The 42,642-nt window shown below is 41.8% G+C and carries 49 protein-coding genes and 1 other annotated feature; of the genes, 9 read left to right on the forward strand and 40 right to left on the reverse strand.

The window, feature by feature from the left end:
* Positions 1-154: 154 nt before the first annotated feature.
* A complete protein-coding gene (locus HMPREF2917_RS06270; RefSeq protein WP_070589632.1) occupies positions 155-538 on the reverse strand; it encodes a rhodanese-like domain-containing protein in 384 nt (127 codons plus the stop codon).
* Positions 538-756, reverse strand: a complete 219-nt coding sequence (locus HMPREF2917_RS06275) for a YqgQ family protein (RefSeq protein ID WP_003017930.1) — start codon at positions 754-756, stop codon at positions 538-540. The genes HMPREF2917_RS06270 and HMPREF2917_RS06275 overlap by 1 nt, the downstream gene beginning before the upstream one ends.
* Before the next feature lie 87 nt (positions 757-843).
* Here HMPREF2917_RS06275 and HMPREF2917_RS06280 point away from each other — a divergent pair, with 87 nt between their 5' ends.
* On the forward strand, positions 844-1,503 hold the full coding sequence (locus tag HMPREF2917_RS06280; protein ID WP_070589634.1) for a prepilin peptidase: 660 nt from the start codon (positions 844-846) through the stop codon (positions 1,501-1,503).
* Between the two features lie 6 nt (positions 1,504-1,509).
* On the opposite strand, the gene trpB is transcribed toward HMPREF2917_RS06280, so the two are convergent.
* The 14 genes from trpB to asnA form a co-directional block, all read right to left on the reverse strand.
* A complete protein-coding gene (gene trpB, locus HMPREF2917_RS06285) occupies positions 1,510-2,697 on the reverse strand; it encodes a tryptophan synthase subunit beta (RefSeq protein WP_070589636.1) in 1,188 nt (395 codons plus the stop codon).
* Between the two features lie 120 nt (positions 2,698-2,817).
* Positions 2,818-3,052 (reverse strand) — a binding site (T-box leader).
* A gap of 67 nt (positions 3,053-3,119) precedes the next feature.
* Entirely contained in the window at positions 3,120-3,647 is a 528-nt protein-coding gene (locus HMPREF2917_RS06290; RefSeq protein ID WP_070589638.1) for a VanZ family protein, read from the reverse strand.
* On the reverse strand, positions 3,634-4,722 hold the full coding sequence (gene rlmN, locus HMPREF2917_RS06295) for a dual-specificity RNA methyltransferase RlmN (protein ID WP_049498547.1): 1,089 nt from the start codon (positions 4,720-4,722) through the stop codon (positions 3,634-3,636). The genes HMPREF2917_RS06290 and rlmN overlap by 14 nt, the downstream gene beginning before the upstream one ends.
* A gap of 6 nt (positions 4,723-4,728) precedes the next feature.
* Positions 4,729-5,304 carry a YutD family protein gene (locus HMPREF2917_RS06300; protein ID WP_070589640.1) on the reverse strand — a complete coding sequence of 192 codons (576 nt, stop codon included), beginning with the start codon at positions 5,302-5,304 and terminating at the stop codon, positions 4,729-4,731.
* 145 nt (positions 5,305-5,449) lie between these two features.
* Positions 5,450-7,162 carry a cache domain-containing sensor histidine kinase gene (locus HMPREF2917_RS06305; RefSeq protein ID WP_070589642.1) on the reverse strand — a complete coding sequence of 571 codons (1,713 nt, stop codon included), beginning with the start codon at positions 7,160-7,162 and terminating at the stop codon, positions 5,450-5,452.
* Positions 7,159-7,893, reverse strand: a complete 735-nt coding sequence (locus tag HMPREF2917_RS06310) for a response regulator transcription factor (RefSeq protein WP_048715808.1) — start codon at positions 7,891-7,893, stop codon at positions 7,159-7,161. The genes HMPREF2917_RS06305 and HMPREF2917_RS06310 overlap by 4 nt, the downstream gene beginning before the upstream one ends.
* 58 nt (positions 7,894-7,951) lie before the next feature.
* Positions 7,952-9,073 (reverse strand): peptide-methionine (R)-S-oxide reductase MsrB, encoded by a 1,122-nt coding sequence (gene msrB, locus HMPREF2917_RS06315; protein ID WP_070589644.1) that lies wholly within the window; start codon positions 9,071-9,073, stop codon positions 7,952-7,954.
* Positions 9,074-9,085: 12 nt separating this feature from the next.
* Entirely contained in the window at positions 9,086-9,646 is a 561-nt protein-coding gene (locus tag HMPREF2917_RS06320; protein WP_070589738.1) for a redoxin family protein, read from the reverse strand.
* Between the two features lie 56 nt (positions 9,647-9,702).
* The gene (locus HMPREF2917_RS06325) at positions 9,703-10,041 is read right to left on the reverse strand and encodes a hypothetical protein (RefSeq protein ID WP_070589645.1); all 339 of its coding nucleotides are present in this window, start codon (positions 10,039-10,041) and stop codon (positions 9,703-9,705) included.
* A gap of 26 nt (positions 10,042-10,067) precedes the next feature.
* A complete protein-coding gene (gene ccdA2, locus HMPREF2917_RS06330; RefSeq protein WP_070589647.1) occupies positions 10,068-10,778 on the reverse strand; it encodes a thiol-disulfide oxidoreductase-associated membrane protein CcdA2 in 711 nt (236 codons plus the stop codon).
* A gap of 162 nt (positions 10,779-10,940) precedes the next feature.
* Complete coding sequence (locus HMPREF2917_RS06335; RefSeq protein WP_045763983.1) at positions 10,941-12,023, reverse strand: SepM family pheromone-processing serine protease; 1,083 nt, start codon at positions 12,021-12,023, stop codon at positions 10,941-10,943.
* Positions 12,007-12,495, reverse strand: a complete 489-nt coding sequence (gene coaD, locus HMPREF2917_RS06340) for a pantetheine-phosphate adenylyltransferase (RefSeq protein WP_031575884.1) — start codon at positions 12,493-12,495, stop codon at positions 12,007-12,009. Before coaD ends, HMPREF2917_RS06335 begins: the two co-directional genes overlap by 17 nt.
* Positions 12,485-13,024: a 16S rRNA (guanine(966)-N(2))-methyltransferase RsmD gene (rsmD, locus tag HMPREF2917_RS06345; RefSeq protein WP_070589649.1), complete on the reverse strand. Its 540-nt coding sequence runs from the start codon at positions 13,022-13,024 to the stop codon at positions 12,485-12,487. The genes coaD and rsmD overlap by 11 nt, the downstream gene beginning before the upstream one ends.
* A gap of 248 nt (positions 13,025-13,272) precedes the next feature.
* Positions 13,273-14,265, reverse strand: coding sequence for an aspartate--ammonia ligase (gene asnA, locus HMPREF2917_RS06350; RefSeq protein WP_003005888.1), 993 nt, complete (start codon positions 14,263-14,265; stop codon positions 13,273-13,275).
* Positions 14,266-14,424: 159 nt separating this feature from the next.
* Here asnA and HMPREF2917_RS06355 point away from each other — a divergent pair, with 159 nt between their 5' ends.
* The 4 genes from HMPREF2917_RS06355 to HMPREF2917_RS06370 are packed head-to-tail and all read left to right on the forward strand — an operon-like array spanning position 14,425 to position 17,192.
* Positions 14,425-15,102 carry a helix-turn-helix domain-containing protein gene (locus tag HMPREF2917_RS06355; RefSeq protein ID WP_070589652.1) on the forward strand — a complete coding sequence of 226 codons (678 nt, stop codon included), beginning with the start codon at positions 14,425-14,427 and terminating at the stop codon, positions 15,100-15,102.
* Between the two features lie 2 nt (positions 15,103-15,104).
* Positions 15,105-16,517: a Y-family DNA polymerase gene (locus tag HMPREF2917_RS06360; RefSeq protein WP_070589653.1), complete on the forward strand. Its 1,413-nt coding sequence runs from the start codon at positions 15,105-15,107 to the stop codon at positions 16,515-16,517.
* Entirely contained in the window at positions 16,514-16,885 is a 372-nt protein-coding gene (locus HMPREF2917_RS06365; protein ID WP_070589655.1) for a hypothetical protein, read from the forward strand. Before HMPREF2917_RS06360 ends, HMPREF2917_RS06365 begins: the two co-directional genes overlap by 4 nt.
* Positions 16,866-17,192, forward strand: coding sequence for a DUF5960 family protein (locus HMPREF2917_RS06370; RefSeq protein ID WP_049503582.1), 327 nt, complete (start codon positions 16,866-16,868; stop codon positions 17,190-17,192). The genes HMPREF2917_RS06365 and HMPREF2917_RS06370 overlap by 20 nt, the downstream gene beginning before the upstream one ends.
* A gap of 52 nt (positions 17,193-17,244) precedes the next feature.
* On the opposite strand, the gene HMPREF2917_RS06375 is transcribed toward HMPREF2917_RS06370, so the two are convergent.
* The 10 genes from HMPREF2917_RS06375 to HMPREF2917_RS06420 all read right to left on the reverse strand — a co-directional run bounded on the left by HMPREF2917_RS06375 (position 17,245) and on the right by HMPREF2917_RS06420 (position 24,494).
* Positions 17,245-17,961 (reverse strand): YebC/PmpR family DNA-binding transcriptional regulator, encoded by a 717-nt coding sequence (locus HMPREF2917_RS06375; protein ID WP_003005873.1) that lies wholly within the window; start codon positions 17,959-17,961, stop codon positions 17,245-17,247.
* 120 nt (positions 17,962-18,081) lie between these two features.
* Positions 18,082-19,179, reverse strand: coding sequence for a nucleotidyltransferase (locus HMPREF2917_RS06380; protein WP_070589657.1), 1,098 nt, complete (start codon positions 19,177-19,179; stop codon positions 18,082-18,084).
* Between the two features lie 6 nt (positions 19,180-19,185).
* Positions 19,186-19,926: a class I SAM-dependent DNA methyltransferase gene (locus HMPREF2917_RS06385; protein WP_277754530.1), complete on the reverse strand. Its 741-nt coding sequence runs from the start codon at positions 19,924-19,926 to the stop codon at positions 19,186-19,188.
* Between the two features lie 284 nt (positions 19,927-20,210).
* Positions 20,211-20,564 (reverse strand): ribosome silencing factor, encoded by a 354-nt coding sequence (gene rsfS, locus HMPREF2917_RS06390; RefSeq protein WP_049474402.1) that lies wholly within the window; start codon positions 20,562-20,564, stop codon positions 20,211-20,213.
* Between the two features lie 14 nt (positions 20,565-20,578).
* Complete coding sequence (locus HMPREF2917_RS06395; protein WP_070589659.1) at positions 20,579-21,079, reverse strand: cysteine hydrolase family protein; 501 nt, start codon at positions 21,077-21,079, stop codon at positions 20,579-20,581.
* Complete coding sequence (gene yqeK / locus HMPREF2917_RS06400; protein ID WP_070589661.1) at positions 21,080-21,676, reverse strand: bis(5'-nucleosyl)-tetraphosphatase (symmetrical) YqeK; 597 nt, start codon at positions 21,674-21,676, stop codon at positions 21,080-21,082.
* Positions 21,673-22,305: a nicotinate-nucleotide adenylyltransferase gene (locus tag HMPREF2917_RS06405; RefSeq protein ID WP_049518444.1), complete on the reverse strand. Its 633-nt coding sequence runs from the start codon at positions 22,303-22,305 to the stop codon at positions 21,673-21,675. The genes yqeK and HMPREF2917_RS06405 overlap by 4 nt, the downstream gene beginning before the upstream one ends.
* A gap of 21 nt (positions 22,306-22,326) precedes the next feature.
* Positions 22,327-22,638: a ribosome assembly RNA-binding protein YhbY gene (yhbY, locus tag HMPREF2917_RS06410; RefSeq protein ID WP_070589662.1), complete on the reverse strand. Its 312-nt coding sequence runs from the start codon at positions 22,636-22,638 to the stop codon at positions 22,327-22,329.
* A gap of 219 nt (positions 22,639-22,857) precedes the next feature.
* Positions 22,858-23,964, reverse strand: coding sequence for a ribosome biogenesis GTPase YqeH (yqeH, locus tag HMPREF2917_RS06415; RefSeq protein ID WP_070589664.1), 1,107 nt, complete (start codon positions 23,962-23,964; stop codon positions 22,858-22,860).
* A 2-nt stretch (positions 23,965-23,966) separates the two neighbouring features.
* Positions 23,967-24,494 carry a YqeG family HAD IIIA-type phosphatase gene (locus HMPREF2917_RS06420; RefSeq protein ID WP_141751536.1) on the reverse strand — a complete coding sequence of 176 codons (528 nt, stop codon included), beginning with the start codon at positions 24,492-24,494 and terminating at the stop codon, positions 23,967-23,969.
* Between the two features lie 182 nt (positions 24,495-24,676).
* On the opposite strand from HMPREF2917_RS06420, the gene HMPREF2917_RS06425 reads away from it, so the two are divergent.
* The gene (locus HMPREF2917_RS06425; RefSeq protein WP_070589668.1) at positions 24,677-25,291 is read left to right on the forward strand and encodes a TVP38/TMEM64 family protein; all 615 of its coding nucleotides are present in this window, start codon (positions 24,677-24,679) and stop codon (positions 25,289-25,291) included.
* A gap of 67 nt (positions 25,292-25,358) precedes the next feature.
* On the opposite strand, the gene HMPREF2917_RS06430 is transcribed toward HMPREF2917_RS06425, so the two are convergent.
* Both HMPREF2917_RS06430 and HMPREF2917_RS06435 read right to left on the reverse strand, forming a co-directional pair.
* Positions 25,359-26,933 carry a hypothetical protein gene (locus HMPREF2917_RS06430; RefSeq protein WP_070589670.1) on the reverse strand — a complete coding sequence of 525 codons (1,575 nt, stop codon included), beginning with the start codon at positions 26,931-26,933 and terminating at the stop codon, positions 25,359-25,361.
* A gap of 77 nt (positions 26,934-27,010) precedes the next feature.
* On the reverse strand, positions 27,011-28,231 hold the full coding sequence (locus tag HMPREF2917_RS06435; RefSeq protein WP_070589672.1) for a DNA cytosine methyltransferase: 1,221 nt from the start codon (positions 28,229-28,231) through the stop codon (positions 27,011-27,013).
* 126 nt (positions 28,232-28,357) lie between these two features.
* Between HMPREF2917_RS06435 and HMPREF2917_RS06440 the strand changes: the two genes are divergently transcribed.
* Complete coding sequence (locus HMPREF2917_RS06440) at positions 28,358-28,762, forward strand: hypothetical protein (RefSeq protein ID WP_070589673.1); 405 nt, start codon at positions 28,358-28,360, stop codon at positions 28,760-28,762.
* Positions 28,763-28,913: 151 nt separating this feature from the next.
* Here the strand turns inward: HMPREF2917_RS06440 and HMPREF2917_RS06445 are convergent, their stop codons facing one another.
* The 12 genes from HMPREF2917_RS06445 to rlmD form a co-directional block, all read right to left on the reverse strand.
* On the reverse strand, positions 28,914-31,190 hold the full coding sequence (locus tag HMPREF2917_RS06445; protein ID WP_070589675.1) for a helicase-related protein: 2,277 nt from the start codon (positions 31,188-31,190) through the stop codon (positions 28,914-28,916).
* Positions 31,160-32,086: a HamA C-terminal domain-containing protein gene (locus tag HMPREF2917_RS06450; protein ID WP_070589677.1), complete on the reverse strand. Its 927-nt coding sequence runs from the start codon at positions 32,084-32,086 to the stop codon at positions 31,160-31,162. The genes HMPREF2917_RS06445 and HMPREF2917_RS06450 overlap by 31 nt, the downstream gene beginning before the upstream one ends.
* Before the next feature lie 74 nt (positions 32,087-32,160).
* A complete protein-coding gene (locus HMPREF2917_RS06455; RefSeq protein WP_070589680.1) occupies positions 32,161-34,812 on the reverse strand; it encodes a valine--tRNA ligase in 2,652 nt (883 codons plus the stop codon).
* A complete protein-coding gene (locus HMPREF2917_RS06460) occupies positions 34,805-35,383 on the reverse strand; it encodes an AAA family ATPase (protein ID WP_041826242.1) in 579 nt (192 codons plus the stop codon). Before HMPREF2917_RS06460 ends, HMPREF2917_RS06455 begins: the two co-directional genes overlap by 8 nt.
* A complete protein-coding gene (locus HMPREF2917_RS06465; RefSeq protein WP_070589683.1) occupies positions 35,383-35,943 on the reverse strand; it encodes a GNAT family N-acetyltransferase in 561 nt (186 codons plus the stop codon). The genes HMPREF2917_RS06460 and HMPREF2917_RS06465 overlap by 1 nt, the downstream gene beginning before the upstream one ends.
* Positions 35,930-36,508, reverse strand: a complete 579-nt coding sequence (locus HMPREF2917_RS06470; RefSeq protein ID WP_070589740.1) for a flavin reductase family protein — start codon at positions 36,506-36,508, stop codon at positions 35,930-35,932. Before HMPREF2917_RS06470 ends, HMPREF2917_RS06465 begins: the two co-directional genes overlap by 14 nt.
* A gap of 373 nt (positions 36,509-36,881) precedes the next feature.
* Entirely contained in the window at positions 36,882-37,229 is a 348-nt protein-coding gene (locus HMPREF2917_RS06475; protein ID WP_021152722.1) for a helix-hairpin-helix domain-containing protein, read from the reverse strand.
* Positions 37,230-37,409: 180 nt separating this feature from the next.
* Positions 37,410-37,664, reverse strand: a complete 255-nt coding sequence (locus HMPREF2917_RS06480; protein ID WP_021152721.1) for a DUF1912 family protein — start codon at positions 37,662-37,664, stop codon at positions 37,410-37,412.
* 2 nt (positions 37,665-37,666) lie between these two features.
* Positions 37,667-39,013: a DUF438 domain-containing protein gene (locus tag HMPREF2917_RS06485; RefSeq protein WP_070589685.1), complete on the reverse strand. Its 1,347-nt coding sequence runs from the start codon at positions 39,011-39,013 to the stop codon at positions 37,667-37,669.
* A complete protein-coding gene (locus tag HMPREF2917_RS06490; protein ID WP_003005810.1) occupies positions 39,013-39,246 on the reverse strand; it encodes a DUF1858 domain-containing protein in 234 nt (77 codons plus the stop codon). Before HMPREF2917_RS06490 ends, HMPREF2917_RS06485 begins: the two co-directional genes overlap by 1 nt.
* A 13-nt stretch (positions 39,247-39,259) precedes the next feature.
* Positions 39,260-39,703: a cytidine deaminase family protein gene (locus HMPREF2917_RS06495; RefSeq protein ID WP_070589687.1), complete on the reverse strand. Its 444-nt coding sequence runs from the start codon at positions 39,701-39,703 to the stop codon at positions 39,260-39,262.
* 10 nt (positions 39,704-39,713) lie between these two features.
* Entirely contained in the window at positions 39,714-41,066 is a 1,353-nt protein-coding gene (gene rlmD / locus HMPREF2917_RS06500; RefSeq protein ID WP_070589689.1) for a 23S rRNA (uracil(1939)-C(5))-methyltransferase RlmD, read from the reverse strand.
* Between the two features lie 37 nt (positions 41,067-41,103).
* Between rlmD and recX the strand changes: the two genes are divergently transcribed.
* Positions 41,104-41,886, forward strand: a complete 783-nt coding sequence (recX, locus tag HMPREF2917_RS06505) for a recombination regulator RecX (RefSeq protein WP_070589692.1) — start codon at positions 41,104-41,106, stop codon at positions 41,884-41,886.
* 95 nt (positions 41,887-41,981) lie between these two features.
* Positions 41,982-42,515 carry a nucleoside tri-diphosphate phosphatase gene (locus HMPREF2917_RS06510; protein ID WP_003005798.1) on the forward strand — a complete coding sequence of 178 codons (534 nt, stop codon included), beginning with the start codon at positions 41,982-41,984 and terminating at the stop codon, positions 42,513-42,515.
* Positions 42,516-42,642 lie beyond the last annotated feature (127 nt).

The following is a 42,642-nucleotide window of genomic DNA, read 5'->3' on the forward strand; positions in this document are numbered from 1 at the left end:
GTCCTAGCCTCTTAATTGTTTTTGGATTGTCGTGCATTGAGTGGGCCCTACTACGCTGATTTCATCAGTTTTTACAACCCTACTCAACTGTGCGGAGGTGGAACGACGAAATCGAATTCTAACGAATGACCGATTTCTGTCCCACTCTCTTTTATTAAGCGTCTTTTTTCACTTTCCCATTCCAAGAATCAAGACCATAAGACAAGACATAAATGTCTGTATAGCCCTGTTTCTTGAGATAGAGAGCCGCATTGGTGACACGCGAACTACGGCTATTCTCATAGAGCAAAATCGGTTTGTCTTTGCGCAAGGCCGCAAGGCTCAACTTCAACTGAGTAGAAGGAATGTTGCGCGCTCCTAAAATATGCTTTGCATGAAACTCAACTGGCTCTCGCAAGTCAATCAACTGCCCTTTACGAATCAACTCTTCAAAAGCAGCATTGTCCACAAATTTAGCAGCTTTACGGATGCGGAAATAATTAAACACCATCCATCCAACTATTCCTAAAACAACCAACCAAAAAATGATATTTCCCATCACTCTACCTCACTCTTTTTCAAAAATTCTAATTCTTGCTTGTGCTCTCTTCTTAAAACGGTATCGGCTTCTAAATAATCGAGCCGCTCCATCAAGCCTGCATCATAAAGACGTTGAAGCTCAATTTTCATCAATTCGATGTCATAGAGGCGCTTCCCCACATAAATGATGATTCCAAAACGTTTTAAAAATTGTTGAACATCATACAGGTTTTTCATGTTCATTATTGTATCAAATTTAGAAAGGCTTTACAAGATTTTCAAGTAAATGATGACATTTTTCGATTTGTTTACGAATAAATAAGTATGATCAACTTTTATTTTTTTACCATCGGTACTTGTTTCGCCTCTTTTTTGGGACTAGTGGTCGATCGCTTCCCAAACCAATCCATTCTCACTCCTCGCAGTCATTGCGATCACTGCCAGCACGTCCTTGGAGTTTGGGATCTCATCCCCATTATCTCGCAACTACTGCATCGTTTTCGCTGTCGCTATTGTCATCAGACCTACCCATTTTGGTACTGCCTTTTTGAGATCTGGAGTGGCCTGATCTTCTTAGCCTGTGCCAATGGTTTTCTTTCTCTGCCTCAACTTCTGACGTTACTCGGATCTGCTGTTTTAGCCATCTATGACCTACGCTTTATGGAATACCCCTTGGCCATCTGGTGTTGTCTCCATGCCTTAGTCCTCTTTTTATCCGCTAGTAATCTCCTCATGCTGGTCTTTTTACTCCTTGCGATCGGTGCCCACTTTTTCTTTATTGGAATGGGGGCGGGAGATTTTCTCTTACTCGCCACCTTCTCACTCAGCTTTTCTTCTACCAAGATCCTCATTCTCATCCAGATCGCATCCATCTTAGGCATTCTCTTCTTTGCCCTCAAAAAAGAAAGAGACCGGATTCCCTTTGTTCCCTGTCTCTTTCTCAGTTATCACGCTTTACTGCTTTATACGATGTTTTTTAGATAATTCTTCTTATTTTGCAGCTTTTGCTTCCAAATAATCGGCAATAGCAGCCACGTCCTTATCCCCACGTCCGGAAACGTTGATGATGATAATCTTGTCTTTATTCAATTGTGGAGCACGTTTGACCGCTTCTGCAATCGCGTGTGAGCTTTCAATGGCTGGAAGGATCCCTTCTGTCTTGCTGAGAAGAAGAAGAGCTTCTACTGCTTCATCATCTGTCGCCGCTACATATTCAACACGACCAGAATCTTTAAAGAAAGCATGCTCTGGACCAACCCCTGGGTAGTCCAAACCAGCAGAAATCGAGTAAACTGGCGCTACTTTTCCATCTTCGCCAAAGACAGCATAAGTCTTCATGCCATCGACAACTCCTACAGTCCCTTTGGTCATGGTAGCGGCGTGCTGATCGGTATCCAAGCCATGACCAGCAGCTTCTACCCCAACCAAACCGACTTCCTCTTCTGCGACATATTCAGAAAAGGCACCGATGGCATTGGAGCCACCACCAACACAGGCAATCACATAGTCTGGCAAACGACCTTCTTTTTCCAAGATTTGACGTTTAGACTCTTCGCTGATCACTTTTTGGAATTCATGCACAATGGTTGGGTAAGGGTGAGGTCCAACAGCAGAACCCAAAACGTAAAAGGCATCGAGGTCTGCCATCCATGCTCCAAACGCAGCATCAACGGCGTCTTTCAAGGTCTTGGTTCCTGTTTCAACCGCATGAACGGTTGCCCCCATCATTTCCATGCGGAAGACATTGAGACGTTGACGCTCCACGTCTTCTGCCCCCATGTAGACATCACAGGCCATACCAAATTTAGCTGCCGCAGCTGCTGTAGCTACACCGTGTTGACCAGCTCCTGTTTCAGCAATCACGCGTGTTTTGCCCATGCGCTTAGCCAAGAGAATTTGCCCCAAAACGTTATTCAATTTATGCGAACCTAGGTGGTTCAAGTCTTCGCGCTTCAAATAAATTTTCGCCCCACCTAAATGATCTGTCAAACTTTCCGCAAAGTAGAGCGGTGTTTCCCGTCCAGAATAATCTTTCAGATAATGTTTGTATTCTGCGATAAATTCTGGGTCATTTTTATACTGTTCAAAGGTTTCCTCTAATTGATTGAGCAAGTTTTGAATGGGTTCTGGTACGAAAGATCCACCAAATTGTCCGAAATAGCCTTTTGTTTCTGTCATGATTGTGTCCTCTTTTCTATATCTTCAATCCTGTTTATGATCTTTTTCTCTCGCTGGCCCTTTGAGCTGCAGTCTCACTGGGTTCCTTTGAGATAAAAAAACCTCACACAGAAAAATCTGTGTGAGGACGATTCGATACCGCGGTGCCACCTCAATTGTAGGAAGCTATTTTTCTCCTACATCTCTGACCTGTCTAACAACAGGGTGCACGATAAGGTGTGCTCACCGAATTTTTATTGTTTCAAATTCATCATCATAAACGCATCAGCCCATTTCAAGATTCACCACTGCTTGTTCGCAATCACCACAAGCTCCCTGGAAGTGAGAAAAATCTCTACTTTTCTGATGTCTTGAAGCTATTATAGCTCCCGCTTCTGACTTTGTCAACAAAAATTTCAAAAAGTGACTGAAATGTTCGGATTTTACATTTCCCCATTTTTGGCTAGCAATCGCGCTTGGAGATACTGAAAGCCTAGATAGGCCAGGTAAGCCCCTAAGGTATTGGTCCACAAATCATCTAGCTCAAAGACACGATTGGCATCAAACAAAAGATCTAAGAGCACTTGGCTAGATTCAATCCATAGACTTAGACCAAAGCCAAAGAGTAAGACCCGTTTGTGACTCCGCAACCAGGGCCATAGCCAGAGAAGTTGAAAGACCAGCGGGCTTAACAAAAAGACATTGGCTACGTTTTGGAGAATCACCTTGATGAGTTGGATGACACTGGTGATCTGGCCAAAATTCATCAACGAATTAAGTGGAACCAGTAGGACGACGATGCGACCAAAATGTTGAATTCCCGGTGTTTCCATACCTGGCTCTGGCTGTTGAGGCAAAAAGCACATCAGGCACAAGAGGATAAAATAGAAGAAGCTGCCACTCTGTAACAGCCTTCTTCCTCTCTTTGTTAGTTCTGTTTGATCCATCAGCCCTTGTTTAAGGTTGCGCATGTTCAACAATCGCTTTCTCCCGATCCCGTTTCATGGTATTTGAACGCAATTGGCCACAGGCTGCATCAATATCTGTACCGTGCTCTTGACGCACTACACAGTTAACACCTTGTTTTTTCAAGGTATCATAGAAGGCCATGACCCGTTCTTTTGGACTCCGGCTATATTGGTCATGCTCACTGACAGGATTGTAAGGAATCAAGTTGACATAAGACAATTTCTTGATATTCTTGAGCAATTCTGCCAACTCTAAGGCTTGCTCGACTCCATCATTGACTTCATTGAGCATGATGTACTCAAAGGTCACCCGACGGTTCGTAGTCTCAATATAGTATTCAATCGCCACAAACAATTTTTCAATTGGAAAGGCTCGGTTGATCTTCATGATGCTAGAGCGCAAGTCATTATTTGGAGCATGAAGAGACACTGCCAAATTGACCTGCACACCTTCATTTGCAAAGTCACGAATTTTATGAGCCAAACCAGAAGTTGACACGGTAATATGGCGAGCACCAATCGCTAATCCCTTGTCATCGTTGACCGTCCGGATAAATTTCAAGACATTGTTATAGTTGTCAAATGGTTCTCCGATCCCCATGACAACGATATGGCTGACCCGTTCATCTTGGCCACGTTCGTCAAAGTATTTTTGGACCAACATGATTTGAGACACGATTTCCCCATTGTTCAAATCGCGTTGTTTTTTGATCAAACCAGATGCACAGAAGGTACAGCCGATATTGCATCCGACCTGAGTGGTGACACAGACTGACAAGCCATAGTGCTGACGCATCAAGACGGTTTCAATCAACATGCCGTCTGGCAATTCAAAAAGATACTTGACCGTTCCATCTGCTGACTCTTGCACGATCCGTTGCTTAAGTGGGTTGACGACAAATTGATCATTTAACTTTGCAATCAAATCCTTAGAAAGGTTGGTCATTTCTTCGAAAGACTGGACGCGTTTGCGATAGAGCCATTCCCAGATTTGTGCTGCACGGAATTTCTTTTCGCCGTTTTCTTCCGCCCAATCAATCATATCTTGGCGTGTTAAACTATAAATGGATGGTTTCATTCTTTCTTACTCCTCTTTTTGTCGAATCACAAAATGACGTTTGTTGTTCGTCTTCGTTGTTTTTTTGGTCTCAGCAGACGGTCTTGTTTTTTTCGAGTTATTGGCTGACTGTCCCTTGTCGCGTTCTCGTTTTTGGAAACGATCTTTTTGTTTGCGATTGCGCGAACGCTTCTTCGGCTCTCTTTCTTCTGATTGAGCTTTTTTGACCGGTGATTTCTTATCAAAGGAAGCACGATGAGGTTCCTTATTTTCAAGGACAAAATAAGCGCAACCATAGCTACAATATTCTAACAAATAATCGTCTAAGCGACTTAGTTTATCCATCGTTGCAACATCGCGCTCTTCCTTATAGAAGCCACGCAAGCGCAACTGCTCATTGCTCCAATCACCAACAATGTAATCAAACTTGGTTAAAATCTCAGAAAATCGTTGACCAAATACGGTCGCATCAAATGCTTCTTTTTCATTTTTTAACAACTCAAAGGAGAGGTTTTCTGAAAGGATCTGGTCTCCTACCTGACGAAAGACAGGTCCAGGAAATTTATTGTAATTATATAATTCAGGGTCAATCTCTTTTCGCATAGTGTTCCTTCATCAAAATCTATTTACTGTAACACTTTATTCTATCATAAATTTGATGACTTGCGTCAGATTTGACTAGAAAAGAGTTGAAATTCCTTTGAGAGCTTCCAAAAGGAAAAAGAGACAAAGAAGGCAATCTTTGTCTCTATACATGTTCATCAGATGATGAAAGGGGCAAAAAAAGAGTGATTTTTGTATAGCTATTGGCCTTAGAATCAATCTCCATATGATAGGCTTCGCCAAATTGAAGATGCAATCGTTGGTCCACATTTTTCAAGCCAACACCTCCTAAACGAAGAAGGGTTTGGTCTGTTGACTCTGATCGGTCAAATCCTCGTCCATTGTCAAAAATCGATACGCAGGCATAGTCTCCACTGACTTCAGTCGTCACTCGAATGAGACCTGGCCGATCGATCTCTTTAATGCCATGGTAAATCGCATTTTCCACTAAGGGTTGAAGCACTAATTTGGGGAGCTGATAGTCGCTTAACCGTTCATCTTCTAGAATTTCATAGTTGAGCTTTTCACCATAACGTTGCTTTTGAATGAAAAGATACTGGCGGACATGGTCAATTTCATCTCTCAGTAGGATTTGTTCCTGGCCTTGGTTGAGAGCTAGTCGAAAATATTGAGCCAGAGACTTAGTGATGTTGACCACGCGCCGACTATCATTAAACTCCGCCATCCAGACAATCGTATCCAAGGTATTGTAGAGGAAATGCGGATTAATCTGAGCCGAAAGTGCCCGCAACTCGTAACGCCGTGCGTTCTGCTCCTCTTCCTTGACCTGTTGCATGAGGTTATCGATTTGGTCCAACATGGCATTAAAAGCTTGAGCGAGGTCCACCAATTCTGGAGATCCTTTGGTTGCAGCTCTCACGTGAGCATCTCCTGCTCCAATCCTCAAAATGATAGTCTGAAGGTCTCGTAAGGGTTTGATCCACAAACGCAGAACAAAGCCGATCCCTATTAAACACATGATCAAAGCTAGTAATCCTAGGCCAATAAAAGAGTACAGGAGCTGCGACTGAAGCATCTGAAGTCCTTCAAGTGAAGCCACTCCAATCAAGGTCCAATCACTATCTGGAATCGGAACCTGATAGATAAAATTCTGCCCTCCTTTTGTATAGCCATCTTTCACAGCAATATAGGGCTGCATAGCCTGCATTTCTTGACTGGAGGAATAGACCGCCTTTTTAGGATGGTAGACAAACTCATGCTTTTGATTAATGATAAAACTAAAGCCTTGTTTCCCTAGTTGAAGGTGATCCAAGTAAGCCTGAAGGCTATCGTAGCCAATATCCAAGCGTACTACTCCGAGATTTTGACCAGTCTGATCGACCACTTCTTGGGTAATAGAAACCACCCATTTCTCTTTTTCCGAGGTCAAGGATTCCTTTCGAGCTGGCGTCAAAACTGGCATAGCTCTTTCCTTAATCGCCTCTTGATACCAGCTTTCATTCATCATATCTGAGGAAGTCTGCATGCTGATTTTGGTATCTGTCGCTACCAGACGTCCGTCCTTAGTCACCAGGACTGCTGAGACCAGGTCCGGATCCGTTTCAATCATCGTTCGCATCAAGTGCTGAACCGTTTCTTGATCCGCACTCCTATCTTGGGCAAATTGGCGAACAGCCTGTTCCTTACTAAGCACTGTTGTGGTCTGCTTTAATTTTTTTAGATAAGACGTGATAAACTGACTACTTTGGTCGATACTATTTCTTGTCGTCCGCTCCGTTAGCTGGCGGATCGCCCCTGAACTCGTTTGATAGTAAAGGCTACCGATGAGACCAAAAAGTAAGAGAATGAAGAGAAAAAAGTAGAGGACCAGCTGGATCAGCAAGGGATATCGTTTCATTCATGCTCTCCTTTTTTGTACTGCCTTGGCGTCACCCCAACAACCTGCTTAAAACGTTGAGAAAAATAGTTCATATCTTCAAAACCAACCTGATCGGCGATCTCATAAATCTTTAAATCTGTCGTGAGAAGCAAGAGGCGAGCCTTCTTCATTCGCTCTTGGATGAGATATTCTTGAAAGGGAAGTCCCAATTTTTTCTTGATCAATACACTTAGATAAGAGGGACTGAAACCAAGTTGATAGGCCAAATCCTTCAGGGTTAACTGGGAATCTGCTAAACGAGCATGAATGGCTTCTTCTAAGTCTGTTGAATAACCATGACTGACCAAATCTTCGACTTGCGCCTTTTTTCGCTCTTGATCGAGTTTTCCTTTCACCTTTGCTAACATCTCTTCAATATCATCTTTTGAAAAAGGCTTCAGCAAATAATCATCTGCACCTAACTTGATGGCTTTCCTCGCAAACTCAAAGTCATCATAACCTGTCAAAAAAATGATATGACAAGACGGAGACTGCTCTTTGACGAGATGGGCCAGATCCAAGCCATTCATTTGTGGCATATTGATATCGGTTAGAAGGATATCGGCTGGTTGATCTTGAAACTTCTCCCAGGCCTCACGGCCATTTTCTGCCTGGTTGATGACGGTCATTCCAAACTGTTCATAATCCACTAAGGAAGTCAGTCCCTGCCGGATAAGCTCTTCATCTTCCACAATCATGATCGCATACATGTCTTTCACCTACTTGTCTTTGCTATGCTTATTATAGCAAATTGTGGTTCCAAATGTCTCAGACATAGTCCAATAAATAACCGTAGCCCTTTTCTTTCATTTCTGCTTTAGGGATGAATTTGATTGACAAGCTATTGATGCAATAGCGAAGGCCGCCTTTTTCCTTGGGACCATCGGTAAAAACATGGCCCAGATGGGAATTTCCCACACGGCTCCGAACCTCTGTCCGAGTCATATTGAAACTCTTATCCTCCTTATAGATTGCCACATCAGGACTAATAGGCCGACTGAAACTTGGCCAACCACAACCAGAATCAAATTTATCCTTGGAGGAAAAGAGCGGCTCACCAGTCACGACATCTACATAAATACCGGTATCAAACTGATCCCAGTAACGATTGGAGAAGGCACGTTCAGTATCATTTTTTTGTGTCACCGCATACTCTTCGGGAGATAACTTCTTTTTGATTTCCTCATCGCTTGGCTTGGAGTAGCGGCTAGCATCAATAACAGGATAAGAAGCCTGATTGACATCGATATGGCAGTACCCATTCGGATGTTTCTTTAGATAATCCTGGTGGTAGTCCTCAGCCTTGATGAAATTGCTCAGTTCCTCTTTTTCCACTGCTAACGGTTTGTCGTATTTTTTTGCTACCTCTTCAAAGACTTGGTTAATGGTTGGAAGGTCTTCTTGAGAGACATAATAGACACCTGTTCGGTATTGAGTCCCTTGATCATTTCCTTGACGATTCTTCGACGTTGGGTCGATAATCCGGAAATAATGCAGGAGCAATTCTTTCAGAGATACCTGCTTGACATTGTAAGTGATATGAACTGTTTCAGCATGGCCTGTTTGAGGGACTAATTCATACTTGGTGGTATCCCCTTTTCCATTGGCATAACCTGATTCGGCATCAATGACACCCGGAACACGGGAAAAATACTCTTCCACACCCCAGAAGCAACCACCAGCTAGATAGATTTCTCGTTGGTCTTCTGGATTGACTTTTTCTTCCTGCTTTTTGTTTGCTACTGGTGTCTGACTCATGGACGCTTTTTTGATCTGCTCAGTCGTCGCATCTGATGTATCCAAGGCCATGGATCCTTTGACAAGGAAAAAGATTCCAAAACAAAATAGCCCCACTAGAAGAATGGAAATGAGTTTCCATTTTGTTTCCATTTTATGTCCTCCTTACTTCATTTCTTTTAGAGTCTGGATGATGTCTTCCTTGCTCATATAACCGATATGGGTCTTAGCGAGAGTTCCATCGCTTGCAATAAAGAGTGCCGATGGATAAGAACGAATCCCATACTCTTTTAGAAGTTCTCCTTTACTATCTAGCAAGACTGGGAAATCCTTGTAATCCAAAGACTGGTACCAATTTTTGAAATCTGCTTCTGATTTTTCACCATTAAAAGTTGGAGCTACAACGGATAAGACCACATAATCCTTACCCGCCTCTTCTTTTGCCAACTCATTGGTATCCTCTAATGTCGATAGGCAAATAGAGCACCAGGAAGCCCAAAATTTGAGGTAAACTTTCTTTCCCTTGTAATCGGATAAGCGGTAGGTCTTACCGTCTACTCCTTGCAGGTTAAACTCCTTCACTTTCTTGCCAGATGGTTGCCTAGCCCCAGCTTTGGCTGTTTGTTGGCTCATGTCCTTATTGGAAGTAGCCATTCCTTGACTCGAGCAAGCCCCCAAAAGTCCAGTACACAAGAATCCTGCAGCTACTAAAGCTAATTTCTTCATCATTATCACCTCTTTAAACAAGGAGAAAGTCATCCTCAGATGACCTCTCCCTTCTTTCATTCCTTGTCTGATTTCATATCAGATGATCCACTCTTTTCGTCTTTCATTTCTGAATCGCTGGATTTCATCTCATCCTTTTTCATATCGTCCTTCATTTCAGAACTGCTGTCAGACATCATAGATGAATCTTTCATGTCTTCTTTTTTCATTTTATCATCGGACATGGATGAATCCTTCATGTCATCCTTCTTCATATCGTCCTTCTTCATATCGTCCTTCTTCATCATACTACTATCGTCCGTTTTTTTCATGTCTGAATCTGATTTCTGTCCAGAACAAGCTGCTAAAGTGACGATGCTAAGTGTAGCAATAGAAAGTGCAAGAATTTTTTTCATGATTTTTCTCCTTTAATCATTCAAGATTAGTGAAACAGGGATGCGAGGCTATTAAGATTTCCTAGCATCAGCAAGATACCCATCAAGATGATGAGGGCACCACCAATTTTTTTCAAGGTTCCCATATGGGGCTTGAGTTTAGCAAAATGTTGTAGAACCCAGCTAGAAGCCAAGGCCAAAAGCAAGAAAGGCAGAGCCAAGCCTAATGTATAGACCAGCATCAGGAGAGCGCCTTGTAAAGCACCATCTCCTCCAGAAGCGGCAATGGCTAAAACAGAACTCAAAACTGGTCCGACACAAGGGGTCCAACCAAAACTGAAGGTGACCCCTATCAGAAAAGCATTGAAGAATTCATTGCGTTTTTCATCCTTCTTCAGTTGGATACTCTTTTGTTTTTGGAGTTGCTGAAGATTGATGAGGCCCATCTGATGGATTCCCAATAAGATGACAATCCCTCCTAGTAGGTAACGGAACCAGGGAGCATAAAGCACCTGGCCAAGGGCCCCTGCACCGTATCCTAGAATCAGGAAAACAGTTGATAGACCTGCGATAAAACAAAGAGTCTTCACCAGGCCATACCAAGAAATGTCTCTTCCAAAAATACGCACCGTTTTTTCATGCTCAGAATCCAATAGAATCCCTACATAGACTGGCATCAGTGGCAAAATACACGGGGAGAAAAAGGATAGAACTCCCGCTAAGAATACTGAAATGGAAAACAAACTGGTTTGAATCATTTCACTACCTCCCTTTCTTTCTGATACCAGTATAAAGAAAAAATCCCTCTAAAAATAGAGAGATTGATAAGCAAAAACTTGAATTTGATTAGAAGATGAATCTTCCTATCTGCCAACTCTATCTCGTACTTTCAAGTACGAGACTGATCTAACAAGATACTTCTACTTCTTCTTCAAATAATCAATAGCATCCTGCAAGGTTTTTACAGGTACGATTTTCATCTTCGAATGAATTTGTTTTGCTGCTTCTTTCGCTGTTTCATAGTTTGATTTGGCCTTGGGATTGGCTTTCTTTTCTTCTTTAGAAACAGGGTTATTAGGGGCGAAGAAAATTTCTGCTCCTTCTTTATCGGCTGCGACGACTTTCTTGTCAATCCCACCGATATCGCCAACCGTTCCATCTTGGTTAATGGTTCCTGTCCCTGCAATATGGCGTCCCTGACGAAGATCTGGATCCGCCACTTGAGTGTAGATGGCTAGGCTAAACATCATACCGGCACTTGGTCCACCAATCCCTTGGGTCGCAAACTGGACAGGAACATCGCCTTTGGCTTCAGTCCGGTCGATCAGGCTAATCCCGATTCCGTTTTTCCCGTTGGACAATTTGATGATCTTTCCGTCTGCGGTCTTGGTTTGTCCATCCTCAATATAGGTCACTGAAACGGGATCGCCAATTTTTTGAGAACCAACATAGTCAATCAATTCTTTGGAACTCTTAAAGGTCTTGCCATTCACACCGGTGACGGTATCCGCAATGTTCAAGATACCCTTAAAGGTCGAATCATCTGCCACCTGCATGACATAAACACCAAGAAAGTCCATCTGGGTTTCTTTTCCAGCTGTCTTTAACCCTTGGTAGATGGCCATATTTTGCGAGGTTTCCATATAGAATTGGTTAATCCGCGTAAATTCTTGGCTCGAACTACCACCTGTCATATCTTTGGCAGAGTAGATATCTGTAAAAGGTGTCGCCCAAGCATAGATCAAATCAGCCGGAGTCGCTTCTTTCACTGCTACGGTTACAAAGTCATAAGATCCTGACTTGGTATCCATTTTTCCATCCACTGTCATGACCGATCGAATGTCTTCGGCCGTTCCTGGCATCTCAATATAATAGGGAAGGCGAATCACAAAGGCAGCTAGCAAGAGGAGCAAGAAAAGAACGCCTGCAATCGGCCATCGGTATTCTTTCAATCGTCCTTTTTTCTTTTTTGTAGGCAAGCTTGGTTTATTCGCTTGTGTCATCTTTGATTTCCTCCATTACACTCTTTGGTACATAAGGTGAGATATCCTGTTGAAAAGCCAGCAACTCTCGAATACGCGTTGAACTAATGGCCTGGTAAGGAGGCTGGGCATAGAGATAAACCGTCTCCAATTCAGGCGCCAACTGGTGATTAAAATAATCCATATTGGCTTCGTATACCAGATCCTGTGCATTGCGCAAGCCCCGGATCAAGGTGACCACGCCAAGATTGCGCGCCACTGTCACAGCCAACTCTTGAGTCGACGTCACAATTTCAACATTTTCCAAATGAGCCAAGGCCCCTTTCACCATGCGCACACGCTGCTCAATGGAAAAGAGTCCGACTTTTTCCGAATTATAAAAAATTCCGACATAGACACGGTCAAACAAGCGACTAGCTCGCTCGATCAATTGCACATGCCCAATGGTAATCGGATCAAACGATCCTGTAAACAATCCACTTCTATCTGACATATACTGTTACCTTACTAATTCCATAGATTTTTTCTTTCCAGATTCCCACTTGTCCGATTTCCTCAGGAAGTTCTACGTGTTTATCGGTTTCGCACACAATTAGGATGTCCTCTGACAAGAGTTGGCGCTCGCACAAGGTTTCGATATCGCGAACAATCTCTTCTTTGGCATAAGGAGGGTCTAAGAACACCAAATCAAAGGTGCCCGTTAAAAGCCCTAAGGCCTGCTTGGCCTCCATTTTTAGCAGTTGAAACCGTTCCTTTTCCTTGGTCATGGCAATATTGGCTGCTACAATCTCCTGCGCTCTACGATCTCTTTCTACTAGAACGGCCTCTGACATACCTCGAGAAACTGCTTCGATAGAGAGCCCACCGCTTCCTGCATAGAGATCCAGTACTCTTCCACCATCAAAGTAAGGACCAATCATATTGAACATGGCCCCTCTGACCTTATCAGAAGTCGGCCTGGTTGTTTTTCCTTCAAGTGTTTTGAGGGGACGCCCCCCATAGGTTCCAGATACTATTTTCATAGGGACCATTATACCAAAAAAAATCAGAAAATTGCGATTTGATATGGTCAAGCGACAATTAAAAGAGGCTGGGACAAAAGTCCTAGCCTCTCTATTGTTTTTGGATTGTCGAGCAAGACGCAGTTGTTGAGTGGGCTCTAATACGCTGATTTCATCAGCTTATACAGGCCTACTCAACTGTGCGGAGGTGGAACGACGAAATCGAATTCTAACGAATGACCGATTTCTGTCCCACTCTCTTTCTTTCCTTATAGGATATTTTCATATTCATCGCGGACAGATTGAGGCCAGACACTGGTTTGGACTTCACCGATATGTTTCTTACGAAGTAAGAACATAGCCAAACGAGATTGTCCAATCCCACCACCAATCGTGAGTGGGAAGAGACCATTTAACAAAGCCTTGTGCCACTCTAATTGGAGACGATCCTCGTCCCCTGTGATCGCAACCTGACGGCGAAGCGTATCTTCATCAACACGGATCCCCATTGAAGACAACTCAAAGGCGGAACCTAGAACGTCATTCCAGACGAGGATATCACCATTCAAGCCCTTGTAGCCATTTTCAGACTCTGTTGTCCAGTCATCGTAGTCAGGTGCACGTCCATCGTGTGGTTTGCCATCTGCAAGCTCTCCACCAATACCGATCAAGAAAACGGCTCCGAATTCTTTGGCAATGGCATTTTCACGCTCTTTTGGAGTTAAATCTGGATAGCGTTCCACCAACTCTTCTGTGTGAACGAAGGTAATTTGTTTTGGAAGAACTGACTCAATATCATAGCGCGCCTCTACTGCTAGTTCTGTTAAACGAATCGCCTTGTAGATTTTTTCAACCGTTTCTTTGAGGTAGGCGATGTTGCGTTGACCATTGGGGATGACTTTTTCCCAGTCCCATTGGTCTACATAAACAGAGTGGATAGCATCTAGCGAATCTTCATCTGGACGAAGAGCCTTCATATGGACAAAGAGACCTTCTCCTTCGCCAAAACCAAAACGTGCCAAAGTATGGCGTTTCCATTTTGCAAGTGAATGCACGACTTCATAAGTCTCATCAGGAATTTGAAGGACCTTTACAGATACCGGATGTTCAATCCCAGAAAGGTTATCCTGCATCCCGTCTCCGACCTTGCTCAAAATTGGCCCTTGGACTTCAATGATGTCCAATTTATCTTTTAAATACTGCGTAAACGTCGTTTTAACAAACGAAATTTCTTTTTGTTGGTGGATAAAACTTTTTTTCATATAGTTCCTCATTTATAGACATTTTAGAAATGATTATACTCTTTTTTCAATCAAAATCAAGTCTTTTCATTCGTTTTCAACTTAATTTTTCTCTTGCAAAAAGGATTCATTTTTGATAAACTATATGTAACTTTTAAAACGTTACATAGGAGAACTGACATGTTTGATGCAAAAAAACTAAAAGAAAGACGCCTGGAAAAAGGCTTGACCCAAGCAGATGTCTACGAGGATCTCAGGATTTCTCGCAAGACTTACTCCAGTTGGGAGAATGGCTTGGCGGAGCCACACGAAAAAAATCTCAGGAGGTTGGCCAAGCGCCTCTCCGTTAAAGAGGACTACTTTATTAACAAAGACTCCGCACTCTACACCTACCCTTTATTAACCCCACCTCATCAAATGAAAGTCGACCAGTTGGCCAGCCAGTTATTGGAACAGCAGCAAAAAGTTGTTTCCTTGACTGCTTATAAGGTTCTTTCGATTGAGCTAGCAGCCGGTTTAGGACACACCTTTTATGACAACGAAACGGACTATGAAACCGTCTACTTTGACCAAGAGATCCAGCACGATTTCGCTTCTTGGGTATCCGGAGATTCGATGGAACCTCTCTATCCCAATGGCTCTGTTGCCCTCATGAAGCAGACTGGCTTTGACTATGATGGGGCTGTCTACGCCCTCATCTGGAATGGAAAAACCTACATCAAAAAAGTCTATCGGGAAGCGGAAGGTTTGCGCTTAGAATCCATCAACCCTGATTATGACGATTTATTTGCTCCCTATGAAGACGAACCCAAAATCGTCGGCATTGTGGTCGGGCATTTTCTTCCGCTTGAGGTGTAAATATGCTGTTTGATTATTCACGTGAGCCTCATTCTGATATTGCTTTTGTGGATATGAAAAGTTTTTATGCCAGTTGTGAATGTGTCCGTCTAGGGCTCAACCCCTTGACGACTTCTCTTTGCGTCATGAGTCGGAGCGACAATTCAGCTGGCCTGATTTTAGCGAGCTCTCCCGTTTTCAAACAAGTCTTTGGCAAGAAAAATGTCAGTCGTAGCTACGACCTACCTTTTGACCTCAAGACCAGAAAATTTAATAGCTACGTCGCTAAAAAACAAGGATTGCCAACAGATCCAGCCTTTATTGCATCCATTGAATCCTGGGCCAAGAGGACCCTGATTGTGCCTCCACGGATGAATGCCTACATTCAGGTCAATATGGAAATTCAGAAGGTCTTTCAGGAATTTGCGGCACCAGATGATATTTTCCCTTACTCAATTGACGAAGGCTTTATCGATCTGACTTCTTCCTTAAATTATTTTATTCCAAACCCCTCCCTCTCTCGAAAGGAAAAACTGGATCTCCTTTCTGCTAGGATCCAAAAAAGGATCTGGCAGGAAACTGGAATCTACTCTACCATCGGCCTCAGCAATGCCAATCCCCTTCTTGCCAAGCTAGCCTTGGACAATGAAGCTAAGCATTGCCGAAATATGCGCTCCAATTGGTCTTATGAAGATGTAGAAAGTAAGGTCTGGAAACTGCCCCAGCTCACTGATTTTTGGGGCATTGGACGTCGGACTGAAAAGCGATTGCAAAAAATCGGGATCACGTCGATTGCTGAACTGGCCCAGGCTCACCCAGATCTCTTAAAGAAAGAATTCGGAGTCATGGGCCTTCAACTGTGGTTCCATGCTCATGGCATTGATGAAAGCAATGTCCACAAGCCTTATCGTCCGAAGTCACGAGGCATTGGCAACTCTCAAATCTTGCCCTATGACTACCATCTACAAGCCGACATTGAACTGGTGTTTCGGGAGATGGCTGAGCAGGTGGCTATTCGCTTGCGGCGGAAAAAAAAGAAGACCCAACTGGTCTCCATTCATGCCTCCTACTCCAAAATCGAGGGGCTTCCGTCCATTCACTGCCAGCAAAAAATTGAGCCTACCCAATCCACCAAGGTTTTATCCGATACGGTTCTGCGGCTCTTTCGCTCCAAGTACGAAGGAGGCGCCATTCGGCAGATTGGTGTTTTTTATGGAGAACTTGTCGAGGAGTCTCTTCAACTCTTTTCTCTCTTCGATGATCCAGTAGCTCTGGAAAAAGAGGAGAAACTTCAGCAGACCATTGACCGCATTCGGGACCAATTTGGCTTCACCTCTCTTCAGAAAGGCTCCTCACTACTAGAAAACTCACGTGCCATTGCACGCAGTAAACTAACAGGCGGACATTCCGCAGGAGGCTTAGATGGATTAACATGATCGACCGTTCTTATCTCCCTTATCAATCCGCCCGTGAATTTCAAGATCGTGGCATGGCCAAATGGGCTGGCTTCTTTTTATCCGAGCACACAACTGCCCTGCAGACAAAAGAAATTGACCGCAGTCAGATCACAATTCTTCCACTTGCTGAACAGATCCAGCTCCTGGAGCAGGCCTTTCAACAACAAACGACGATCTCGATCACGACTCTAGAGGGGAATCAATTTGCAACCTACACAGGTTCGATTCACACCTTATCTGCTTCTGAGGTTCTTCTCAAAAGCGACGGCCACTACCACCGTCTCCTCGTAGACTCTATCATTTTTATTGAATCTGAGGAAACAGCCTATGAAACCTATTCAGACTAAACACGAATTACAATTTGATTATTTTTCGGAGAATTACCACCAATTTGAGATGGACTTTTACAAGTGGGCAGCTACTTCTACGCCGCTCGTCTTTTTAGAAGACGATATTCTCCACTCTATGGCAGCAGGCCAGCGAAACTACTTTCGTCTTCACCACACCAAAAGTCGGGATCATCGAGACCATTATTTCTATTTTAAGGTTTCCACACTCTCCCAATCACCACTGACCCGTATTTACGCTTATACAGGACATCACTTACAAAAGATAGTTCCTCATCAAACAGAGAAAAAGGATAGCTTGATCTAAGAAGCTATCCTTTTTCTTAATTTATGGGATTCACTACAGTTCTTATGAGTGATTAGAATCCATCTACGTTTGTGTAGATTTTTTGTACGTCCTCGTCATCTTCAAGAACGCTGTAAAGTTTTTCAAATGTTTCCAAATCTTCACCTGATAACTCAACTTCTGATTGAGGAATCATTTCCAATTCTGTTACTTGGAATTCTTCGACACCTGATTCACGCAAAGCAACGATCGCTTTGTGAAGATCAGTTGGAGCAGTGTAGACTGTGATCGTTCCTTCTTCTGCTTCGACATCATCTACATCAACATCTGCTTCAAGCAAAAGTTCAAAGATCGCATCCGCATCATCACCAGCAAAGACGATAACTCCCTTGTTGTCAAAGAGGTAAGATACAGAACCTGAAGCTCCCATGTTCCCACCGTTTTTACCAAAAGCAGCACGGACATTGGCAGCTGTACGGTTTACGTTTGAGGTCAAGGTATCAACGATCAACATCGAACCATTTGGTCCGAACCCTTCGTAACGTCCTTCTGTAAAGGTTTCGTCAGTGTTTCCTTTTGCCTTATCGATTGCTTTATCAATCACGTGTTTTGGCACTTGCGCTTGTTTAGCACGGTCAATAACGAATCTCAAAGCAGTATTTAGTTCTGGATCTGGTTCACCCTTTTTAGCAGCTACATAGATCTCCACACCAAATTTGGCATATACTTTTGAGTTGGCACCATCTTTGGCAGTTTTCTTGGCAACAATATTGGCCCATTTACGTCCCATGAGGATTCTCCTTAAATTTTTTCAAATTATTTTCAATCTTTTATATTATATCACAAATCACAAGACTTGGAAGAGTTTTTTGCGTATCCTTCCAATTGTAGTTGCTCGACTATTCACCCTTTATTGATCTTCCACCCTCACTGGCACCCGACCCCAGATCTGATCTCGCAATTGGGGATGGCCTAGCTGATACACCTGATCGGCTTGCTGGGTCAAACTGTCCCAAGGTTCCTTACCGATTCGAGTCACGATTTCTACTGATTTTTTCAAGCCTTTGAGGTGGGCTTGTCCCTTTGCGGAAAATCCTAAGACATGAATGGCATCAGGAAGAGCTTGATCCATCGCCCCTACCAAGATGTAGGTCAAGATGCGGCGCACACGCGCCTTGGTATAGCGCTTGGTTGCGACTTTCTCCACCAGGTCTTCCACAGAACTAGCACTTCGAACCGCATCCTTTATCCGATTGGCCAGTTCCTCATTGACCTGAAAAATCTGTGTCAAATCCGGACGGGTTAGGATTTGATAACGGAGCAGTTGGTCATAATTCTCCCAAGATACCTGTGGAGCCGACTGAAAGAGTTGGCTATTGGGCATGAATCTAGCAACAAAGTCCTGATCTTCCTTGTGTAGGCGTAGACTAGTCGCAGAAGCATAGGCCACCTCTTTTTCTTCTGAATGGTAGCCCGCACCCTGGCGCTGGACGGGCTTAAGCACAATCCCCTTCCCAGCACAAGCCTTGGCATAAGCCAGCCCTAGAATATGATTGGGAGTATCCCCTGTGAACTCCACTCCAGCAAAGGTTTCCCACATTTTTTGCGTTTTCTGTGGATAGGATAAATCGCCTGAAAGACTTCGCAGGAAAGCTTCCATTTCCGCTTCTTTCTCCGAATAAACAGTCGCAATCGCTTGGTAATCTAAGACCTCTTCTGTCCCAAAAGTCAATTGGTCGATTCCTAGACGGGACAAGATTTCTACCGCTCCCTTAGCAAAATGATCAGCCGACTGAACAGCCACGAGAAAGGGGAGCTCAACCACCAGGTCCGCTCCATTTTTCAAAGCCATCTGGGCCCGTGTCCACTTGTCTACAATGGCAGGCTCCCCACGTTGAACAAAATTCCCAGACATGGCCACAATCTTCAGCCCTTCTGCCTGTTTAAGCAGGTACTTGTGACCATTGTGAAAAGGATTAAATTCTGCAATAATACCTGTAATTGTCATACTGTCCTACTTCTGTGCCACGAAGAACCATCGTTTGCTGGTCTTTGTCGGCTCCTTATCTTCAAAGTCTGCGTACAATTTGAAAGATTTAAAGCCAGCCTGCTCCAATAAGATGTCATAGGTTAAAACTTCATAAGTGCGTTCCTCATGGACTTCATCGTGCCGACTAAAGCTGCCATCCTCTTCTTGGACAAAGAAGGTCAGCTCATGGACGATCGAGTGAGGTGCCGCATCCTCATAGGTATCCCAGAGCATGGCAAAGTCTTCTGCATTTTCGTGGTAAGAATAGCCTGGAAAAACCTCATCCGTCTGGTAGGTCGAATGGACATCAAAGATAAAGACCCCGTCCTCATTGAGGGCATTGTAGACTTCTTTGAAGACATCCCCTACTTCTACCTCGTCCTGCATATAGCAGATAGAATCCGAGTAGCAGGTTACAAAGTCATAAGTTCCTGCTTGCGACAGGTCCAGCATATTGCCCTCGATAAAATCAATCTTTTGCTTGGCTGAAGCAGCTCTTTTTTCAGCAATCTTCAACATGTCAGCACTCAGGTCTAACCCTGTCACATCAAATCCAGCTTGAGAAAAGCGAACAGACTGAATCCCTGTCCCACAAGCCAATTCCAGTAATTTTTTCTTATCTTTTGTCTTTGGGAGATGGCGGAGGGAAAAATCCGTCCACAAATCATACAGACTGTCATCCATGACCGCATCATAGACCGCCGCAAAGGTTTCATAAGTAGCCATATTCATGATACCAAGTCCGCCCGTAATCCGATAGAAAATTAGGAGCACGACGATGGAGCTAAGCTCCAAGGAGAGCTATCTATTTTCCGAGGATTACAGGACGGGTTCAAATCCTTTCTAAGATACAAAGAGCGTTAAAAGCAAAGAGAAAATTTGTCTCTTTCTCACAGCTTTTAGCTCGTGTTCAATTATCAAATTAACCAAACACAAGGCCCTATCCTTTCTTTCCATAGAATTTCAATTTAACCAACAAAACTCAGTTGCTACCAACTGAGTTTACCTGCTTATGCTAGGGCTGCTGAAAGATCGACAGCACTTGCTTCGTGCCATAGCTTTTCTAGGTTATAGTGGGCACGCATTTCTTCTGAGAAGACATGGACTACCACACCACCTAAGTCAAGAAGGACCCAACCTCCAGCTGAATCACCTTCGACGTGGCTGGCATTCCCACCAGCTTCAATGACCTTCTCGCGAATATTTTCAGCAATAGCCTCCAATTGGCGGCTGTTCATAGAGCTTGTGATGACAAAGTAGTCTGTCACGCTGGTCAAGCTTTGAACATCCAAAGCGACAATGTCTTCCGCACGCTTTTCATCTGCTGCTTTGACAACTAGTTCAAGTAGTTCTTTTTCTTTCATGTAATCCTCTTTCCTTAAAAAATTGATTTGTAATCTAAGACATCCGCAAAACGTTCTGCCCAAATATTTTCATAAAATTCATTAAGCGTTTCTGCCGGAATATCCTCTCCATCAAAGGTTGTGACAGCTCCTTCTGGAATGACCAGCTTGTAGCCGTATTCAAACCCGACTTTGACGGATGTATCGACACAATATTCTGTCTGCATACCACACAGGACCAGTTGTTCAATCCCTTGTTGATCCAAGTATTCTTTTAATCCTGTCTCTTTAAATATGCTATTGTATCGCTTCTGAAACACCTTCTCATCTGCCTTCCTCTTCAACAGGGGCGATAATTGCCAATCTTCCGAAGTTAAAGCCTCTGGCGTTTCAATATGCTGCATGTAGATAATTTCAATCTGCTCTTTTCTAGCCTGCTCTTGCAAATAAGCGATCTTCTCTAAGAGCTTTTCTGTCTCAAAACCTGTTTCCACTAAGATATTTTGTACGTCAATAATGATAAAAGCTGTCTTCACTCACTGCTCCTCTTTCAAATACTTCACAAAGGCGTTATAGGTTTCAAGGGTTTGGGGATAAATGGGCAATCCTTGGTGGGCCAGGTGTTCGACTGTGCGAGCCGTCTCATAGGCCACGGCACGATCCAAGGAGACTTGGGCGATATCACGTGCTTGATCTACCCCTGGAAAGGCCCGATTGTGCTCAATGTAATCCGCCACATAGACAATCTTGTCTAAGGTTGACATCTGTCCACTCCCCACGGTGTGAATCTCAATACTACGAAGAATGGCTGGATCTGTCAGTCCGAGGTCTTCTTGGATCTTGTAAATCCCGACCATCCCATGCCAGACATTGTTGCCCCAGTTTTTTAATGCTGGATCCAGCTCATAGCGATCAATCAAGTACAGAAATTCCTGATCTGATAATTTCTTGGCGTAGTCATGTAACAAACCTGCTAGGCCAGCCTGCTCTTCATCAGCCCCATAGCGTTTGGCCAAGTCACGCGCAGCCTTCTCAACCCCTAAACAGTGAGTAAGCCGCTTTTCTGGCAGGATTTGGCGCATTTTTTCAAGCAAGACCTCACGAGAAAAGCCTAGATAGTTTTCATAGGTCATTGATACAATCCTTCTTTCTTGATGTAGTCCAAGACTGGTTTTGGCAACATAAAATTCGGCGTCCGGCCTTTGGCTACAAAATCACGCACCATACTAGAGGAGATGTCCATTAGAGGAACATCCACCCAGATCACCGGATAAGAAGTCCCCGCCTTATAGCGTGGTCGCTGTACTCCGACAAATTGCACAATCTCCACCAATTCATCGATGCGGTGCCATTTTGGTAAATAATCCACCATATCTGCACCAATGATGAAGTAATAATCTGTGTCTGGATCCCGTTCATTGAGCAAGAGCATGGTGTCGTAGGTATAGGAAATTCCTTTACGTTCGAGCTCGATCGTCTCGATCTCCAGACCTTCAATGCCTTCAATGGCTAATTCCAGCATCTTAAGGCGATGGTGCTCTGCAATCGTCCCCTTGGTATCGACATGCGGTGGTTCATATTCAGGCATCAAGAGCACCTTATCTAACCCTAATTGTTGGCGCACTTGATCCGCAACAACCAAATGGGCATTGTGGACCGGATTGAAATTTCCCCCCAAAATACCAACTTGTTTGCGTTTCTTGTCTTTGATCTCTGGCTCTAACTCTACCTTGGTAAAGGGAGTCAATAGTTCAATTGCCATAGGTTTGCTCTCCTCGATGTCTTAAATATCTTTTACCTTCGCTGAAATTTTACGATTTTCTTTTTTGCTCGATTGTTTGAACAAGATGAGAATCCGACCAATCTTTTGGACCGTTTCCACACCGATTTCTTCTTCCAAGATTTCTGCTACTTCATGGATATTCTCATCCGTATTTTGAAGAAGAGTCACCTTGATCAGTTCGCGCGCATCAAGCGCTTGGCGCACACTGGTTTTAATTTGGTCATTGAGCCCATTTTTCCCAATTTGGATAATAGGTTTGAGGCTGTGGGCTTGGCTGTTGAGGAAAGCCCGTTGTTTAGATGTTAATGTCATATTTTTTTCATTGTTTCTTTTTTGATACTTTTCTGATGTGGTGGCGGTCGTCAGCGACCTCCTAGCGGAGTTCCATGACTTAAATTTGAGCCTAAAGTCTCAAATTTTCCGCGCCTAAGTAGTAAAATATCTACTTAGGCTTTCACCACAGCGAAAAGTATCCTTTCTAGGCTCGTTGCACTCGCCCAGTCTACAAAGAAACTATTTCCTTTCAAATTTTTAAATAATAGCTTTGCGGGTAACGACGGCGACGCCTTCTGGTGCCCAGACGGCTACTTTGGCTTTTCCATTGACGCGGATCCAGCCGAGGCCTGAGATGACCAGGTCTGTCTTGTCCTTAATGGTAAACTCATGGGAAATCAAAGGAGGGAATTCTTCTTTTTCCTTGCTGTTAGGAGGAGTTAGTAAGCCACCGACATGCTTGTCATAAAAGGCGGTTGCTCCTTCGAGCTTGGTTCGGTGAAGCTTGAGTTCATTATCAAAGAAGGCAGTGAAGCCTTGCTTTTCTCCCTTGATAAAGTCAAACCGTCCCAAGCCACCCAAGAAGAGGGTTTGCTCTGGATTGAGCTGATAAGTCTTGGGTTTGATTTCCTTTTTAGGGCTGACATACTTGAGGTTTTTTGCCGTCAAGTAATGAGCCATTTGGTGGCGATGGATAATCCCTGGTGTATCGTAGATGTAGGACCCATCGTCCAGTGGTATTTCGATCTTGTCCAGTGTCGTCCCTGGGAAGCGAGAGGTCGTGATGATATCCTTATCTCCAGTGATTTCTTGGATGATCGCATTGATGAGGGTTGATTTTCCAACGTTAGTCACACCCACCACATAGACGTCACGGCCTTTGCGGTACTGCTCGATCTTTTCCATCAAGTCCTTGATAGCACTCTTGTTTTGGGCAGAGGTGAGGACCACATCGACAGGACGCATCCCTTCTTCGTGGGCCCGCTCCATCAACCAATGGGTCACCTTGCTGTCCTTGACAGACTTGGGCAAGATATCTTTTTTGTTCCCGACCAAGAGGACATCATTTCCTGCTACAAAGCGTGGTAGGCCAGGAATAACGGATCCATTAAAGTCAAAAATATCCACTACGTTGACCACGAGTGCGTCACTATCCCCTACTTCGTGAAGGAGCTTTAGGAAATCATCATCTGTCAAATGCACATCTGTGATTTCATTATAGTGACGCAGACGGAAACAGCGTTGGCAATAGACTTCGCCTGTTTCCAAGCCCTTTTCAAGAGCTGATTGGGGAGTATAGCCTAGCCCCTCTTTGTTTTCTGTCTGAATGGGGGCTCCACAGCCGATACAGAATAATTCTTCCATTCTTAAATTCCTTTTTTGTATACAATCGGACCATATTTCTCGGCCATTTGCTTCATAACACGGCGTTCACGCGCCCGGTTGATCTGCGTCTTGATCGAGTCATGCTCGACCAAAGGCTTGACCAAAATCGAACGAATGCCTGCACGATGGGCAACCCGGATATCCGTCATCAGTTGATCCCCGACCATGACCACTTCATTTTTCTCATAGTGGAAACGTTTGAGGGCACGATCAATCCCAAAAGTAAAGGGCTTGAGCGACCAGGCTTCATAGTCAATATCAAATTTCTCAACAGCGCGCTTGACCCGTTTGGGACTATTATTAGATACCACGATAACCCGAATCCCTCCATCACGAAGGTCATGCAACCACTGGCGCATTTCGGGAGTCCCATCCGGGTTATTCCAAGCAATCAAGGTATTATCCAAATCCACAAGGACCGCCTTAATACCTTGTTTTTTTAAGTCTGCAACGGTGAGATCATAGGCTGCTTCCACCGCAAAATCTGGTTTGTAATTTTCGATTGACACGTTTTTCTCCATTTTTTATACTCCTTTCATTGTAGCATAAAAAGGCCCATTTTGCACCCGCTTCACGACTAAAACAGCTACAGACTCCAATCAGGTCGCTTTCACTACTCAAAAAATAGACAAAATCCTTACAAAGTTCCAAAAACATGGTATAGTAGAAGAAAAAGAACTCGGAATTTTTTATGAAACAAACAAGCTTAAAAGAGGTCTCTCCTCTCCTCCAGCGTATCATTAATTGGTCGTCCATCATTGGAGCTCTTGGGACCTTGGCCTTTTGTATCTGGGCCTACTTTTCTGGCATCCTTCAATCCAAAGAAACCCTGTCTGCCTTTATTTTGCAAGCCGGAATCTTCGGGCCTCCTCTCTTTATCTTTCTTCAGATCCTTCAGACAGTGGTCCCTATTATTCCTGGCGCCCTGACATCTGTAGCAGGTGTTTTCATCTACGGCCACATCATTGGGACCATCTACAACTACATCGGCATCGTAATCGGCTGTGCCATTATTTTCCACCTTGCGAGAATGTACGGGCCTAAATTCGTCCAATCCATGGTCAGTCAGAAGACCTATGACAAGTACATTGGCTGGCTCAATGAAGGCAAGCGGTTCGATCGCTTCTTTATCTTCATGATGATCTGGCCAGTTAGTCCTGCCGACTTCATCTGTATGCTGGCAGGTCTGACCAATATGACCTTCAAACGCTACATGACCATCATTATTCTCTGCAAACCCATCACCCTCGTCATCTACACCTACGGCCTGACCTATATCATCGATTATTTCTGGCAAATGGTCTAAAGCATAACACCACCCCCTAAGACTAGGAGGTGGTGTTTTTGTAGTCCTATGAATAGTCGGTTACTCTCTATTTCGCAACCCAACCAATCGCATCTACAGGAGGATTGTCCACATCAATCCAGATGAAGTCAATGCCAATTTCACCGTTTTTGAATTTGGAAAGACGGATACCATTGATTTCTAGCTGAGAAAGTTTCTTACCCGTTAAGATCTCTCTATCCTTTAGCTGAAAGACCCCACGAAGAATCCAATTGCCAAGTATTTCTTGCTTATCAGTTGATTGAATGGCCTTCCCAGCTTCTTGGTTGATATAGGCAGTAATCACATCACCTGATGATAAAAATCGTAGCTTAAAGGTCCGTTCTTCTTTTGGGAGCACAAGTTTACTTGTACCTGGCTCAAACCTTCCAATATCTTTACCAAAAAAGTCTGGACGCTCTTCATGAAAATGTTTGGAGTCTGGAAGAGGAATATACACTTCACTGACTGGACGATACACCAGCTGTTCAATTTCTTTAATTAGTTTTTCATTCCCCGTCTCGTGTACAAAGCGAATCAAGTCCTCGCGAATAGATTTCATCTGGGCTTTTTCTTCCTTGGTAGACCATTTTTTCAAGAGGATTTCTTCTAAAGAATAGGTCACAAAAGCTAGTTCTTCTGGAGCGAGACTGTCTTTATATTTATCCTGAATCTTTGAAATCCGTGGCAAGCGATCTTTTTTGGCCAATTTTGATCCACCATTAAAGGCATTAAAACCCGAATTTTCTTCTACATTTCCGTGCTTGTCTGTGATCACCCAAGAAACCGTCTCAAGAATCTCCGAATCACTTTTTTCTGAGGTCAATAAGTGAAGGTGTTCAAAGAGATAAAAGGGATCTTCAACATAATTCACATCCCATGTGTCAACCACAATCTCCTTATTCCTAAAGGTCATATGGAGCTGACTATCCGCGGCCGTATATTTGTAATCATGATGGCCATCTGTGAAACGGAAATTTGTCGGATTGTTCTTGGTTGTTGATCCTAAAATTTTGAGATGGTCCAAATCAACAGGCAAATAAGTCGTCTCTCCTACATGGATCTGAGGCTTGTGTCCCTTCGAGGTCGGCATCAAGACATGATAGACGGCTTCTACATGACCAGCATCAGAATGAAACCCCTTTATGAGTGCTTTGGATGATTCAATCCGTTGATTTCGCAAGGTCGCAATCTCACGGGCCAGTTTTTCATAGCGAGCATCATTTTCTTTATCAGCTGTTTCCTTGTCCGGTGAAATATCAGCATGAAATCGAATTTCACTCAATAGTTCATTCCAAGACTGTGAATCTTTCTTGAATTGAGCAATCTTTTGATCCCCTGAGTCCAAACCAAAGGATTTAATCCCAACCAAATACTTATGTTGCTCATCAACGACCAGCGAAGCATCATAAGAGGTGTTGGCAATATCTTCACCAACAGCATGAAAAGCTTTTTGGAAAACAGTCTCTTGGAATTTTGAATTGACTATCGGAGCAACGTAGTTTTCTCGATCATTAGAATCTTCGGCTTCTGCCTTTTGAGAAAATGCCTCACTCAGACTAGCAAAGTTGGTAATGAGCGTCTTGTATTTTTCTTTTTGTTCATGTTTAAGGTTTTCCCACATCATTCATTCCTCACTTCTTATTTAAGTATATCAAAAGAAGACTAGATTTTCACTAGTCCCCTTACTTATATAATTCGTTAAATAATGCTGTAAAACTCCAAATTGCCACGTTTTTTTACCAATCTGAAATAATCCTCATCTGATAAAATAGCAAGACCATCCTCATAGGACGCAATCTTCTTCTCTGCCTCCTCATAAGTGGAGACAAAATCTTTCACATAAGATTGGCCTTCAAACTGTCCATTCATCTTGGTATAGATAATGGCAAATTTTCCGGAACGATCCAGTTGAGACAGCCCATTGCTCTCATTAAGGGCAAAAGCAATCCGCTCTGCAATACGTTTAATTACAGGGACAACCACACTATTTCCAGCCTGTTTATAAAGTTGACCATTGGAAACCCCCTTAGGCAACTTAAAAGTCTTTGGATAACCTTGTACATTGAAGGTCTCCTTTGGTGTTAATTTACGAATCTCCCCACTATCTGTCAAGATCAACGGCACATTGTGCCCACCTGTTCCCATATTAGCTGTTAAGGTTGGAACAACGCCATTTTTATTCTCCCGAACGTATTGACGACGCCACTGGTAGACCGTATCTTGACTAGTCACATTGGCCTTGAGGTCAGCGTAGAAATTCTGCTTGCCTTCTCGATAATAGTAGGCCTCATCTGGCTTAGCACCAAAATCAATAACGTCAGCCAAGGTCGTTGTCAGTTTGATTTCCTCTGGGAACTCAAACAAGTCGTAGGCTTCTTTAGTATCAAAACCAACAATGTAAATCCGCTCACGGTTTTGTGGGATATTTCCATAGTCTTTTCCGTTAAGAACCTTCCACTTGATAAAGTAGTTGTTCTCCGTCAAGGCCTCACGAATAACCTTGAAGGTATTCCCGTGGTCATGACCGACCATGTTCTTGACGTTTTCGATGAAGATAGCGCGAGGTTTACGCCCTTCAATCATACGAAGCAACTCAAAGAAAAGATCGCCACGATCATCATCAAAGCCCTTGCGGTAGCCCGCAATACTAAAAGCTTGACAAGGAAATCCTCCCATAATCACATCCACGCGCTCAGCTGGAATTTCTTCCGGCTGCACCACATGAATATCACGACTATCCAAATGCGTATTTGGATAATTTAAACGATAAGTTTGACGCGCATACTTATCAAATTCATTGGCATACACCACTCTGAACTCGTTGGTCTGTTCAAATCCCAACTCAATTCCCCCAACACCTGAGAAGAAGGCTGCAATGTTGTACTTCTCAGGTCGGTTCGAACTTACAGAATTTGTCATGTAGTTACCTGCTTTCTAAAAATATGATTAACTAAACTAGTATATCATTTTTAAAAAAATACTGGAATATAAACACATCTCAAATATAAATGATATAATGAATATATAAACTTAAGGAGGTGCATAATGCCAAAACAAGGAGATCAATTCATAGTAGAACTTAAAGAAACTCATATTGGATGGGGGATGTACAGATACACCAATTCTCGACCTCAGATTGAAGGAGAATGCTATATCCCGATTCCAAGTTTAGATGCACATCGGTATGGAATATATAATTCTATACATACTCAAGGAAGAGATATTTTAGGGCAGAATATATTTAATGCTAAATCGACAGATGGATGCTTCAATGGAGTAGTAAAGGCATCAGGGAATTCTCAAGCAGGAGATCCCTATGCTAAAAATCTTTCCGGTAAAGGTAACTTGAGAGCCTTTAACTACTGGTTCAATCAAATGAATGTAACCGTTGGGACAAGAATCAAAGTAGAATGGACTAGTCCTACTGATATTTTGTTTACGATTATCTAAATATAATTACTGAGATAAGGCTGGGCAAAAAAGTCTTTAAAATCCAAAACGCATAATATCAGGTATTGAAAAACCTTGATACTATGCGTTTTATTGTGGGAAGATTTACTTCATTTTCTCCTGAAATTGAGTTTTTGCCCAGTCTTATCTTTTATCCAAGTAATCTTTGTATTCTTCTATCTACATAACTTTCATATAAATCAAAATTTTTAGTAGTTACACTTCCATCATAATATTTTACTAATTCAAAAGGAACTCCATAATCACTCAATTTGCGTCCAATATCAGTCAGAGCATTATACTCTAGCCTTTGCAGAAGAATTTTAATTCCAGTAACATCATCAAAGTTTCTTTTGTAGACCTTTGAATAATGGAATCTATATAGCAAATCAAACACTCCTAAATACTTTACGAGATGATATTTAAATATTGTGTAGATTAATTTTGCAGTTATTCTAATTGCCATATCTTTGTTTTTATTCTGTTCTTTGACATAATAATCAACTATCCCTAAAAAACCTTTTTGTAAAAACTCTGATAACTGTATCACAATTAAAGAAAAATGTTTCTTTCCTACCCTAGTTTCCATTATGTGTTTTAAATCTGAATTAGAGACAAAATTATGACAAATATCAACTACTGTTTGAAAACCTTCCCAATGAATTTCTGTGCCGTTGCTCAAATTCAATACCTGCTTCAACTGATCAATTTTATGAAATTCGACTAACGACATCTCTTTTATACGATTATAGATTGAGATTTTCTCCAAAGGGCCTATTGTTCTGTAAGATTGAAAAATAAAATCTGGTAATCCTGATTTTACCTTAGCTATATTAATTTCAGCCTTGAAATTTTTATCATCATCTGTCAAAAATTCATCAAGTGTCACTTCTAAATCTACATCCGTTTTGTTTCGGCTATTATCATAATTTTTATGTTCAATTTCGTCCTGTTGCGATTCAATAACAGCTTCAAATTCTTCAGTTAAATCAATGACATTACCACTATAATGTACATTAAATCTGCCTGCTCTCCCAGCAATATTTTTAGCATCAAACTGTTTCAATGACTTTATTCCCTTTTTGACAGAAGTAATAATTAAATTTTTTGCAGTCGTATTAACACCTTCAGTAATTGTTGTTGTAGAAAAAAGACATAGTAGTTCACCTTTATTAAATAAATTAATCATTTCATTTTGTATATATTTTGGTATTCCTGAATGATGGATTCCAATTCTTTTTTCAAGTGCTTTAAACAGAATCCAATCTGAACCAAAATTTTTTTCTACGTGTTCTAAAAATATTGAATACAATTCATTGTCATCTTTTTTTAATAAAAGTGAATTATATTCAGGATTTCTCAACAAAAAACCTGCGAATCGTTCTACATCATACTTTCTTCCACAATAAATCAGGGTATTTTCATCTAAATTTATAATAGATTGTGCAACTTTATCTTGCATAGTTGATGTACCAGCTTTTAATCTATGCACTTTATTCCCAATTTCAAATTTATTTCTTTTAATATGGGTTATATTTTTTGAAACAATTTCAATATCATTGTATTCCAATTTATTAAATCTATTTATTGAAGTAAAATTATTAAATGAGTTTACTCTAGTTTCTGGTTTTTGAAATTGAATATACGGTCCGGCAAGTAATAAATCCCGACTATTTCGACAAGCGTATTCTAAGGCAAGTCTATATGCAGTATCTCGCTCATTTTCTTCTGGAGTCTCATTATTGATAATAAAATCATTGTCAATTTTATATATTTCATCTACGAATGTAAAATCAAAATTCAAACTATTATTATCTAAAAATGAGAGGTATCGCTCAGGAGTATAGATGAATATATTCTTTTCTCCAAACTCTTCTTTTTTTATTTCACTTAAGCTATGAATTTTATATGTAGAAAAGAACTCATCATTTTGTAGCTTCAACAAATTTTCCGATAATAAACTGATTGTAGGAAATACTAATAATATATTAGAGTAACCCATTTTTTTTATAATAGTATAAACTGTAAAAGTTTTACCGAAAGAAGTTGGCGCAGAAAGAATATATCTATTTTCAGTATTAATTTCAAACAAGTCAGTGACTTCTTTTTGATATTTATGTAGCATCTCATCTTTTACAATTAAAGCCGCTTCATTAATAAAAGAACTCATAGATAATAAATTCATGCTCTCTTTATTAATAGTTTTACCTGCTTGATATTTATTTTCAAGTAACTGATAATATTGTGGAACTCCAGCTTCATTTGCTACATAACGCAAGAAATTTAAATCATTACTTGTAAGTTCGTCTATTTTAACAGCGTCGTAATAGTCACAAGTTGCCTTGACAAAGGCACCTCTTCTTTCAGGGTATCGCTTATATAAATTCAATTCTTTGATTAGATGAGCGGTTCTTTCGTTTCTATCCATTCAATCACTTCTTCCTTTAATTTATTTGAGTCATCAACAGGTAAGAGCATTACAAATATACTAACCTTTATTTTAACAGTTAAAGTTAACGAATATTTTCCTAACTCCCTATTAATTTTATCCACACAAGATGCAATTGATTTTTCGTAACTGTAGGTTTGCTGTTTTTGAAATGCAATAAAAATAGGATACACTAACTCAATATTATTATTTTGTAATTCATCGATAAGAATGAGGTCAGGATTATTCTCCCATCTTTTAATTATTCCTTCAAAAATTGGATGCGAATGAGAGATATTATCTTTCTCATTAATAATTGCAAACATATGATTATTCAAATAGTCATCTGAAATAGAATAATTTATCTTGGAAAGTACAGAGTTAATTCCAGATGTGAAACTTTGATAAAATTTTGCTTCTCCAAACCAGAGTTCTAATCTACCTTTGTTGTCAATAATATGAAAAGCATCAAACCCTTTTGGTTCAGAATTTTCAAGAGGTGAATAAAAATAACCTCTAGCAATTAGAACATCAGTATGAAAATAATTTCTTAAAAATAAATCTAAAAGTACTTCCCCATAAAATCCGTATTGAAGTTTTGTTTGAGGGCAATCATTTTTATTATATTTTAATTTAGTTTTGATCACCTTTGTTTGTTCTCTATCCAAATTATCATAATCAATCTTAAACTCATTCTCAGCGAATTCAACAATCCCATTATAAATTATTTTTGAAATGTCATTATCATTGCCTTTAAAACAATATTCATCCTTTCCAGCAGTTGTTAAATTACTCTTATTAATTGAAGTTACTTGTCCTTGTTCGTCAGTAAGTATAATAGGAAAAGTATATTTTACTATTGCACTATTTATTAATTTTTTAAGATTATCTCTCAATATCCCACTCCCAACCCAATAGATATTGATTTCATTATACCAAAAAAACACGGCATACCGCCGTGTTTCTGTGCTTATTTAACCAACTTCTTCATCTCATCAATCCGTGCTACGGTCGCATCATATTTAGCTTGGTAGTCGGCTTGTTTGTCGCGTTCTTTTTGGACGACTTCTGGTTTGGCATTGGCTACGAAGCGTTCGTTAGAGAGCTTCTTACCGACCATATCCAGTTCTTTTTGCCATTTGGCTAATTCTTTTTCAAGACGAGCCAATTCTTCTTCGACATTGAGAAGGTCAGCAAGTGGCAAGTAGATTTCTGCCCCTGTGATGATGCTTGACATAACCAAATCAGGTACCTCTACATCTGCTGCAATTTCCAAGTGTTCTGGGTTTGTGAAGCGTTTGATGTAGTTGACATTATCATTGAAGAAGGCATCAAGCTTGCTGTCGCTTGTCTTAATCAAGATAGTGATTGGCTTACTTGGCGCTACGTTCACTTCTGCACGTGAGTTACGTACTGAACGAATCACATCTTTAAGAGCTTCTACACCAGCTGCTGCTTCTTCGTTTTCAAATTCTGGACGAACCACTGGGTATTCCGCAATCACGATCGTTCCTTCAGAGATTTGACCGTAAATTTCTTCAGTTACGAATGGCATGATTGGGTGAAGGAGACGCAAGATTTGATCCAAGGTGTAAAGAAGGACAGAACGAGTGATAACTTTTTCGTCCTCGTTATCGCTGTAAAGCACTTCCTTAGTCAACTCAACATACCAGTCCGCAAACTCATCCCAGATGAAGTTATAGAGGATGTGACCAGCCACACCAAACTCAAACTTATCAAAGTTTTCAGTGACCTTACCGATCGTTTCGTTGAGGTTGTGGAGAATCCAACGATCTGTCACGTTACCTGCTTGACCAGCAGCCACTTTAGCTACATTTTCACGCGCCACCTCCAAGGTCAACCCTTCATTGTTCATGAGGATGTAACGTGAGATGTTCCAAATCTTGTTAATGAAGTTCCATGACGCATCCATTTTCTCGTAAGAGAAGCGCACGTCTTGACCTGGTGCAGAACCGTTTGAAAGGAACCAACGAAGGGCATCGGCACCGTATTTCTCGATGACATCCATTGGGTCAATCCCGTTACCGAGAGATTTAGACATTTTGCGTCCTTGCTCGTCACGAATGAGACCGTGGATAAGGACATTTTGGAATGGCTGACGACCTGTGAATTCCAATGATTGGAAGATCATACGAGACACCCAGAAGAAGATGATGTCGTAACCTGTTACCAAGGTTGACGTTGGGAAGTAACGTTTGAAGTCTTCTGAGTCGACATCCGGCCAGCCCATAGTTGAGAATGGCCAAAGGGCTGAACTAAACCACGTATCCAAGACATCTTCGTCTTGTTTCCATCCGTCACCTTCTGGCGCTTCTTCGCCAACGTACATTTCACCCTCAGCATTGTACCAAGCTGGGATTTGGTGACCCCACCAGAGCTGACGAGAGATTACCCAGTCATGGACATTTTCCATCCATTGAAGGAAGGTATCGTTGAAACGAGGTGGGTAGAATTCTACCTTATCGTCTGTGTCTTGGTTGGCAATGGCATTCTTGGCCAATTGATCCATCTTCACAAACCATTGCGTAGACAAGCGAGGCTCAACCATCACCCCTGTACGCTCTGAGTGACCAACTGAGTGAGTCATCTTCTCAATCTTAACAAGGGCACCAATTTCTTCTAACTTCTTGATAACAGCCTTACGTGCTTCAAAGCGGTCCATACCGTTGAATTCACCAGCCAACTCATTCATGGTACCATCATCGTTCATAACGTTCACTTGCGGAAGATTATGTCGTTGACCAACCAAGAAGTCATTAGGGTCGTGGGCAGGAGTGATTTTCACCACACCAGTACCGAATTCAGGGTCAGCGTGTTCGTCCCCAACGATTGGGATTGGCTTGTTCAAGATTGGCAAGATAACATTTTGACCAATCAAGTCTTTATAACGATCATCATTTGGGTTAACCGCTACGGCAGTATCCCCAAACATAGTCTCAGGACGAGTTGTTGCTACTTCAAGGGCACGTGAACCGTCTTCCAACATGTAGTTCATGTGGTAGAAGGCACCTTCGACATCCTTGTGAATCACCTCGATATCAGAAAGGGCTGTACGAGCTTTTGGATCCCAGTTGATGATAAATTCACCACGGTAAATCCAACCTTTTTTGTAAAGCTCTACAAAGACCTTACGAACCGCTTTTGACAACCCTTCATCAAGGGTAAAACGCTCACGAGAGTAGTCTACAGAGAGCCCCATCTTGCCCCATTGTTGCTTGATAGTCGTCGCATACTCGTCTTTCCATTCCCAGACTTTATCAAGGAATTTTTCACGACCAAGGTCATAACGAGAGATGCCCTCTTCAGCCAAACGCGCTTCTACTTTAGCTTGAGTGGCAATCCCAGCATGGTCCATACCTGGAAGCCAAAGCGTATCAAAACCTTGCATCCGTTTTTGACGGATGATGATATCTTGCAAAGTTGTATCCCAAGCGTGACCAAGGTGAAGTTTCCCAGTTACGTTTGGTGGTGGAATAACGATTGAATAAGGCTTCGCCTTTTTATCGCCTGAAGGCTTGAAAACATCTTCGTCAAGCCATTTTTGGTAACGACCAGCCTCAACCTCGGCTGGATTGTATTTAGGTGAAAGTTCTTTAGACATGTGTGTGTCCTTTCTCTATTGTTTTCATTTTTTCTTGAATCTGCTTTGCGACTTCTTCTGCAGACAGATTCGTATTATTAATTTTCAGGTAGTGGTGAAGGCCACTCGGTTGCTTTTGAGAATTAAGTTGATCTGTTTTATCAGTCTCTAAAATTTCTCTTTCAGATACCTCAAAATTCCGTTTCAAGGGTTTGTATTTCAACCGATTCTCCGTTCGATTGCGACGTAAGCGCTCCTCAAGAGACGTTTCTAATTCAACAAAGAGAATCTCTTGATGATACTCATTTAACAAATCTTGAATATTCTTCAAATACATCAGATGGTATTGATTTGAAAAATCAGTTACACCTGTTAAAATCACCGACCGATGATGCCTGGCGCTTGTTCCAAGAAAAGAAAAGTTAACGCTACGAACAAATTCCCACATTTCTTCCGTAAAATCCTGATAGATTTCGAGTGCGAAATCAATTGGTTGATGGTTGAAAAAGAGAGTCGCACCGGTGAGTTTCGAAAGTTCCTGACCAATGGTCATTTTCCCTGCAGCTGGAGCTCCAATGATGAAAACATGCATCAATCCACCTCCCACTCACTCTTTAGCAAGCCGTATCTCAAATCATCACAGCGATTGCCTTGGGCATCTTTGCGATCCCTTATGCGAGCTTCGAGGGTAAAGCCAAGCTTTTCCGCGACTCGTTGACTTTGAAGGTTGTAACCAAAGCAAGACAATTCTATCTTGTGAAGGTTCAATTCTTTAAAAGCTAGATCAATCAAAGCACGCGCTGCTTCGGGTACATAACCCCGGCCCCAATAGTCTGGGTGCAAGGTATAGCCAATCTCCAGTACATCGTCTTCGTGGCGATGGTTGAAGTCAACAGAGCCGACGATTGTATCAGTTCCTTTGACCACAATGCCGTAACCAGCTGGAAGATTTTCTTTTTGATTGCGATCGGGAAGGATATGCTCTAGGTAATAGATCTCGTCTTCCAAGGTCTTGACGGGTGGAAAGCCTGCTGGGTAAGAGACTTCTGGAAGACTGGCGTAAGCATGGATATCCTCAGCATCAGCCACTGTTCGGACTCGTAAGACTAGACGCTCCGTTTCGATTCGTTCTGGCAGTTCAGCTCTTGTCATTCTTCTTCCTCGCTTTCTTCATAAAGCTCCCCATGGAATCAACTCGATCATCTAGATAACGATAAACGCGCTGATGACCGTCCCCCATAAAGTAAGTCGGTGCAAAATGGTCATTTTTAAAATGCCCCTTGTCATCTAAGAGCTCTGGATCAGCCAGACGGTCTATAATCTTGGCAAAGATATGGCAGATGCCATCTTCCTCGATAATTCGATCTACCTGGCAATCCAAAACGACTGGACAAGCCTCCAAAATCGGAGCCTGAGTCCGTTCAGAAATTTCGTAGTCTAGCCCTAAGTGATTCAACTTCTCCCGATGGCTGATAAAACCAGCCTGCTCCATCTCAAGCATAAAGTTTTCATCAGGGATGTTCACGCTGAACTGTTGATAATGCTTAATCTGGTCAGCCGCATTTTCCCCAGCACCAACCCCTATGACGAGCCAATCTCCCAGGCTATAAGAGGAACTGCAGGTCGTGATATTGTGCCCAAAGTTCTGGTCCTGATACCCTAAAATGAAAATCGGAAAACCATAGTAGAGTTTACTAGTGTTAAAAGATTGTTTCATGACAAGCTCCTTCAGCCAGGGTTGCAAAAGAAAAATCGCCCCTGTCAGATTAATGACAGGGACGAATGTGTTGATCCGCGGTACCACCCAATTTCGGGCAGATGCCCGCATCTTTAATCTTCTTGTTTCACTTTTATGACGTCGTGAGCTCGTCTTGGTGTACTTCAGTACAACCTGCAACTCGCCGCCTAGTCCTAAAAGGAAACAAAAAGATTTATATTTCATTTTTTAATTTCATCCATTAGCAACTAGTTTTGACACATTTGTGGACTTCTCAGCACCGCCACTTTCTGTAAAATGTGGGATTCAAAACACCTCTAATAGGTTCATTTTAGCAAGTTTTCCTGGAAATAGCAAGAAATCATAAAAGCGATTATTTAAATTTAACGCCTAGTTCTTTCAATTTCTTGATTGTAGCTGGGCCGATTCCTTTAAGGGCCAACAACTCTTTTTCTGTCCAGTTTGCGAAGTCCGCAACAGAGCGAATACCTTCATCATAGAATGTTTGCGCACGATCAAGTGCCACACCTTCCAAACTTGCAGCAAATTCTTCCACTGAAGAAGCCGCTTGTTTCACTTCTTTCGCCACTGCTTTTGTAGCTTTCTCAACCTTTTTAGGTGTTTCTTTCACAGCTGCAGTTACAGTTGCGACAGCTTTTTTCAAAAGATGTCTATTTTGATGTTTGTATTGTTTCGCACGGTTTACGTTCTTCTTTGCCATTTTTCCTCCTAAATTCAGTGATCAATTCCTAAGGCAACAAGGTTTCATCACTATCATTCCATTCAAAAATCCGTTGATGTCATTTCAACTTTTTTATTGTATCACAATCCCCTAAAAAATCAAGTCATTGCTCAATTTTCAGGTAAATCTAGCTAGTAAAACGCCTTCAATAAGGCCATTTTAATATTTTCTTTCACCAAAGAGGCCATCTGGTAAATCATGAAATCCTTTTCCAGCATGGAAATTTTCAAACTTCCCTTGCAAGAACTGATAAGCGTCCAAACGGCTTTCATAGCGAATCATAGCAATTTTTGCTCGTTCATCCTGGTCTTCCTCAAAAACCTTCTTACTCTCTTCGAGAGCCATTTCATTGATCATGACTTGGGTCTTGATCCACTCCTCAAACTCCTTCATAAACTCTGTTTCGTAACTCATCTTTACTCCATTCCTCTATAAAAATCCGTATCGATCTCTCGATAAGGTTGAATGTCCTGAACATATTCCAAGACACCTTGGAAGTCTCCCGCTTCATCACGCACTGCTGCATAGGTGACATGGACAAATTTCCCACGCGATTCTGATTTGAACCACATTTCATACTTGTCTTTTTTCCCTTCACGAAGCCCCTGCATGATGGCTTTGACCTTCTCCAAATATTTCGGTGGGTGACACAGCTCAACATTGCGTCCTACCTGCGATGGCGTCCTCTTAAAAATCATTTCCTCAAAAGGCGCAGCATCATTGTAATATTGGAAAATATCATCCTTATTGACAAAGGTGATCTCCATTGGTAACTGGTTCAAGATTAAATTCGCTTGCTCCACCGATAAAAATCCATGACCAAAAGCTTGTGGCTGCTTGCGATCGAAGCTCTCTTCTTTTTTCTTAGGCGTGAAGGTAATGGTCAATTGCCCCTCAGGAGTCTCAATGACCTGATGGTGATCATCGCCTTTTGAAGAAGGAAGTGGTTCAGTTGGCCCCTCTGACTCTTTCGACGCTTCCTCCTTGAAGTCAACACGTTTTGGCACCCACTTTTCACTTGGGAGAATAATGGCATAACCATAAACATCACTTTCTTCTGCAATGGAGAGCCAGTCATCCTGGGTAAAGGACTCCAGCAAAATCATCAAGAGAATCGACTCTTCCTTGAAGATCATGCCCTCAAACTCTTGCGCAAAGGCTTCAAAGCGTTCCTTGACTTCAGAAATACTAGAATCCGGTAATTTCTTTGCCGCATCTGAAACTTTCGCAAAGAGTTCCCGAATCTGGTCATCCACTCCCCACATCACTTTTGGTGGGGAATCATGCCCATATTTTTCCATAATCGGAAACATCAACTCTTCCTTACGACGGTAATGCCGGTCAAATTGACCCACCAAGCCCAGCTGACGTAACAAGCCCTTATGAATCTCCTGAATCATCTCAGGATCCTCGGTTGTCTCATAATTGTCTAGCAAGCGGCGGACCCGCATCATAGCTGCACGAAGAGCTAAGTTCTCCTGTTTAAAGATTTGAACCGGATGACCTGGGTGGTCAGTATCTGCTACTTCGACTCCTTGAACCGCATTCTTAAAGAGATTGGCATGGACATCACAAAGTTCCATCACATCTTCAAAAGTCACACCTGCATCTGAATTCATCAGTTCATGCTCCATAAGAGAGATCTCAATCGCAGAAACCCCTGCAAAGGTCGCATCAAAGCGCTCCTGAACCGACTCAGGAGAAGCTCCATGATGAAGCTCTAATAAGATATCTCTTAAGACGTGAATTCGTTCATCACTCATTAGTCTAGCCCCACTACTTCATAGCCATTAGCCTCTAGTGTTCGCACAATCTTCTCCATAGGAGTACCTTCTAATTTTGATCCTTGTTTCAAAGAAACCTTGCGCCCAACTGTATTGCGCATGATCGGATTGGCTAAGGGTTTAAAGCCCAATTCTACCAACAAATCCAATACTTCCGGATGTTGATCAATGACTTGAGCAACTGGAATCGATACATCAATAACATTGTCCATTTATTTATTTCCTCTACTCATTCCCTTTATTTTCTCTCTGACGAGCCCGTTCTTCTCCCCACCAAAGAGGCATCAGTTCACCTAAAGTAATGGTCTTGCGACTCTCATAATCCACCATAAATTCTAGATGACGATTCTCTGCATCCAGCTCAAGGAGAAATTCACGACAGGCTCCACAAGGCATCCCTGAGCCTTCTCCATAAGGAGGCTTGTCTCGAAAAGCAATAATGCGCTTGACCTTGGTCTGTCCTGATTGTTGATACATGTTGAAGAGAGCTGCTCGTTCAGCACATAAATGAAAGACGCCGCAAGTTTCTTCCATACAAAAGCCCGTAAAAATCTGACCATCTGCAGCCTCAACAGCAGCAACCACATGTCGAGCATAGACAAAATCTGAAACCTCTTGAGGCGCATAGAGAGCTTTCGCCTCAAGATAAAGTTTTTCCCAAATATCCATTCTTCTTCTTTCACTTCTTCACTAATTTCACAACTGCTTCTGTCCGTGCTGTATGGGGGAACATGTCCACTGATTGAATGTATTCAACCTGATAAACCTTCGTCAAAGCCACTAGATCCCTTGCCAAAGTAGAGACATTACAAGAGACATAGACCATCTTTTCAGGTGCATAGTGCAACAAGGTCTCTATTAATTTTGTCCCCAAGCCCGTACGAGGTGGATCCACAATCACAGCATTAGCCCGATAGCCTTCTTGGTACCAGCGAGGAATGATCTCTTCTGCTGTACCAGCCTCATAGTGGGTATTCTCAAATCCCATCCGTTTAGCATTGTATTTGGCATCTTCAATTGCTTCAGGAATAATATCCATCCCCCGAACACTTTTCACTCTATTAGCAAAAGCAAACCCAATCGTTCCAACCCCACAATAGGCATCAATCAGGTGATCCTCTGGAGAAACATCTAGAGCCTTGACAGCCTCACTATACAATACTTCAGTTTGTTCCGGATTCAACTGGTAAAAGGCTCGAGGAGAAAGAGAAAATTCATAATCCAAAACACCTTCCAAAATTGCCTCTTCTCCCCAAATAATCTGCGTTTGTTCCCCATAAATCTCACTGGAACGAGACGTATTTTTGTTAACAGCAACTGTGACAATCTCAGGGTGTTTTGTGACCAAGTCTTCCACCAAATTATTTACGTTAATCTGACGACTAGTGACCACAATGATCTGAACCTGCCCAGACTTCCGAGCCCGTCGAACCATCATGGTTCTGACACCCAGTTCTTTACGCTCATCAGCAATCGGAATCTGATAATAGGTCAATAAATCCGCAAGGTCATTGGCAATAGCTTGAATAACCGGATCTTGAACCAAACAATCTTTTAATTCAACTAAATAATGTGAATTTTGAGCATAGAGTCCTGCCTTCACCTGGCCCTTGAATTTCCTTGTTTGAAATTGCAATTTTGCCCGATAGTAAAGAGGTTCCTGCATTCCGATTGTCGGACGAATATCATACTGTTCAAATCCTTCAGGTGAGAACTTCTTCAAGGCCTGTTGCAATAAATCTGTCTTAAACTCCAGCTGCTTATCATACTTCAAATGCATGATTTGACAGCCACCACAGGTCTCATAGATATCACACATGGGCGTCACACGAAACTTAGACGCCTTATTCACAGATAGGAGTTTGGCTTCCGCAAAATTTTTTTTGACACTTGTAATTTGGCAGAAGATATCTTCTCCCTTCAAAGCACCTGGCACAAAGACAAGTGTTTTTTTATAAAAGCCAATCCCTTCTCCGTTAATTCCCATTCGTTTAATTTTCAAAGGAATTTTTTGTTTTACTTTAACGTTCATATCCCTATCTTAACACATTTTTCGGTATAATAAAAACATGAAAATTACAAAACTAGAAAAGAAAAAAAGACTCTACCTCCTGGAATTAGACAATGATCAAAAACTTTATATTACAGAAGACACCATCGTCAAATATTTCCTTTCCAAAGATAAAGAAATCAGTGAAGAAGAACTAAAAGAAATCCAAGAGTTTGCTCAATACTCCTATGGTAAAAACCTGGCCCTTTACCATCTTTCTTTTAAAGCTCGGACAACAAAAGAAGTCAGAGACTACCTGACAAAGTATGAGATTGAAAGTGGCATTATTGATAAAGTGGTCCAACACCTAAAAGAAGACAAGTGGTTAGATGATCGTCAATATGCAAGAAACCAGATAGAAGCCAACCTTCTCAGTGGCGATAAGGGCCCTCTCTTATTACAACAAAAAATTCAACAAAAAGGGATCCCAAAATCTATCCTTCAAGAAAATCTTGCAGACTATGATTTTTCAGAAGTGATCGACCGTACCGCAATAAAACTCCTAAAAAAATACCAAGGAAAATATCCGTTAAAAGCCATTGAAACTAAGATTATCCAAGCACTCATTTCAAAAGGCTTTGCGTACAACCAAGCAAAGATAGCATTCCAAAATCTCGAGCTCGAAACAGATGAAGAAACAACCAATGAGCTCATTCTAAAAGAGTTAGAAAAACAATACCGTAAATACAGTAAAAAATATGAAGGCTATGACCTCAAACAACGCTTGACTCAGGCACTAGCCAGAAAAGGCTACGACTATAGTGATATAACGTCAGCCATTAGAGAATACCTAGATTCATAAACCAAATTGAAAATTAAATAGAAAAATAAGAAAAAATTTTAAAAAATATGTTACAATATAGAGGATATACTTAGATTGTAGAAAGTTGGTAAGTTATGAAACTACCTAAAGAAGGCGACTTTATTACAATTCAAAGTTATAAACATGATGGCAGTTTACACCGAACATGGCGTGACACCATGGTATTAAAGATAACCGAAAATGCAATTATTGGAGTAAATGATCATACACTTGTGACTGAAAGTGATGGTAGACGTTGGATTACACGTGAACCAGCGATCGTATATTTCCATAAAAAATATTGGTTTAACATCATCGCCATGATCCGTGACAATGGTGTGTCTTACTACTGTAACCTAGCAAGTCCTTTTCACATTGACCAAGAAGCCTTAAAATATATCGACTATGATCTCGATGTCAAGGTCTTTACCAATGGTGAAAAAAAATTGTTAGATGTTGAAGAATACGAGCAGCACAAAGAAAAAATGCACTATTCAGATGACATCGACTTTATTTTAAAGGAAAATGTTAAGGTTCTAGTAGATTGGATAAACCAAAACAAAGGTCCCTTTTCTGAGGAATATATAAAAATTTGGTATAACCGTTATGTTGAACTGCGAAATAAATAAAGTTGGAAAGAGCGCAAGCTCTTTTTTCTTTTAACTTAATGAAAAATTATCTACAAAAAAAGCCTAATAACAATCATTAGACTTTTTCGATACACTATCGGGAAGACAGGATTCGAACCTGCGACAC

Source organism: Streptococcus sp. HMSC061E03 (assembly GCF_001813505.1).
GTDB lineage: Bacteria > Bacillota > Bacilli > Lactobacillales > Streptococcaceae > Streptococcus.

Coding starts and splice junctions, on each gene's coding strand:
- HMPREF2917_RS06270 (WP_070589632.1), bottom strand. CDS start 538: ATGGGAAATATCATTTTTTGGTTGGTTGTTTTAGGAATAGTTGGATGG.
- HMPREF2917_RS06275 (WP_003017930.1), bottom strand. CDS start 756: ATGAAAAACCTGTATGATGTTCAACAATTTTTAAAACGTTTTGGAATC.
- HMPREF2917_RS06280 (WP_070589634.1), top strand. CDS start 844: ATGATCAACTTTTATTTTTTTACCATCGGTACTTGTTTCGCCTCTTTT.
- trpB (WP_070589636.1), bottom strand. CDS start 2,697: ATGACAGAAACAAAAGGCTATTTCGGACAATTTGGTGGATCTTTCGTA.
- HMPREF2917_RS06290 (WP_070589638.1), bottom strand. CDS start 3,647: ATGCGCAACCTTAAACAAGGGCTGATGGATCAAACAGAACTAACAAAG.
- rlmN (WP_049498547.1), bottom strand. CDS start 4,722: ATGAAACCATCCATTTATAGTTTAACACGCCAAGATATGATTGATTGG.
- HMPREF2917_RS06300 (WP_070589640.1), bottom strand. CDS start 5,304: ATGCGAAAAGAGATTGACCCTGAATTATATAATTACAATAAATTTCCT.
- HMPREF2917_RS06305 (WP_070589642.1), bottom strand. CDS start 7,162: ATGAAACGATATCCCTTGCTGATCCAGCTGGTCCTCTACTTTTTTCTC.
- HMPREF2917_RS06310 (WP_048715808.1), bottom strand. CDS start 7,893: ATGTATGCGATCATGATTGTGGAAGATGAAGAGCTTATCCGGCAGGGA.
- msrB (WP_070589644.1), bottom strand. CDS start 9,073: ATGGAAACAAAATGGAAACTCATTTCCATTCTTCTAGTGGGGCTATTT.
- HMPREF2917_RS06320 (WP_070589738.1), bottom strand. CDS start 9,646: ATGAAGAAATTAGCTTTAGTAGCTGCAGGATTCTTGTGTACTGGACTT.
- HMPREF2917_RS06325 (WP_070589645.1), bottom strand. CDS start 10,041: ATGAAAAAAATTCTTGCACTTTCTATTGCTACACTTAGCATCGTCACT.
- ccdA2 (WP_070589647.1), bottom strand. CDS start 10,778: ATGATTCAAACCAGTTTGTTTTCCATTTCAGTATTCTTAGCGGGAGTT.
- HMPREF2917_RS06335 (WP_045763983.1), bottom strand. CDS start 12,023: ATGACACAAGCGAATAAACCAAGCTTGCCTACAAAAAAGAAAAAAGGA.
- coaD (WP_031575884.1), bottom strand. CDS start 12,495: ATGTCAGATAGAAGTGGATTGTTTACAGGATCGTTTGATCCGATTACC.
- rsmD (WP_070589649.1), bottom strand. CDS start 13,024: ATGAAAATAGTATCTGGAACCTATGGGGGGCGTCCCCTCAAAACACTT.
- asnA (WP_003005888.1), bottom strand. CDS start 14,265: ATGAAAAAAAGTTTTATCCACCAACAAAAAGAAATTTCGTTTGTTAAA.
- HMPREF2917_RS06355 (WP_070589652.1), top strand. CDS start 14,425: ATGTTTGATGCAAAAAAACTAAAAGAAAGACGCCTGGAAAAAGGCTTG.
- HMPREF2917_RS06360 (WP_070589653.1), top strand. CDS start 15,105: ATGCTGTTTGATTATTCACGTGAGCCTCATTCTGATATTGCTTTTGTG.
- HMPREF2917_RS06365 (WP_070589655.1), top strand. CDS start 16,514: ATGATCGACCGTTCTTATCTCCCTTATCAATCCGCCCGTGAATTTCAA.
- HMPREF2917_RS06370 (WP_049503582.1), top strand. CDS start 16,866: ATGAAACCTATTCAGACTAAACACGAATTACAATTTGATTATTTTTCG.
- HMPREF2917_RS06375 (WP_003005873.1), bottom strand. CDS start 17,961: ATGGGACGTAAATGGGCCAATATTGTTGCCAAGAAAACTGCCAAAGAT.
- HMPREF2917_RS06380 (WP_070589657.1), bottom strand. CDS start 19,179: ATGACAATTACAGGTATTATTGCAGAATTTAATCCTTTTCACAATGGT.
- HMPREF2917_RS06385 (WP_277754530.1), bottom strand. CDS start 19,926: ATGGCTACTTATGAAACCTTTGCGGCGGTCTATGATGCGGTCATGGAT.
- rsfS (WP_049474402.1), bottom strand. CDS start 20,564: ATGAAAGAAAAAGAACTACTTGAACTAGTTGTCAAAGCAGCAGATGAA.
- yqeK (WP_070589661.1), bottom strand. CDS start 21,676: ATGACCTATGAAAACTATCTAGGCTTTTCTCGTGAGGTCTTGCTTGAA.
- HMPREF2917_RS06405 (WP_049518444.1), bottom strand. CDS start 22,305: ATGGCAATTGAACTATTGACTCCCTTTACCAAGGTAGAGTTAGAGCCA.
- yhbY (WP_070589662.1), bottom strand. CDS start 22,638: ATGACATTAACATCTAAACAACGGGCTTTCCTCAACAGCCAAGCCCAC.
- yqeH (WP_070589664.1), bottom strand. CDS start 23,964: ATGGAAGAATTATTCTGTATCGGCTGTGGAGCCCCCATTCAGACAGAA.
- HMPREF2917_RS06425 (WP_070589668.1), top strand. CDS start 24,677: ATGAAACAAACAAGCTTAAAAGAGGTCTCTCCTCTCCTCCAGCGTATC.
- HMPREF2917_RS06430 (WP_070589670.1), bottom strand. CDS start 26,933: ATGTGGGAAAACCTTAAACATGAACAAAAAGAAAAATACAAGACGCTC.
- HMPREF2917_RS06435 (WP_070589672.1), bottom strand. CDS start 28,231: ATGACAAATTCTGTAAGTTCGAACCGACCTGAGAAGTACAACATTGCA.
- HMPREF2917_RS06440 (WP_070589673.1), top strand. CDS start 28,358: ATGCCAAAACAAGGAGATCAATTCATAGTAGAACTTAAAGAAACTCAT.
- HMPREF2917_RS06445 (WP_070589675.1), bottom strand. CDS start 31,190: ATGGATAGAAACGAAAGAACCGCTCATCTAATCAAAGAATTGAATTTA.
- HMPREF2917_RS06455 (WP_070589680.1), bottom strand. CDS start 34,812: ATGTCTAAAGAACTTTCACCTAAATACAATCCAGCCGAGGTTGAGGCT.
- HMPREF2917_RS06460 (WP_041826242.1), bottom strand. CDS start 35,383: ATGCATGTTTTCATCATTGGAGCTCCAGCTGCAGGGAAAATGACCATT.
- HMPREF2917_RS06465 (WP_070589683.1), bottom strand. CDS start 35,943: ATGACAAGAGCTGAACTGCCAGAACGAATCGAAACGGAGCGTCTAGTC.
- HMPREF2917_RS06470 (WP_070589740.1), bottom strand. CDS start 36,508: ATGAAACAATCTTTTAACACTAGTAAACTCTACTATGGTTTTCCGATT.
- HMPREF2917_RS06475 (WP_021152722.1), bottom strand. CDS start 37,229: ATGGCAAAGAAGAACGTAAACCGTGCGAAACAATACAAACATCAAAAT.
- HMPREF2917_RS06480 (WP_021152721.1), bottom strand. CDS start 37,664: ATGAGTTACGAAACAGAGTTTATGAAGGAGTTTGAGGAGTGGATCAAG.
- HMPREF2917_RS06485 (WP_070589685.1), bottom strand. CDS start 39,013: ATGAGTGATGAACGAATTCACGTCTTAAGAGATATCTTATTAGAGCTT.
- HMPREF2917_RS06490 (WP_003005810.1), bottom strand. CDS start 39,246: ATGGACAATGTTATTGATGTATCGATTCCAGTTGCTCAAGTCATTGAT.
- HMPREF2917_RS06495 (WP_070589687.1), bottom strand. CDS start 39,703: ATGGATATTTGGGAAAAACTTTATCTTGAGGCGAAAGCTCTCTATGCG.
- rlmD (WP_070589689.1), bottom strand. CDS start 41,066: ATGAACGTTAAAGTAAAACAAAAAATTCCTTTGAAAATTAAACGAATG.
- recX (WP_070589692.1), top strand. CDS start 41,104: ATGAAAATTACAAAACTAGAAAAGAAAAAAAGACTCTACCTCCTGGAA.
- HMPREF2917_RS06510 (WP_003005798.1), top strand. CDS start 41,982: ATGAAACTACCTAAAGAAGGCGACTTTATTACAATTCAAAGTTATAAA.